Raw genomic sequence first — 57,671 nt, forward strand, 5'->3', positions numbered from 1 at the left:
AAGGTATAGCTGTCACCCGGCGTGTACTGGCTTTCGAAGCCGGGGATCAGGTGATGTTTGTAGTAGGTTGCCGGCGACATGGCGCTCGGCTGGAACACCGTCAGCGTGTTGCGTTCGGCGTGGGGATCGCCTTTGAAGTCTATACCGAGGGCCACCGTGAGGTTACGCTGCTTCGCCAGCTCCGCGAATGCCGGAATGCTGGCATCGGTTGTCGCGAAAGATGTCTCCGGGATCAGCACGATCTGGGCGCCTGAGCTTGCGAGGCGATTGACGGCCGCGACATAACGCGCTTCCAGCACCTGGCCGTCTGCCTCGGTCAATGCGGGTCGGATCGGTTTCTCCAGCGATACCAGGCCGATGCGCATGGTTGCTGTGGCCGGCGTCTGCAGTCGCCAACCGCCGTAGGCGACAGTGGCGATCATCAACAACGCGGCGATCGCGCCCGTCCGGATGCGCGCACGTTTCGTGGCCTGCGGCGCAACCTGCACGGCGATGGCGGCCGGCAACAACAGCACCAGAAAGCCGATGCCCCAGAGGCCTGCGACGGCAGCGATCTGGATGATCGCCAACGCATCCATCTGCGTGTAACCGATATTGGCGAAGGTGCCGTGCGGCGAAAGTAGATTGTTGATGTATTCGACGGCGACCCATGCCGTCGGCATCGCCAGCGCCGCCGCTAGCGCACGGCCACATAGCAACAATCGCCGGTACAGCAGCACGCATAGCGCCAGCATGAGGCCGGGCGTACCGATGGCATACGCGATGAAGGGTATGGGCAGACCGAGGTACGAATGCAGATAGGCCCACTGATTGAGGCCGCCGACTGCGTACGCCGCGAACGCTGCCAACGCGGCCCAGGGCGCGCGAACACGCGGCGCGAGCCATAGCACCGGCAGCGGCGCGAGCCACGTCATCCAGCACACCGGTTGCAAGCCGCTACCGAACCACCAGATCAGCGCAGACAACGCCGTTGCTGCCAACCATGTCAGTGGCGCAAAACCATCAGGCTTTGATGCCATCGATCAATCTCCCTAACGATTGCAGGTAGAAGGCGCGAAACTGCGCCTCGTCGTAGCTGAAGCGGCCCGCGCGATAGAGGGCGATCAAGCCGTGTTGCTGCGCCCACAGCGTCATCATGACGTCGTATGGATCGTCCTGTTTCAGCACGCCCTGGGCCATGCCTTCGATCACCGCGTCGAGCCCGACGTTAAAGGTGGGTGAGCGACGCGCACGAAAATCTTCGGGATAACGTCGCGCGTCGTCACGGCGCACCGAAAAAGCGTGATCGAACAGGTGCGGATGCGCCAGCGCGTAATCCAGATAAGGCTCCCCCAGGGCCATCAGCCGCTGGAGCACGTCGGGGCTCCGCGAGTGCGCTTCCCATTCGTGTGCGACGGTGTTGAAGCTGTCGTCGGAGAGTCTCTTCAGCAGCGCTTCGCGGTTGGGGAAATGGCGATAGATCGCCATCGGCGTGATGCCCACCGCATCGGCCACACGGCGCATGGTCACGGCGTCGGCGCCCTCGCGATCGAACAGCCGATGAGCAGCCCGGAGAATTTTTTCGGCGGTGGTCAAACGAGTCATGTATACATCGTAGACACGACGGTATCTGCAATGCAATACCGCCAGGCGACCCCTTCGGACGATGCCTTCGGCCGTCGGCGAAGCGTCAAAAGTCACCTAAACGTAATACGTGCGTGACTTATGAAGCGCCTGCACGCGTCGTTTGTCATCACGCCATCGAATTGTGTGATGTGACATACACAACCCCATGGTTGGCGCATGGATGTCACTCGACTGAAACGCCTGAAACCTAAGTTGCAGAGCTTCCCCCGCGCTGCGACGAAGGACGTGTCATGACATCGATGAACCGCCGGCGATTCTTGCAACTCCTGGGCAGCACGACGCTTGCTTCCATGCTTCCTGCAAGCATCGCGCGCGCCTTGGAAATTCCCGCCCATCGCCGAACGGGTTCCATCGAGGATGTCGAGCACATCGTTGTGCTCATGCAGGAAAATCGTTCCTTCGATCATTACTTCGGCACGCTGCGTGGTGTGCGTGGGTTCGGCGATCCCCGCCCCGTCAATCTGCCTACGGGCAATACGGTGTGGCATCAGCCCGATGGCTCTAACTATGTGCTTCCCTTTCATCCCACCGCGCCGGATATGGGGCTGCAATTTCTGGAAGACCTCGCGCACGACTGGATCAGCACGCAGGCAGCGTGGAATCAGGGCCACTACGACCAATGGGTGCCAAACAAAGGCACGACGACGATGGCGTATCTCACGCGAGACGACATTCCATTCCATTACGCACTCGCCGACGCTTTCACCATCTGCGACGCGTACCACTGCTCGGTGATGGGACCGACGGACCCCAATCGGTACTACATGTGGACAGGCTGGGTCGGTAACGACGGTTCCGGCGGTGGTCCGGTGATCGATAACGCCGAAGCGGGCTATTCCTGGTCCACCTATCCGGAAGTGCTCGAAAAGGCGGGCATCTCCTGGAAGATTTATCAGGATATCGGCACAGGTCTGGATGCCAACGGTTACTGGGGTTGGACCGACGACGCCTATATAGGCAACTACGGCGACACCTCGCTGTTGTACTTCTTCCAATACCAGAACGCGCAGCCGGGCAGCCCGTTGTTCGAGAAGGCAAAGACGGGCACCAACATCGCCGTGAGCGGCACGCCGTTCGACGTGCTGCGCGAGGATGTGCTCAGCAACAACCTCCCACAGGTTTCCTGGATCGTTGCGCCCGAAGCCTATACCGAGCACCCGAACTGGCCGGCCAACTATGGCGCTTGGTACGTCTCCCAGGTGCTGGACGCGCTGACCAGCAACCCGGAGGTATTCAGCAAGACCGCGTTGTTTATCACCTTCGACGAGAACGACGGCTTTTTCGATCACATGGTGCCGCCGTGCGTGCCTCCATCCAGCTCGCAAGGGCAATCGACCGTAACGACGGTCAACGAAATTTTCCCGGGCAGCGCTTACTACCCGAGCGGCCCCTATGGCATGGGGCCACGCGTACCGATGATCGTGGTGTCGCCGTGGAGCAAGGGCGGTTGGGTTTGCTCGGAAGTGTTCGACCATACGTCGATCATTCGATTCATCGAGCGACGTTTCGAGTCGAGCTATCCCAATCTGCAAGAATCCAATATCACGGCGTGGCGTCGGACGGTGTCGGGCGATCTCACGTCCGCTTTCGATTTCTCGAAGCCCGACGGCAGCCGCCCGTCATTGCCCAGCACGGGCGCTTATGTTCCGCCCGATGACCAGCGTCATCCCGACTATTCGCCCACGCCTCCGGCACATCAAACGCTGCCGGACCAGGAACCGGGCCTGAGACTTGCCCGCGCCGTTCCCTACGAATTGCGGGCCACCGGACGGGCCGCTCAAGACGGGAATTTCTGGATCGACTTCGAAAACGCCGGACGCGCCGGCGCCTGCTTTCACGTGCGTTCGGCGAACGCATCGAGCGGCCCCTGGTATTACACGGTGGAAGCGGGCAAATCCCTTTCCGCCGCGTGGCCGACACCCGCGGCATACGACCTCTATGTGCATGGACCGAATGGTTTCTTCCGACACTTCAAGGGTGATCTCGCATCGCGCAAGACGACCTTGAAGATCGCCACGCGCTACCACCGTGATGAAGGCCATCTCGCGCTTTTATTGGCGAACGAAGGCAATGCGTATTGCAACGTGTCGATAGAGAACGCGTACAACGGCGAATCCATCGCGTACTTGCTGGCGCCTGGAGAACGCGCGGAGAAGAAGTGGCATCTCGGCGACAGCTACGGCTGGTATGACCTGATGGCACGCTCCGACGCCGAGAGCGGGTTTGTGCATCGGTTTGCCGGGCATGTGGAAACGGGAGCACCGAGCGTCAGCGATCCCGCTATGGCACAAGCGCGTTGGCGGAATGTGCAGAGCTGAAGGAACCAACCTATTCAGCGCATCCTTGCCCCGGCAAACGGCCAGCGGACGGCTGTCTCGGTATGTCGTCTCGTTGGGAAGTAGAAGCAATACCGCTACATCATCGTTTTGGCATACGCTCGAATGTCGGCAAGCCATCGGGAATCTGATGGAATGCCTGCTTATCGACGGTGAAAATGGCCATCTGCGGAGTGCCAAAAACGCTGGGATCGTCGAGCGTGCCGACTTTCAAAATGATCGCGTCCAAGCCTGGACGAAGCGTGGTCAAATGCGTACCGCATTCGGCGCAAAACTCCCGGGTCACCGGATGCTCAAGGTCGCTTCGCGCAAATCGCTTGGGCGTTCCCTTGGTGTAACTGAAACCATCCACCGGCATGAGTAGAAACATGTTCGGCGAACCGCCGCTGATGTACTGGCATTCGCGACAGTGGCATTGCGCTTTCAACATCGGCTTGCCTTCGGCCACATAGCGCACTGCACCGCAATAGCATCCGCCTTCCAGTTTCGTAGCGTTCATGAGTTAACCTCAAGGACTGCGCACGTTTTCGTTTGTTGCAATGTCTTCCTCAGCCGCTATTCAACTCGTCGACGTTTGATCATTTATTCGGCGGAAACCACACATTTTGAATCTTGCCGTCGCGCACTTCGTATACCGCGATGGCCTCGGGCTGACCTTTATCTGCCGGAAGACCTATCACGCGTTCATGGTCGACTACCGTTGGACCACTGGCGGCGCGTTGGATGATGGCAACACGGAAGTCCTTTGGCTCCCTCGCAAGAAATGCATAAGCCTTCTTTAAAGCGGACATACCCGTAATCGTCGGGCGTTTGCCGCTGAGATCGCTGATGGTGACGTTATCCGCGTAGCAGGCTGCAAACGCGTCAATATCGTGTGCGTTGTAAGCATCGACCTGCGCCTGGACAATCTGGATAGGATCGGCCGATTTATTGCCACAAGCCGCGGCCGACAAAGGCACCAGCATCAACAGTACGCATGTCGAAACGACCTGCATGAGCCTAGACATGGACTTCTCCAGTTCGGTGAACGGGATAGTGCCGCAAGCAGTAATGATTCGGCCATGGGAGACGTGCCGCATGACGGCGAGGCCATAGAAGGCGCACACTAACAGGTCAACAACCATGACCGGGAGAGCGACATGAGCAAGGGTATGGATTCAAAGAAGAGCGACAAGAAGAAGCCCGCCAAGACCATGAAAGAGAAGAAGGCGGCAAAGCAGGAAAAGAAAAAGAACAGCAAATAGCCGATGCCGATAAACATCGATGTGGCCAAAGCGAGCGCACGCGCGCTATGGGATCGGATCGGCCGGCATATAGAGGACATGGGCCTGTCGAAGCGGCTCGTACAATCGGGCCGCTATGCATGCTCCGGTGCCTCTCCGGCTTTCTGCACAACGAGTAGACGCTAGCGTTAAAAGTGCTGCACTAAGGGCTTTTCGTTCATCGCGATATGAATCGCGGCTGTCGGAGCAGGATGGCGTCCTGCCACCAGCGCACGATCTCATGACAAAGTACTCAATAGGCGTCGGAGCTATTTGGCATGCTCTAGGCTCGCGTTACGCACGCTTTCGCGTCCGGATTACGTAAGGTTGCTGTAAGTCTTGAGATCGCAAAAACAGCGAAACTCGGCGTACAGATGTTTGAGTAGACTCGAAACAGGAGGGATAGATGAAGAAGTTCGCGCGCCACGTGTTTTCTGTTGCGATCGCCGCAGCACTCACCGTGAATTTGGCAGCCTGCAACCAACAGGCCAGTGCAGACCCCTCGGCGGACGGTGGCCTTACGGCCGCGGCGCAGGCGGGCCCGCAATACGCCCAGGTCGTTAGCGTCACCCCCGTCAGGCACGCCGACGGCGATCGGCAGGTTTGCCAGGATGTAGTCGTCAACCACACCGAGCCGCCGAAAGATCAGCACCATATCGCGGGAACCGCGATCGGCGCAGTGGCGGGCGGTTTGCTCGGACACATGATCGGCCACGGCAAGGGCAATACGTTGGCGACCGTCGCCGGCGCGGTGGGCGGCGGATACGCCGGCAATCGTATCGAGGCGGCTCATCAGCACGATCAGGTGGTCCAGAGCACCGAGCACCAATGCAAGACCGTAAGCGGCTCCGGCGATCGAGTCGTCGCCTATGACGTGACCTATGTTTACAACGGTGTCCAGCGCACTACGCGTATGGATCACGACCCGGGCAACCGCGTCCAGGTGCAGGAAGGGACCACCGTCGTTTCCGACGCACGCTGATTACATCGACGCGCGTAGTCCGATCAGATAAGAAACAAGAAGCCCGCGCAACGCGGGCTTCTTGCTTTGTGCACTTAGGTAATGCGCGACAACGACAGCGATTGACGACTGTCTATATGGCTCTTTGACAACATACCTGAGTTTATTCTTAGCGAATGACGATTGCGCGTGTGAAATACCAAGAACGTCAGCATCAGCTAAGCGTATCGTAATCCGTCAGTCATTCGCACGACCTAACTTCGACGAGCGTCCACTCGATCCAACATGAAGCGCATTTCGCTGCATAGCTGGAATTGTTTTATTTACATTGGGGCTCGATCACATGCAATCTTCGAAACTGCGCAGCGCACTGCTCAGCAGTATCCGCTGTTCCCTCACGCTTTGTATCGGTACATTTTGCGTGCCTGGTTTTGCTTTGGCCAACGATCCAAGCACGACCGCGGATCACACGGTGACCACCGACAACAACGCACCGTCTAACGAAACAAATGACGCATCGGGCACGGACAGCGCGAAAAAGAAGATCAAGGACTTGCAAGGTGTGCACGTTGTCGCGCCACGTACCACGGAAGAAACCGCTCGACTTACTCAGCAAAACGCGCCCAATCTGATCAACATCCGCACCGGCGACGAAATCCGCGCGCTGCCCGATGTGAACACCGCTGAAGCTGTTCGACGCATTCCGGGCATTTCGCTGGAGACCGACGAAGGCGAAGGCCGCTACGTCAACATTCGCGGTTTCGACGCCGATTTGAACAGCACGACCTATGCCGGCGTTCGTCTGTTGCCCACCAATAACGCGTCGCCTTTCGGTGGCTATCGTGGTGTGGCGCTCGATTCCATCCCCATAGGTTTCATCGGGGCGGTGGAAGTGACTAAGTCGAACTTGCCGAGCCAGGACGCCGAAGCGCTTGGCGGCACCATCGAGGTGCTGCCCAAAACGGCGCCCGATGAGCAGGGGCCGTTCCTCGAAGGCGACGTGGGTGGAGGCTACGAAGAATTGCGCGGTACGAAGGTGACGGACTATTCGTTCACTGGCGGCGGCCGCTTCGGTGCGCTTTCCATTGCATTGACGGCATCGAGCCATGTCGATTCACGCGGCATCGACGACGTCGAGCCGGCCTATTTCAACGACAGCGCGCATCCCTATCAAGCCGTCAACGATATCGAGCAGCGCGACTACGAGTTGCACCGTCGTCGCCACGGTTATGCCGTGGACGTGGACTATCAACCCGACGACCACAACGATTGGTACTTCCGGGCGTTTGAAGCGGGTTACACCGAAGACTATAGGCGCCAGTTCTTCGATGTGTTCCCCGATGGCAACACCACGGTGCTGCCCAATGGTTCGCTGCAGGACACGCTGACCTCGGCGACTGCGATCACGAAGTCGCTACGTGACGAGCAAGAGACGTCCAAAGAGCGCTTCTACATGCTTGGCGGCAAGAATGATCTAGGCAATACGACGATCGACTACCACGTCGCTTACGTTAACGGTACATATAAAAAGCCTTACGACTACAACTCCACCTTTACGTACAACTCGCCATCACAACCTGCTGCGGGACAGATTACGTATAGCCCGACCGGGCCCGGCCACGTGCCGGTCTATACGATCACGGGCGCGCCGGGATATTTGGACCCGTCGAATTACACGTTAAGCGGGATCAATAACAGCACGGCCTACAACTTCGATCGTGAAATGACCTATGCCGTCAATTCATCGACGCCGGTCAATTGGGGCAGTTTTAGCGACGAGTCGCTCAATTTCGGCGTGAGCATACGTCGGAGACACAAGGAAACCACGGCGCAACCGTATAACGTCGCCACCACGGCGTTGCCGCTGACTGCCGTCGCCAGTGGCGGCAATGAAACCTATTACGACGGCATCTATCAAAACGGCGTGGATATCATGCCTGGCGCACTGCAACGCATTTTCGGCTACGGCACCATCGGTCCGGGCGAAATACTAAGTAGCCAGCAGCAGTATCTGAACTCGCACGAAGATATCTACGCGGGTTACGGCGAATACACCGCGACCTACGGCAACCTGGGTATCTTGGGTGGCGTTCGTTACGAGGAAACGCGCGATCACAGCAATGCGTTTTCGACTGGCACAGATGCGGCGGGCAATCAGTTCTCAACGCCGACCAGCACCCAGCATAGCTACAGCAATTTCTTCCCCAGCCTGCAGTTCCGCTACCAGCTTGAGTCGGACACCATCCTGCGCGCCGCGTATTCCTCCACCATCGGTCGACCGGGTTTCAACCAGTCGAATCCGGCGCTGATCGTCGACCTCGGCTCGGGCATCGTTACCACGGGTAATCCCGCGCTAAAGCCGGCTACCGCCAACAGCTTCGACTTCAGCTTCGAGAAGTATCTGCCCGAGGGTGGAATCCTCTCCGCCGGTATCTTCGATAAGGAAATCTCCAACTACATCGCTCCCATTCAGTTGACGCAATCGTTCGCCAACAGTCTCTTTCCGGGCAACTCGCAACCGCTGCGTGTGTTTACCTACAAGAACATTGGCTCCTCGTATGCGCGCGGCTTGGAGCTGAATTGGAACCAACAATTCCTGTTTCTGCCGGGCTGGCTGAACGGCTTTGGCGCGGGAGCCAACTACACGTGGGTCGACTCGCGTTTCGAAATCCGGCCAGGCGAATATTCGCTGCTGCCGTCCACGTCGAAAAATACCTGGAATGCCTCGGTGTTCTACAAGCGCTCAGGCTTGGCACTGACTCTTGCTGCGTACTCGACGTCCGCCGACTTATTCAGCATTGGCAACGATCGTACCAGCGACGTCTACAACGCAACGCGCACGTCGATGGATTTCAGTGCGAGCTATGAGTTTCCGGAGAACTGGAGCATCTATTTCGACGCGAAGAACCTGCTCAATACGCCGCATGCGTTTTACCAGGGCACGCCGGACCGTCCCATCCAGCGCGAGTTCTATGGGATCACCTATCTTGCCGGTGTTCGCTTCCAGTTTTGACAAATGCGAGGAAACACCAAGGTCGTCCGCTTACCCGGACGACCTTGACCCGCCTTATCGCCATTCATGTGCCATGTTGCGAGATGCTGCGGAGCTTGGCTACATCTAAGGATGTTGGACTTATCCTTTGCTTTTATCCCATACCACTCAGGAAAAAGATCATGAAAGCCCTTGCATGGACTATGGCGCTGACTACGCTGCTTAGCGCGCCAGTAACAGCATCAGCGCCTGCCGCAACCTACAAAGTGACCCAGCAGTACGCGCTGGGCGGCGTTGGCGGCTGGGATTATCTGACCCTTCACGTGCCGGCTCACCAGCTTTTCATCGCGCGCGACAATCGCGTCATGGTGGTCGACACCACCAGCGGAAAGCTGGTGCAGGAGATCCCCGGCATGCAGCACGCGCACGGCGTTGCATTGGTTCCCGACCTGCATCGGGCGTATGTAAGCAATGGCCACGGCAACGATATCAGCGTGGTCGATCTCGATACGCTCAAGGTCACCGGCAAGATTGCCGTGAGCGGAAAAGATCCGGACGCCATCATCTACGACCGCGCCAGCGAACATGTGCTGGCGATGAACGGTGATAGCAACAGCATCAGCGTCATCGATCCGACGAGCGCCAAAGAAATCACCACCATCGCACTGGCTGGCAATCCCGAATTCGCTGCCGGCGATGGCGCCGGCAATGTTTATGTCAATCTTGAGGACAAGGGCGAGTTGGCACACATCGACAGCCACGCCAATACCGTTCGCGACACCTGGTCATTGGCGCCCTGCGAAGGGCCTACCGGACTGGCCCTGGATAGCGCGCATAAGCGACTTTTCTCGGTATGCGCCAATGGATGGCTGATCGTCACAGATGCCACTGATGGGCATCAAGTCGCCAAGGTCGCGGTGAACAAGGAGCCCGACGCCGTGGCGTACGATCCGCAGACGCAGACCATCTTCAGCCCGAGCCGTGAAGGTGTTCTGAATGTGATCCATCAGGACGATGCGGATCACTACACCGCCGTCGCCACCGTGCCGACGATGAAGAGCGCGCGCACGTTGGCCCTGGATCCCACCACCCACACGCTTTACCTAGTGGGCGCCAAAACTGCCGAACGTGGCAAACCAGTGAACGGTTTCACACTGCTGGTTGTGAGTGCGCCGTAATCGAGGCACATCGCAAACGCTTCAGTGCGCGTTAATCGCAAGAAGCCGAGCATCGGCATCGAATCCACGGAGGTGTGTCATGACCAAACGCTTAGTTGGCAATCGGATTGTGATCGGGTTGGCAGTTGCAGCGTTGGTGGCTGCGCCATTGAGTGCCTCAGCGCATGACGGCTGGGATCATGATGGCGGACATCACCACGGCTGGGATCGTGGCGACTGGCATCACGATCATGACGATTGGCACCACGATGGCTGGCGTCGCGGTGGCTATTGGAGCGGCGGACGCTGGATTGCCGGAGCCGTGGTCGCAGGCGCGGTAGCGGGGTTGGTCGAAGGCGCCGTCGCGCCGCCGCCCGTGTATTACGCACCGCCTCCGACGGTGGTTTATCGCCAACAACCGACGACGGTGGTCTATGAGAGTGCCCCCGTCGTAACCCGCACGGTCGTATACGGTGTTCCGCGCTATGAAGACGATGGCGATTGATATCGGGTACTGGCGCCAGCGCTAACTGCAGAAGAGCCCGGCTAACGCCGGGCTCTTCGTTTTCTGTAGCGCGATCTGACGTGCGTCACTACAAAGACACGTCGGACCCTGGAATATGGCCCTATCCAGCCACTTGGTTATAGTTCGACTGACGAGGATCCGGGGGGGTCTAATGAACACTAGCCAGCAGCCATCGAACGAGGCTGACAAACGCCGTACAGGGCCGCAGGGTACCCGGTTGCTTTCGGTTACCGAACTGCAGCGATTCGCTCGTGAAGATGAGGTCGCATCGGACGGGCGCGCCACGCGATTTCAGCCTGTCTTGAAAGGTACCAGCGAAAAGGTACGCGACTGCCGCTACCCGCTCCGCTCCGGTCGACAAACCATCGGACGCCGCAGTGACAGCGACTTCGTTGTCGACGATCCAAGCGTATCGGCGTCGCATGCGTGGATCATCAACCAACATGGTCACTACGTGATCATGAATACGCTGTCGACCAACGGTACCTTTGTCAACGACAAGCGTGTCCATGAGGCCGTATTGGCTCATGGCGACAATGTGCGACTCGGGCAAGCTGAATTTGTCTTTCTTACCCACGAATACGGTTCGCACAGCATCTGGCGTTATCGCTGGGTCGCGTTCGCATTGTTAGGGCTATTGGCGTTGGCTGGATTGGCGTGGTGGTTCCTGTGATCGGCTGACCATGGGCCAGAACAGTCCAACCAAGATCGGGCGTTATCGTATCGAAGGCATTCTCGGCGAGGGTGCCATGTCGATCGTATACGCCGGTTTCGATCCGGACATCCAGCGCCACGTTGCCATTAAATGTTTGCACGGCGAGATGGCCGCCGACCCTGCTTATCGGCGACGCTTTCAGATTGAAGCACGCGCGGCCGGGTATCTCACTCACCCGCACATCGTCACGATCTTCGACACCGGGGAAACCGAAGACGGTCGCGCCTATATCGCGATGGAACGCCTGTTGGGCGAAACGCTGGCAAACCGCGTCGCAGCCGAGGGTTTCCCGTCGATACCGATCATTATCGAACTGGTGAGCCAGCTCGCCGCGGCACTGGATTACGCGCATGCGCAAGGCGTTATCCACCATGATGTGAAACCCGAAAACATCATGCTGATCGACGGCTGGCAGTACGCGAAGATCGCCGACTTCGGCATTGCCGAGCGCGATTCGGTTCGCGCTAGAACGGCCGGATCATCGAACGAAGTGGGCGGTACGCCAAGCTACATGTCGTTGGAGCGTCTGCGCGGCGAACAAGGCGATGCTCGCAGCGATTTGTTTTCACTTGGTGTGGTGATGTTCTGGCTGGTCACCGGGCGGCTTCCGTGGTCCTACACGGATGATATGGAGCGGCTTCTCAGGCAGCGAGTAAGGCTGCCTGAGCCGCCGATCAAGCCGCGCGATCCGACCACGCCTCCGATGTTGGTCGACATCGTACGCACCCTGATCGCACCGTCGGCGGATGCCCGCTATCAGCGGGGTGCGGAGCTTATCGACGATCTGCGCTTGGCGCGCCAAAGTTATGAGCGGTCGCGCGATGCGCATCCCGAAACCCGCATCCATTCGATGGGTGTGCGTTGGGCCGGCCTGCTTGGCGCCACCGTCGTCGTCGTATTGCTGGTGGGCATGTTCGCCATTTACAGCATGCAAAACATCGCGGTGACGGGATTGGCGCGCGATTTCGGCAGCTCGCTGGGAGGGTTGATCGCCAGCGATGCCGCCGAAAATATTGTCATTGGCGATCGTGCGGCAACGCGCGCGCTCGTCGAAGACATCGCCCGCAACCAGCAAATCGACTACCTCGCCATTGCCGGCCGAGACGGCCAGATCATCGCGAGCACGCAGCCTGGCGAAATCGATCAAGCTTTGAAGCCGGTTACCGGAACGCAGCAACGGTCTCTGCCGCATGACATCACCAGCTACCAAACTCAGTTAGTGAGCGGCGGCCACCCGCAGGACGTGCTCATCTTTGACGTTCCGGTTCGCTATCAGACCAAAACCGTAGGGCGCTTACGCCTCGGTGTCAGCGCAGCACCTTTACGCGCGGCGCAAGAAACGGCCTTGTGGGTGATCGGTGCGGTGTTGCTCGCCACGCTCGTGGCAGTGTTTATCGCCGCTTATTGGCTATTCCGACGTCTTCGGGTCGCCCTGGATCTGCTGGCCACCGCACTCATGCGCGTGGCGCGCGGCGATTATCAGCATCGCATACGGCTTGCTCGCCGCGATGAGCTGGGTCGGCTGTTTGCTGCGTTCAATCTGATGAATGAAGCGATAAGCAGCAACGTGCACGAGCACGGTACGCAGCCAGCCGCCATGGCGTCGGAACCGATGGTGCAACCCACACAAATCGTTCGTACGACCGTGGCGGCCGACGATGCGCATTAGCATTGCTCGGTCGGCTTAGTACTGTTGCAGGCGCTGCTTAAGTTCGATTGCCCGCGCTCTGTAGACGGCCGCCGGCTCGTAGCTGGGATCCATCGCAAGAACGCGATTCCACAAGGCGATCGCCTGGTCCAGATGCTGATCCCGATAGAGCACGATGGCCCGCTGGTGATAGTTCGCCACCAGTTCTTTGCGCATCTCTACGGATACCGGTCCGGAAGGCGGTAATTTGGGATCCAACGTCAACGCCTGATCGAGTAGCGCCAGCGCGCGGTCTTTATCCCCTTGCTGGTACAAGGCTACGCCCTGACTCTCGAGTCTGCGGGCTTTCTGAACCGGCGACTCGGCCCGGGATGAATCAGACGAACGCGATAGATCGGACGAATGCACACCAGCGTCGGTGTTTACCGCTGCTGGTGTCGCAGATGTTTCAGCATCGGCGTCGCTTGAAATCCGCTTTTGCGAGGCAGGCAGCTGAAGCGTCGCGCCGGAGCGCAAGAGAGAGGGGTTGCTAGCGTTGTTATACCGGGCCAATACCAAAAACAGGTTGGCGTCGCCAAGGTAGTGAGCGGCCACGGTGCTGTACGACTCGCCCGGGCTGACCGTATGCGTACGCGCAGGAGCGCCAAGCATTTGCACCGGATCGACGGTCAATTGATGGAGCAGTGACTGCGCGCGGTGATCGCCGGGATGGGTTTCGAGGTAATGGCGCAGTGCTTTTTCGCCCTCATCGTAATGGCCGGTCTGGAGGTCCTTCTTTACGATCGTAGCGAGAGGCAAATCTGGCAACGATTCCGTTGGCGGCGGGGTGTCGACCACCGGCGGGGGCGCGGATGCAGCCGCGGGAGCAGGATGCGCGGTGGCGTGACCGCCGAACCCGGTGCCCATCTTTTGCTTGATCGAGTTGACCAGATCGCATCCGCCCAAACCGATGGCCAGCAGCAAGAGAAGCGCGGGTTTCCATGGTTGTAGCCGTACCGATCGAAGACTAGTTTGCACGTTTTATATCCTTACTCAGACCTGATCACGGGCTTCGCACATCTTGCCGCTCTTGGCAGCGGACTTGAGACCGAACAAAGCCAGCCACTTATAGATACCACGCTGCCGTGGCGCGCTTATCGAACCCTGTCGCACAAAAATAAGCGACGCATTGTCGCCCTGCTCACCACCGCGCTGAAGAACAAGCCGTAGCGCCTCTTCGAGCGCATGCTCATGCTCGTGCCGATGCACGTAGGTTCGTAGTTCCTTGGTCGAGAGATGAGCCCATACCCCGTCGCTACACATGACAAACGTGTGACTCGCATGGGCGGGCATGCAGCCATGCTCGACCTGCGGCGCTTGCGAACCCCCGAGTCCTTGTAAAAGCAGGTGTTGCTGGCCGTGGTGACCCGATGCCTGCATGACGCTGTGGTCAACCGTGCAACCCAGAAATCGCCGCCCTTTGAAACGATAAAGACGACTGTCGCCGACGTGAGCCCAGAAGGCCAGGTCTCGTTTAATCAAAAGGCATACCACGGTGGAGTGCGGCTCCGCACCGCTGGAAACATCCCGGCTCTGTAGCAGCCGCTGGTGTGCCTCCTGGCAGAGCGTTTCGAGAAAGAGCGCACCTGCCTGCTCCTTCCAGCGACCGGCCTTCCACAACTGCAAGGCGGTCTCGATCACCAAACGCGAGGCAAGCTCACCGGCGCCATGCCCGCCCATGCCGTCGGCAAGGACCAGCAGACAGGCTTTTTCGTCTTGATCGTGGAGGCATATCAGGTCGTCCTGCTGCGTCGGCCGTCCACCTTTCGCACGCCCGGCGACGACTGCAGGCGACACTTTGATCTCGATCTGATCATCCATCGTATGTCCGCACCCCCAGACGTACCCATACGTTATGAGCCCTTCGCAGAGCTTCACCTGTTAATGCAATGACCCCCTGAACACGCCGCGATGGCGTTTGACGGGCGTCTAGCGAGGTAGACGCTGGGAATAGCCTACATCCAAATGCGCCCGTGCCATATGCCAAGGCACTCGAGGAGGCGACTTCAAAGTGTTGCGTCAGGGGTTATCGAACGGACCGCGGCGCACCGATGCCAAAAGCGCGACGATCAAGAAACCGTGAAGAGGCTCTTAAGGCCTGCGCAAGTTTTGCTGTGGCAAAAGCCTGTGCTTTCAACTGATTTTGTGACCTGTAAATCAGATGTAACACCTAAGTTTGCGCAAAGCACTGGACGGCTTGGTCGGGCCGGTAGCACCATCGATAGCCCCGGTATGCAACCGGGATAGCAGTGGGAGTTGAAGTAAGTCAGCGCGACCGCAGCCTGCGTGGCTGCGTCGGGCCCACACGGCGGTCCGATGACTTTTCTCGTTTTGTCCTTGCACCCAGGGAGGTGGCGTTACGACGTACTGATGTTCAGCTAGCAGATCCATCACAGGGGGACTCGCTTTTTTCATCTCACTTTTTAGGGAGAAAAGACGTGAAAACCGAGCATGTGATGATTGGCGTATCGATCGCTGCCGCACTTGCGACACTGCCTTCGATCGTCCTGGCTTCTGCTTCAAACGCTGCGCTCGACGGCCTCAACACGGCCGAGGCGCCCCGTGTTACGCAAACTGTCGATAATCGTGTCGTTTCTGCGCTTGGCAATACGCATCTGTCGTTACTCGACCAGATGAAGCCGACTGGCAGCGTGGCCGATTCCACACCCATGAACCATATGCAGCTTGTGCTCCAGCGCAGCTCATTGCGTGCATCGGCGCTGGAATCCCTGATCGCCGCGCAACACAATCCTGCATCGTCGAAGTTCCATAAGTGGGTGACGCCCGCCGAATTCGGCGCGACCTTTGGCGTAGCGGATTCGGATATTGCTGCCGCGACGTCGTGGCTGGTCTCGCAAGGCTTCACCGTGCACGGTGTGTATCCGAACAAGATGCAGATCGACTTCAGCGGCACGGCGGGCCAGGTGCGACAGGCGTTCCGTACGCAAGAAAGTCGCTACACGGTCAATAAAGTGAGCCACATCGCCAACAGTGGCGATATCAGCGTTCCAGCAGCGTTGCGCAGCGTGGTGGTCGGCGTGGCAGGCTTGAACGACTTCCGTCCGCAGCCGCTACACAAGCAGCCGCAGGTGGCGCAGTTCAATGCGTCCACGCAGCGTTTCAAGATCCAGCAGTCGTCCGCAGCCGCGGCGAAAAAGCCCAATCCGTTCGCCGTTCCCTTTACCGGCGGCGTGCGCGGCTTCGTGCCGTACGACATGAACGTGATCTACAACACCTCGGCACTGTATAGCGCAGGCCTTACCGGCTCCGGCATCACCATCGCCGTGGTCGAAGACCTTGGCATGGATAACTCGGACTGGCCGAACTTCGTCTCGCAATTCAATCTGGGTAGCTACGGCGGAACCTTCTTGCAATTCCAGCCGCAGTTGTCGCCCTCCACCGGCAATTGCACCGATCCGGGCGGCGAAGATCCATTTAGCGAAAGCATCGAAACCGTGCTGGATTCGGAGTGGTCCACGGCGATGGCGCCGGGTGCCAACATCTGGGTTGCGACATGCAACGATGCGGGCAGCACCAACTTCTTCGGTGGTGTCTTCACGGCAGCGGACAACCTGATCAACAGTACCTCGCGTCCGAACATCATCAGCGCCAGCTACGGTTACGGTGAAGGCTTCACCGATAGCGCGAGCAAGTTCGCCATCGACCTGATGTGGGCGCAAGCCGATGCAGAAGGTATCTCGGTGTTCGTGTCCACGGGCGACTCCGGCTCCAACCCGAGTTTCAACGGCTCCATCATCAATGGTGTTCCGGCCATCGACGCCAATTCGTTCGCAACCTCGCCCAACGATACCGGCGTAGGCGGCACGGATACGGCCGATGTGCTCGACGGCACCACCAGCAAATACTTCAGCAGCACGCTGAACTCGGTGTACGGCTCGGCTTTGTCGTATGTACCGGAAATCACTTGGAACACATCCTGCGGCAACACGCGTGCGGCCAAGGATCTGGTCAATTTGACCGCGCTCAAGTTCTGCAAGACCGCGCTGATCTACGATCCCAACGGCGACTACGTGACATCCGAAAGCGGTAGCGGCGGTCCGTCGTCGGTCGACATCAAGCCGTCATGGCAACGGATTGTGCGTGGTGCGGCCAAGGATCAGTCGCGCGATCTGCCTGACGTCTCGCTGTTCGGCGGTTCGTATGGCGGCTATTCGTGGGTGATTCTGTGCACGGGTTTCTATCCCTGCACAACCAACTTCACCTCGCCGGTGGAACTGGTGGCCGGTACATCGCTGTCTTCGCCGATGTTCGCAGGTATCCAGGCGTTGATCGATCAAGGTCTGTCGAACGCGGGCTTGTCCCCGAACCAGGGCAATGCCGCACCAACACTGTATGAGCTTGCCAGAAGCGAATACGGCGGCCCGACCGGCTCAGCGCCCGCGTCGCTTGCCAAGTGCGATTCGGATAACGGCACCAAGGGCACCAGCAAGTGCGTGTTCTACAACATCACCGACGGTGGCAACTCCACGCAATGCATCCAGATCGTCGCATTCGCGCAGACCACGCCGGATTGCTACTTCTACGGAACGATCCAGAACTTCGAAGGGTTCTATGGCCCCACCCAGGTGGGACTGACCTCGTCCGACGCAACGAAGTACAACAGCACCACGGCGGCTTTCGCCGCTCGTCCGGGCTGGAGCTTCGCCAACGGTCTGGGTTCGGTGAATGCCAATAACCTGCTCTCAGCTTGGAAGAAGTTCGTCAACGCACCGTAATCATCTCGATCATCGACGGTGTAAACACGATTCCCCCTGACACTACGTTGTCAGGGGGAATTTTCTTACTCGCTGCAAAAGACCCATATGACGCTCCTGGACGAAATATCTATCCCCGCCATGTCATAAACTTCATCCATCCCCTCGATCACAAAACAGCGGCATGGGTCAGCAATCGTTTCACCGTGGCATCGCGCGGGTGATCACGGCAACCAGTTTTGGCTTTGCTTTGGTGCAACTGGACGTCACCATCGTCAATGTGGCCTTGCCGCACATCGCCATCGACCTGCATACCGGCGTGGCAGGCCTGCAATGGGTAGTGGATGCCTACGCGCTGGCATTCGCCGTACTGCTGCTCAGCATGGGGTATCTGGGGGACCGCCTCGGCGCCCGTAAGGTGTATTTGTCGGGCATGCTGCTGTTCGCAGTGGCATCGGTGTTGTGCGGGTGCGCGACTGACGCTGTGCTGCTCATCGTTGGCCGAACGTTGCAAGGTATGGGCGCGGCGGCGATGCTGCCCTGTTCGCTGGCCCTGCTCAGTCATGCCACCGCGCATGAGCATGCGCTGCGCGCACGCGCTATCGGCTGGTGGACTGCTGCGGGCAGCATCGCCATTGCGGCCGGACCGATTATCGGCGGACTACTGATGAGCGCGATGAACTGGCGCAGCATTTTTTTCGTCAATGTGCCCGTATGCGCTGTCGGTGCCTGGCTCACCTTGCGTGTGCCGGAGACGGTGCGCAAGGCACAACACAAGCATTTCGATCTACCGGGACAATTGCTGGCCATTCTGGTCGTGACGGGACTGACCATGGCCGTGATCGAAGCGCATCCGCTGGGATGGACACACCCCGTCGTACTGGCGTGTATTGCGATGGTGCTGGTGGGTGCGCCGCTGTTTGTGCTGGTGGAGTCGCGCAGCCCGGCACCGATGTTGCCACTGCATTTTTTCAAAGCGCGCGGTTTCAGCACCGCCGTTGTGTACGGCATGGTGATGAACTTCACCTACTACGGCATCGTGTTTCTGCTCAGTCTCTACTTACAGCGCGTGCACGGCTTTAGCGCGTTGCGCACGGGCTTGGCCTATCTTCCGCTGACGGCGACGTTTTTCGGCGTGAACGTATTCAGCGGATGGCTAGTGGGCCGCACCGGCGCGCGCTTGCCGATGGTGCTGGGCGCGCTGATCGATTGTGCCGGGTTTGGGCTTTTCTTACTGCTGGGCGCCGACAGCCCGTACTTGCTGATGCTGCCGGCTTTCGCCTTGCTGCCGGCCGGCATGGGCTTGGGTGTGCCTGCGATGACGACCACTGTGTTGTCCTCCGTCGAAAAGGAAGCATCGGGTACCGCGTCAGGTGTGCTGAATTCGGCGCGCCAAGCGGCAGGAGCGATGGGCGTGGCGCTGTTCGGCTCGCTGGCGGGAGATAGCAACGAACGGATCGTCATGGGTCTGCATCTTTCTTCCTGGATCTCCGTTGGGCTGCTGCTTATGGTGGCCGCATGGGCGTTCCGAAGCATTGCGCCTATCGTCGCCGGCAAGCGCAGCGAGCTCGATGCGGTGGACTATTGATCCGGTGATGCGGCCGAGCCGGAGGTCAAGGCACCCACGCTCTACTGGCGCTTCGGGAGCAAGCAGGATCCGGTCGACGATACGGCAACCCAGGAGTCAACGTGTCTCGGAAGTTTTCCGGGCGGCTGGCATCGCCCCTTCCGACGCCGCCATGCGCAGGAAATCGCGATTTAGACCGCGTCTACCCAACGCCTAGCGACCGCCATGCCACTGTAACCTGCGCGCCTCACCCTGCCGGGGTTGCCGAATGGCTGTATCCCGGTGGTTGTCGTGTCATTTTTATCGGATATCCGTCGCCATCCCATGGCGATCAATCTGCTGGCCGGCGGTGCCGCGTTCCTGGCCTATGCGTCGATGTATGCATTTCGTAAGCCATTCACCGCGGCGTCGTTCGAAGGCATGCACCTCGCCGGCGTCGATTACAAAGTGTGGCTGGTGATCGCGCAGGTGCTGGGTTACATGCTGAGCAAGGTGCGCGGCATTACCTGGATCGCAGAGATTCAGCGCCAGCGACGCGCACGCACGTTGGCGGGGCTGATCGGATTCTCTTGGCTCGCCCTGCTCGGCTTTGCACTCGTTCCCGCGCCCTGGAACATTCCGTTTCTGTTTCTCAACGGCTTGCCGTTGGGCATGGTGTGGGGCGTGATCTTCGGTTATCTGGAAGGCCGTCGCGGCACCGAGATGATGGGCGCGTGCATGTGCGGCAGCTTCATCGTCGGATCGGGCGTAGTGAAATCCGTCGGCATGTGGCTGATGGTGCGTTGGCACGTCAGCGAATTCTGGATGCCTTTCGCCACGGGTATGTTGTTCATCGCGCCGTTGTGCGTTGCTACATGGTTGCTGGAACATTTGCCCGCACCCGACGCCGCGGATATGGCCGCACGCAGCGCGCGCGTACCGATGGATGCGGCCACACGACGCGCGTTTCTCGCGCGGTTCCTGCCCGGCATTGCCATGATCGTCGTGGCGTACGTCGCGCTGACCGTGACGCGCGATTTTCGCGACAACTTCGCCGCGGAAATCTGGAGTGACCTCGGCCGCGGCGGCGATGCCTCGGTGTTCACCGAAACGGAAGTACCGATTGCGATCGCCGTGCTGATCATCACAGCGTTCACGATGGTGGTGCGCGATAACCTGAAAGCGTTGATGTTGAACCATGTACTGATCTTTGGCGGCTTCGGCACCGCCGTTCTTTCAACGTGGATGCACAACCACGGCCTGATCGATCCGGTAGGTTGGGTCGGCCTGAGCGGCTTCGGCTTGTACCTCGCTTATGTGCCCTACAACGCCACATTCTTCGAACGCATGCTGGCGACGTTTCGCGTGACCGGCAATGTGGGCTTCATCATGTATATCTCCGATAGCAGCGGATACATGGGCAGCGTGCTGGTGATCCTGGTGAAAGAGTTCGGCGGCATGCGGCTGTCATGGGCGTCGTTCTATGCCGACACCGTGATGACGTTGTCGGGGATCGGCATGCTTATCACGCTGGTGTCGGCGGCGTATTTCTATGAGAAGGCGCGGCGGGCGAAGGTGCCGTCCGGTATACCGGCGGCGGCCTGACATCGTGCGGTATCGCTGCATGTCCAAGCCGCTTTGAGCCTCGGAAATTAGTCCGCCCCCCTTTTTAAGCCAACCTGGACATGGTGTCGGGCCGAACGTGCTGGAAAGCGCGCTCGGCATGCTGTGCTCCGAGACCAAGCGCAAACCAAAATCCGGTAGACTTTTCCGGCCATGGCTCTTTTTTGGACATACCGGGGGGTATAGCGCCAAAAAGCTTTTGTCGATACTCGACAACTGAAAATGCGCCTGAAGATGTCTTGGCATTTTATGGAAGCGTTATCGCGCACTCATCAACAGGGGAGAGTTACGACATGCTTAGGATTCGAAGCCAGGGTACGCTATTAGTCACTAGCCTTTTTCTAGCCGTCAGTGCGGCATTGCCTGCGAGCGTACACGCTTCATCTGCTATCGATCGCGATGCACCTGGCGCAAACAGAGTCAATGCCCAGTCCACGCGTTCCAGCCCTAATTTCAATACGCCGTCCCCGCTTCCCAGCTCTCCCTTTCAGACTCCCTTCCCGCCTTACGACCCGCCTACACCTCCTCCGTTGCCTAACCCAGACAGCAACCTACAAACCAGCTACATCTTTATGCCCGGCTACACCAGCGTCAACTGGATCGTATGCGGCTCAACACAGCAGAGCGAAGGTTGTTATAGCTTCGGGTCTCTCGGGCCATTCGGTAAGGTAGGCGCACTTGTCGAAGGCAATCCAGTGGTGGACTTTACGACGGATACCGTTACGCGAAATATCTATGTCGTAGACCAAGCGGTCGGTGGCGGAACCGGCGTGATGCTCTATGTCTATACCAAAGTCGATTCTGTCGTCCCCGCAGGCGATCGCATTACAGTAACGCTGACGAACACCGTGCCTCTTACGCTTATCGGGGGGACGAATGCTGCGACTTATATGGTGGCGAATAAGGATTTTCTCTACATCGCGACCAATCAAAGCGCATCCGTTGCACAGATTCAAAAGTCCACTCTGACCGTCAATGAAAATGGGGGCGCCGGCCCAGCCGTATCGTCCATTACATCCGATGGCTATGGTTTTGTGACCATAAACTTTGGAACCGTTAGCAGTCAGAATGTTTTCGTTACTTACGGCCCTAACGGCTATGGAACCGAAAACGGCGGCGGGACCCAATATCTGCTTGGCACGTCGACCGCGCTCTCCACTGCCAATCTTGCAACAGCCTCATCAAGTGCAGCCACTCCATCCCTTGCAGCACGGATACAAGTTCGGATGAAGGCAACTGCGCCACAGGTTGTGTCGGGGAACACAGACATTCATTAAGGGAAACCATCGAACCACCGCACTCTTAGTTATATTCGAACTAAGAGTGCGGTGGTGGTGCCCCGTGCAGGTCGTGACGGGTGAGGCAATGGACGAATGGGTCAGACCACTTTTCGATACGCCACGTGCGCAGGAAAAATAGTCCGACCTCTCTTTGCAGATCTCCAACTTCGCGAAGAAAATGTGAATGTGTGATGCGGATCGATAATTCGTCGCCAAAATAAATCCGATAGCAGCGACAGGTCTGCTTCACGTCATCAAAGTGGCATACGCGATCCATATCGTTCGGCTCATCCCACTCTTGGACGGGCGCGAAAATGATCGAGCTTAGCCGCCGTAAATTTCTCTCGTTGTCAGTCAAGGCCGCTGCACTGGGCATCGCCGCACCTACGCTTGGTGGCGTGTTCAAATCCGCTAAAGCAGCGACAACCGCTGCAACGGGAACCATCACCGACGTCAAGCACGTGATCGTCTTCATGCAGGAGAACCGAAGCTTCGATCACTTCTTCGGAACGCTGCAAGGCGTGCGCGGCTTTTCCGACAGAGCGGGCATCACGCTACCCGGCGGATACTCCGTGTTCGACCAGCCGAACGGATTGGCACGCCAGTACCCCTGGGCCTTCAACACCACCTCGCCCGCTTCCGGTCAAACCGGCGAAGTGATCACGCAGTGCGATGGCAGCCTCGATCATTCATGGGCGACGCAGCACCAAGCGTGGGACAACGGAAAAATGGACCAGTGGGTGTCGGCCAAGGCAAGTGTCCGCACACTGGGCTATCTCACTCGCACCGACATTCCCTTCCACTACGCACTCGCCGACGCGTATACCGTTTGCGATCACTATTTCTGCTCCATCCTCAGCGCGACCGGTCCTAATCGCACCTATCTTTGGGGCGGCATGATCGATCCTGCCGGTGCCAACGGCGGACCTGCGTATGACGGCGGTGCCGAATCCGGTCTCACTTGGCAGACGTATGCCGAAGCACTCGGAGAGGCCGGTGTGAGCTGGCAGGTTTTCCAGGTCGCATCCGACAATTTCACCGATAACGGTTTGGCTTTTTTCAACCAGTTTGCCAATGCGTCCACGACAAGCTCTTTGTATAAGCATGGCATGTCGTCCGTGCCGATTATCGATTCGGGCGCCTACTACTCCACACCCGCCAGCATCGCCGCAGCCATTCAAAGCGACGTGGAAAATGGCACGCTACCGCAAGTCAGCTGGATCGTAGCTAGCCAGGATTTTTCCGATCATCCCGACGCCCCGCCTGAAAACGGCGCCTATTTCCTCAACCTGATTTTGCAGGCGCTGGCCTCGAACCAGGAGACCTTCGACTCCACCGTCCTGATTCTCAACTACGACGAGAACGACGGTTTCTTCGACCACGTTCCGCCGCCGATTCCGCCCGGCGGAACAGCAGACGAATTCATCAGCGTTGGCGGCGAAACACAGCCGATCGGCATGGGCTTCCGCGTTCCAATGATTATCTGCTCGCCGTGGACGCGTGGCGGCGTGGTGGACTCGCAGATCTACGATCACACGTCGGTGATTCAATTTATGGAAACGTGGACCACGGCGCTCGGTACACCTGCGATTTGCTCATCCATCAGCGCGTGGCGACGTCAGGTGAGCGGCGACCTTACCGGTGCGTTCAACTTCGCCAATCCGGTGCAAGGCTTGCCGACCAATTTGCCATCCGCATCGGCATTCATTAGCCGCGAAAACACCTGCAACCCGCTACCCAATCCTACCGACAGCAACGCCTCCAACAGCCTGCCGAAGCAGGAACCCGGCACCCGCACAGCGCGTGCGCTGCCGTATCAGCCCGATGCCAACATCTCCTCGTTTCAATATGGCTCGAACGGCCAGATCCTGGTGTGGATCGAGATGTTGAATGTAGGCACGATCGCAACGCGCGCCGTGCCATTGGCGATCTACGCCAATGCGTATCGCAGCGGCGGACCATGGCAATACACCGTGAATCCCTACAGCAACGGCAGCAACGGTTCCGTCAGCGATTTTTTCAACATCGGATCAGGGTACGGAAGCGGGAGCTACGATCTGACGGTCGTCGGCCCGAACCGATTCCTGCGTCGCTTCGCCGGTGACGTCAACAACGCCGGCAAGACATGCAGCGTCACGTCGTCGTATGCCGCGGATCCTTCATCCGGTGAACTCGCGATTTATTTTTCGATGACCAACACCGGAACCGAACCCGTCACCTTCACCATCACCGCTAACAACTACACCACGGCCGCACCCTGGACCTACAACGTGGCTGCAGGCGCGACGGTGAACACCTTTTTCGATGCGGTCGCCAGCACACAAGGCTGGTATGACTTCACGCTCACCATCAGCAGCGACACAAGCTGGATTCGTCGCTATACCGGGCATTTGGAAACTGGGAGCGCTTCCGTTACGGGGTGAGAGCAGAAACGCTTCCAAGCTCGCTTTCCCAACACTCCACTAAAGAGATCGCAAGCACTTCCAGCCTATGATTTCTTACGCAACCAAGTGTCGAAGAAGTTGAGCACTCGTACCTTGTACGCGGCCCCGACATACGCACAAAGATCAACGTGTCTGGCTCCGTGCACTACCCATAGTTCCTTCGGTTCGTTCGCTGCGTGAAACATCGCATAGGATTCGGCAATCGTTGTATCCCGATCACGATCACCCACAATCAGCAGCTTGGGCATAGTCAGATGGCTGATGTGGTCAATCGGGCGTAGTTGATCGGGATAAATGCCCAGGTGAGGATGCAAGGTTGCCAACAAGATTGGCGCTAGCCAAGGACCCATGGGCCCCAGGTGGATAGCCAGCCGATCTTCTGTTGCTTGCCTGATCGTTGGATAGACCTGTTCCAGTACGACAGCATCCGCATCCATATCGGGTTCAGCCAGGATCGTGGCGGCACCACCCATCGACGTGGCGATAATGCCCACCCGCTCACCGGGGAGCCTCTGGTGCAGGTAGCGCATTGATGCCTTCACGTCTTCAGCCTCTCGATAGCCAAACGTGATGGCTCGGCCAGGACTGGCGCCCGATGCCTGGAAGTCGATCAGCAGGACGGCATAGCCCGCCGCATGCAGGAATCGAGCGCGATCAATCATGCTCCGACGGTCAGCGCGGACACCATGAAGCAACAGAACGGCACCCTGATGCTCTACACCGGCGACGAACCAGCCGTGGATCGGCATGCCAGTGGCATCAGGAATCACCACCGACTCCACTGCAAGGTCAGAGGGTGGTGCTCCAATGACACGTTCAGCAGGACGGATAAGAAGCCAGCCAACGAACCAGATGGCGATTAAGGGAAGAATCGAGATCAAGACTAGCGATAGCAACCACTTCTTCCAGCGCTCTAAGCGAATCATGTGGCGTTCCCTGCGGGCGACGAGCCGTGTGTGTGCCCAGGAGAGAAATCGTGCCTAGATGCTCTGCGTTTTAGGTGACTAGCCCGAGTCGATCAAGTGGCGATGACGGGGCCAAGAGATAACGCCGTGACCAAGGTGATTATCGATTCGATAAGCGTACGAAGCTTCCAGGGTCTGGAAAGTCGACTCTGACCGCACGATCGCGAAAATCGGCAGGCACCTCCACAGGACCCCACGTATGACATTCCAGGGTCAACTCGTTATTCCCAAGGAATAGAAGAAATCCGCATACGATGTCGTCAGCCCTGCCTACAACCGGTACAGATACGGTGCGCTCCTGCTCTGGCAGAGATGGGTTACGGACGGTCAAGTAGTAGCCACACCCCGTGTATTCGTAATTCGCGGGCGTGACAAGTTTATGCAGGGCCACGAACTGTTCCGGCGTGAGGACATCATCAGCCATAAGGTGAATGGCATGCAGTTCGAAATCGCGCAACGAATCCACGTTGGCCGTCACTCTCGACATTGTTATTAGCCCCTAGCCATAGGTGTCGATGATGACAATGCAGGCGCTTAAAAGCTTTGGCCTGAACTCGGTTTCTATTTTGGTCAGCGTTGCATCTTGTTCCATCAGGGCGGAATGTGCCCACAGCAGTCGCTCATTACCAATGGGAAGGCCGAGCGTCGCCGACAAGAACTGCCAGAAAATTTGATACTTCTCATCGCCTTGAAGGCCCAACCAATGGAGAATCTTATTTATGCGCACACAGCCGACGCCAATGCCAACCTGCAAGGAAAGCAACGCTTTGGCGGCAGAAACCAGTTGCTTCTTCCGAGCGACCTCTTGTTCTGGTGTCATATGTCTAAGGTCTGAGTTAAGTGGTGTCGGTACGGCATCCGCTTAGACGATTGGTTATGCCCGAGAAAAAGGCTCTGAGCCCTTTTTCTAGCCTCTTTCATTTTTGCCTTCAATTTTCCCAGTCCCCCATGCACGAAGATCACTTCGAGTACTCCTAGAAGCCACCAGGGCAAGGAAGGCCTGCTCGTCGGCCTCGGAAAACGTTCGACGGGGCACCACAAAGATAGCTCGCGCCGACGTGAACAAGAATGCGAATTCCTTGCTGACCCGCACACGCTCTATCGCCGCCCACGCCATCGTGGCGCTATACAGTCCCAGAAAAGGGGTCAGACTACTTTTTCCGGCATGTAGTAGGGGCGAGCGCCTATGGTGCAGCTGAGCATCACGAGGGATTCTAGCCATACCGCCTTATTTGTGACCGGTGCATGCCTCGGCAACCTCGTATAGCCATCGATGGGCTCACTCAGCACGTCATCCAGCGAGGAAACAATCGACATGCATGCTTCCTGCAGGAACAGGATTACCGATGCTACTTACAGCATCTTCTGGAAGCAGCGATACAACATCAGTGCGGTATTCATGCATACGTATTGATGACCAATCATGTACACCTTTTGATTACCCCGTCCGCCGCACCATCCTTATCCAAATGCATGCAGTCGCTTGGGCGGCGTTATGTTGCTTACTTCAATAGCACCTATCGCCGCACCGGCACGCTTTGGGAAGGCCGGTATAAATCGAGCGTGGTGGACAGCCAATCGTATCTATTGACCTGCTACCGATACATCGAGCTTAACCCCGTGCGTGCGGCCATGGTGGCCTGCCCTTCGGACTATCCATGGTCGAGCTATCACGCCAATGCGGCCGGCATCAGCGATTCGCTTGTACAGCCCCACTCTGAGTACATAGCCCTGGGTGCAACACCCGATGCCAGACAGGCTGTTTATAGAGATTTGTTCAAGCACGCCATTGGCGACGACGTGCTTGATGAGATTCGCGCACACGTGCAACAGCAGCGCGCACTAGGCTCTCATCGATTTCAGGCCGCTATTGAAGCCGAACTCGGACGTGTCGCGCGGGTTCGTCCTCATGGCCGGCCGAAAAAGTAGTCTGACCCCTTTTTTCCTGACCCCTTTTTTCCTGGCCCGAAGTAACCAGCCTTGCAGAAAAATGGGTCAGAGCCCTTTTCCGAAGATTCAACCGCAAGGGTGACTTAGGAAAAGGGCTCTGACCCCTTTTTCGGGTTCGTCCTCATGGCCGGCCGAAAAAGTAGTCTGACCCCTTTTTCTTGTGATAGTAGTTTGCGGCAACTTTACTATCCTTGGTTACACCTATGCCGAATCCGTACATTTCTCCGAGAAGCTGATGTGCACGCACACTCCCCACGGATGCGGCTCGCTTTAAGAAATCAATTGCCTGGCTAGGCTTGCCTTCAGAAAGATAAAGCTTTGCTACGTAGAGTAAATCTTCCGCTCCGCCGCATTCTGCAATCTTCAACGACCAATGCAAGGTTTGATCAATATTGCCTTGATCAAAATAAGCCTTAGCTAAGTATCGCTGAAAATTGAGATGCTCTGAAAGCGGAGCCGTTCGGCACAATTCTATAGCTCTATCTATGTTGCCTGAAGCGTCAATGTTTAGCACACATGCCCAGCATTCCTCGATTGCTTTCGCGTCACCTTGGGCTGCCGCCTTCAAATACCATTCGACAGCTTTCTCATACTCCTTGCGCTCGGCGTTGATCCAACCGAGATATCGCTGACACTTCGAGTTCTCGGAGCAAGGAAATTTCTCGCAATACTCAATGGCGAGGGCAGTTTCCCCTCGCACGTCGAGTTCCGCGAGTCGTTTCACACAATCGAGTTCAGTCATGGCGTCTTCTACGTAAAGCTCAGAAAAAGAGGTCAGAGCCCTTTTCCGAAGATTCAACCGCAAGGGTGACTTAGGAAAAGGGCTCTGACCCCTTTTTCGAACTTAAAAGTGCCGATTGAGGCCAGCAAGATATTGTTTACGTACCTTGGCTGCCGACTACCCCTTTGGCGACGGCCTCAAAGTATTGCCTATCCCTATTGGGATACTGACTTTGCAACTTTGAAAATGCCGCATCAGCTTCAGCCTTGCTTCCTTCCCGCTCTAATGAATACGCAATAACACAATCATGAGTCAGTCTAAATGCAGTCTCTTCTTTAGGCGCAAGGTGATATACCGACCACCCATAAATCGGGAACGAAAGCTTCCACTCCCCTATCGCTGTCGAGCCGACTTGATTAGCAGACTCTAAATTATCGATGGCTTTAGTCCAATTAGAATTATGAGCCGCATCGAATCCTGCTTTCTGCAAGTCATAGAGCACTTTGGCTCGAAGTTCACTTTGCCATACCTGACTACATCTCATTGAGGCGAACAAAATTACTATGCCGGAAAACACGCATCCAAGAACAAAAGTAAAAACGTATTTCAGCATCTTGGCCATTATTGTCCACCTGTACTCATGCATTGGTTGAATTTGTTTTGACACTGCAACAGCTTTGGAGCGTCCTGCGGCGATGAGGGAGGCATGCCAGGCACCCCACCTCCAGAGCATTCTTTATAGTCTGCCAAACAGCACGAATAAGGCGACCCTTCTTTGCAGGAGTTGTCAATCACCTTTTTACAGGCATTCATTAGGGCCTTATTGCGAAGCTTTGTGAACCAGCCATCACCACTTTGCTGTGTTTGATTGCAATCTTGATAGCGACCTTGCTCGCCGTCCTGATCATCGCCTGGACAAAGCCCTGAGGGGTCAATGTACATTAGTGGACTATTTAATCCGTAAACATAAAGATCGATTCCACCATCTAGACCAGATGGATCAGTTTGATCGAAACCTCCGCGAGCCGAGTCGTAGTAACGCGGACCGTTGTAATTCAGGCCGGTTTCTACATCGGAGTATTGTCCCGGAAACCGCAGGTTATAGGTGTACCCATTGCTGGTCGGTTGCTGCTCGCCCCACGGGTTGCCCTGATACGCCCACGACCACTCCGTGTTGCCACTGCCATCGGCAATCGCTCGCGGTGTACCTAACTGATCAGCGGTCACATAGGCGGCGCTCGTGGTCGTACCCTGCGTATCCAAGTTCGCCACCGGGATGTCGCCGAGATACACGTATTCGCGATTGGTCGCGCCGTACTCGCTCAGCAACTCACTGCCCTGACCGTAGTTGTAGCGTTCAGTGGCTCCGCTTACTGTTTTCGCCACCCGTTGTCCGCTGGCGTTGTAGCTATAGGTAGCGATCGTGCTCTGATTGAGTTGCGCCAAGGCCATGCGGTTACGTGCGTTGTAGCCAAACCCATACGTGCTACTGACTTGGCTGATCCCCGTGGTGTTGCCGTCGGCATCCACCGTGCGCGCCGCATTGCCCGTCGCCACGAGTTGATGCGTGTTCGGGTTGTAGTTGTAGGTGCCCGTATCCAGACCGCTACCGGTCTTGCTGAGTCGATCACCGGTTGGGTTATACGTCACGCTTTCCAGCGTGCTGCCATTGGCTTCCGTAACTTGGGTTAGGCGATACAGCGGGTCGTAGCTGTAGGTTTCCGTCGCCGGATTCGCACCGGCGCTGTTGCCGATCGCGGTGATGTCGCCCATCGCATCACGGGCCACATGCAGCGTGAACGCCGGACTGGTCAGATCGGTCAGGCGATAATTAGCATCGTAGGTGCGAGTGACCGCCTGACTATTGCCCAGCGTGTAGCCATTGACCGGGCCGAACGGTAGATAGGTGACGTTGCTGACCAGCGTGCTCGTACCGCTGCTCGTGGTGGCGGTGACCCCACTGACACGCCCGTCCGTGTCGTAGGTGTAGCTCACCTGATCCCCGCTGGGATGCGTGATGCTCAGGATCTTGCCACCCGGACTGCGCGCATAGGCCGTCACATCCGTGTGGCCGTTGACCGTTTGGCTGGCCTGGGTCACATAGCCTTGGGCGTTGTAACAGAACACGGTGGTGACGGTGTTCTCGACGATGCGCGTCAGGTGGCCGATCGGGTAGGAGGTACTGCAACCGGTAACACTGTTGGGCTCGTCGTACGTGTAGGTAATGTTCTGCGTGCTGTCCGCGTAGCTGGCACTCAGGCGACGGTTCTGTGCATCGTAGGCATAGGTGACGATGTTGCCGTTGGCGTCGGTGCCGGTCAGCACGTTGCCGGCCGCGTCAAAGGTACGCGCCGTGACGCCGGTATCGGGGCTGGTGAGGCGGGTGGGATCGGACAGCCCGTCGTACTGATAGGTGGTGTTGAGACCGCTGGGGTCGGTCACTTGGGTGAGGCGATCCAGGGCATCGTAGGTATACATCGTCTTGGTGTTGGCCGTTTGCGCTAGTACGGCCGAGGCACCCGTTACCGCAGCAAGTGCGAACGCTAAGCGGGAGATTGACCGCAGGAGCGTTCGTCCCTGGTCATGACGTGGCCGGACGCGAGCGTCCTCTTCGCGGTACGCCTTGCCCATGGTTGCTGTCACTTCCATTACCCCCTCTCCTTCCCCTACGTGTTGGTTGGCTGACGTGATCGCGTTCACGTGTGGCGTCGCGATGGCAGCTAAAAAAATGGACGTTTGTTGGTGATCCATAGCATCGCCCCCGTCAGTTCGTGCCGTTGTAGTTGTCGATCGTCTGCACCAAACGGTTCAGCGCGTCGTAACCCAACTGGCGCTGGATGCCCAAGGCGTCGCTGCTTTGGATCAGGTTGCCGTTGGCGTCGTAGCTGGTGCTGGCGGTGGCGTTGAAGACGGTGTGGCTGAGGCCGTCGACCACAGTGGTGAGTTGGCCCAGGGGGTTGAAGGTGCGGGTGAGGCTTTGGTGGACGGTGCCGCTAGCGTCGTAGACCTGTTCGCTGGTTTTGTCGCCGGCGGCATCGAGGGTGTATTGGACGTAGTTGCCTAGCGCATCGGTGATCTTGGTGAGACGGTGGGCGGTGTCGTAGCCGTAGGTGGTGGTGACGTCGTCGGGATCGGTGACGGTTTGCACGGCGCCGTAGGCGGTGTAGGTAAAACGCGTGGCGGCACCGCCCACCGTGCGCGAGGCGAGCCAGCCGCGCGGGGTGTAGGTGAGATCGGTGTTGATGCCGTTGGCGTCGGTGATGCGCGTGATGCGGCCATCGGCATCGTAGGAGGCGATGGTGGTGACGTGGCCTAAGGCATCGGTGACTTGATACAGATCGCCGGGTTGATAGCAGGCGGCGCCGGGGGTGTCGCAGTTCGCGGCACTGCTACTGGTGTAGTAGGTGTAGGTGGTGGTTTGCGTCAGATCGGTGCGAGAGCCCGTCGCAGACAGCATCAAGCCGACCAGCGGGCAGCCGGTACCGACGGCGGTGCAGTAGGTGTAGGTGCTGCGGCGGACACCGGATGGAACGGTGCCGGTGTTGGAACAGGTGTAGGACTTCGCGGCCGATACCGCTCCATCAATTTCGCAACGTGCAAGTGGTTCGCCCAGCGTGTTGTAAACCCAGTCTGTCTGGGTGATCAACGCATTGCTTGGGCTCAAGACATTTCGCTGAGTGGGAACATGGAACGTATCGTTCCATGTAGTCATGATAGTTCGTTGAACGGGACCGCCGGAATCCTCGGTGCGTCCCGTCTCCATGCCATCGGCGTCATACTCGTACGTGGTTATATTGCCGTTGAAGTCGGTGGTTTGAGTCACCAAGCCCATGGGGCTGTTATAGGCCCAGGAGCTAATCGTCGAACACGACTCGCAGATAGCGCTGACGCTTGCAAGGTATGGGACGCCCGCTTGCGTGGTGAAAGTATGGGTGCGCGACGTACCTAAGGGGTCGACCACCGTTACCGAGCCGCCACTGGTGTAGGTCAGCGCGTACGACTCCACACCGCCGGCCATCTGGTTGTTAATGCCTTGGCCCGACGCGTTGTAGCTGTAGCTGAAATAGCGGGTACCTGTTTCATCAAGGATGCCAGTCAATAATCCAATGGCCGTGTCGCCACCGTTATTGGGAGACTCATCGTAGAGATACGTCCACGTCGTGCCGCCCGGATACGAGACCGTTTGCAGTTCGCTGCTGCCGTCGTAGGCGTAACCGTAAGTAGAACCATCTGGCGCAGTCACTTGGTTGATCAGGCCGCTGCTGCTGTAGGTGATCTGGATCGTGCGCTGCTCCGGATCGACCACCGATATCAAATAGCCTGGCCCCGGCGCCACCGTCGTGGGTGTACTGGCCGTGCTGTAGTTGAGCGTCGTAATGAATCCGTTCGCGTCTTGAATGCTGGTCAACTGACCGGCAGCGTTGAACTGCTCGGTACTGCGTGTATCGACACGTTGAAGCGTCCAACTCGTGGGATTGCCACTGCTGTCGGTCTGCTCGGTCAGCGCGTCGGGGACATCGGCTTGACCATGCCACACGCCGCTGGATAACCAGTAAGTAATAACGCGCCCGTCTTCACGGGTGACAGTGGCCGTACCCGTGCCGGAAGAAGATCCGGCCACATAGGTCACGTGACTCGAATAGGAGTGGCGCCAATGCTGGCCAATGGTATCCAGCCCGGCGCTGGAATCACTGTTGTAATAACGTGTGAAGCTCAGCCATCGGCCCGCACTAAAGTCCCGATCTTCGCGGTAAACGTTGCCCGTACCCGCATTGATGGGATCGCCTTCAATATTCAGGAGAGGCGGCTTGCCGATCAGATTAGCGTTGGAAGGCGACGTACTTGTGCCCACGCAAAACCAGCTGACTCCCGTACCGCTGGAATACTGGTAGACCAAACTCCAATCCATCTGCGCCCAACCACCTGCAGCGCCATTACCGCTCCAAGGATCGGTGAGGTCATAGATGTAACAGGGCTTGCTAACTACCCAACCGTTTCCATAACCCGGGACTGCCGCCATGCTGGCTTGGCACACGCCCAGGGCTTGCTCATAGGTATAGCCAGACGAAGCAGGGATGCACCATCCGCTGTCGGCCATCACTGATGCCGTGTGCAACATGCCAAGCAGGAAAAGAGCGAATAAAGCTATCCAGCGCTCGAATGTCGATCGCGACGTTGTCTCTCGCGACGCTGAAAAAGTGATAGGCCCTAGACCTTTGGCACAGCTGTGCAGCACTCGTGTGGTGCTTCCAACGAAATCCATTTTTGTCCCCTGTTACATGTGTCGTAGGCTGCTAACCGGTGCAACATGCCCAGCATGTTGTCAACGATTCGTGACGACTGTTATCGCAAGACGCAAGCCAGACTTCTGCGTGATGCTACGTAGGATCTTTCCTGCACAGGCTGACTACTGTGCGAACAAATCATGGCTATACGATGACCCAAGTGCGGCACAACCGTCCTCAGTGGGTGTGCCGCGAAGGGGATCATACGAGTACGAACGCGTTACCCAACCGGCTCGCGCCGAAGCGTATCGACGTATTGGCGAAGGAAATGAATCGCGGCATGTAGGCCGTTGGTTTGCGAGGGGGTGAGTGGCCAATGGCCAGTCTCGATTCGCTTGCCGTGGGCTTTGGCACGGTGGAAGGCTTCGCTGTTGCTTAGCAGTTCGCGTATGACGTGGGCTGCTAAAGCGGTGCCAGCGAGCTTCGTGATGTACGTTTGCCGTGACGCCTTCACCGGGTCCAGGGGAAAGAGTGGACCGTCGAAGGGTGAAGTGGATTTGCGATCGGTGGGAACCGATGGGCATGCGTGTGCCGTATGATCTGGCTTAGCCATATCAACTGTGCCTCAGTTGGTTGTGGTTAGCAGGTCGTGGGAGTTCCAGCTCTCACGATCTGCGCTCTCACTGCATTGCTGCAATGGTCACCGACGTAGATCTAGCAACGGACGGCGTTGGTGACAGGCCGAAGGTAGCAAGCCGCTATACATATATATGTAGGTGTTTGTCGGTTTGCTGCGTGCGCTTGGGTTAGATGCTGGTAGCCGGTTTAATGACCGGAACGGATCGCCTGCAACAACATCGTTCCCGCGTCTGCAAGGCAGCCATCGTTGCGAATCACTACGCTTTCGGGTGGTGTCGGGTACGCATCCAATCTTGCGAGACGCGCTGCGATATCCGATTCCGTCTCTCGCCCGCGTGCAGCTAGCCGTTTTGCAATCGTTTGTGCGCTTGCTGTGATCAGCACCGGCCGCAGTGATGGGAACCGTTCGCATGCGTGGTCGAATGCGCCGCGCGAACCGTTGACCAGCACATCAGCGCCGCGCGCCAGCCAATGCTGGACTTCGTTACCGATGCCGTAGTGCAGCCCGTGCGCCTGCCATGTCAGAGCGAACAAACCACGCTGCTCACGTGACTGGAATTCCGCTTCGCTCAGGGCGACATGATTTTCACCGCCGGCGTGCGCGGGACGCGTGATGTAACGATGCGCGCATAGCACGCCGTGTCCTGCGCCATGTTCGCGCACCCAAGCCAGCACACTATCTTTGCCTGCGCCGGATGGCCCCATGACGTAGTACAGATGACCATCGCTCATGTAGCAGTTCCTTTGCGTAGCGCGATGCGTTCGATCTGTTCGAATGGCTGATCCAGTTCCCTTTCGCAGCAGATGGTGAGCGCGTCGATATGTGCGTGCGTCGGCTTCGTCAGTTTTAACGAAAGCCATTCGCGTAACGCTTGTTCTTCTTCATCGCTAGCGCGCGCGCACAACGTCATGTGGAATCGATAGCGTTGCAGCACGTACGGGTAGCCGTACTCGCGGAACAAGCGGAGTTCGTCTTCACCGAGATGAGGCGCTCTACGCTGCCAGGCGTCTTCGGTAAGCGGTGCGCGCAACGCATTCAATGCGAGCACGCATCGTTCGGACAATGCCTGTGCGGCAGCTTCATCGCCGGAGGGGCGCAAGGCGAGAAAGCCGGCGAGTTTATCGAGCTGTAGCGGCAGCTTGAATGTAGCGACATGCTGCGCGATATCGTCGAGTTTTTGGCGCAGATCTTCGTAGCTGACACCTTCAGCCAGTGCGAACGGCGCGACCAGCGTTGCGTGCCAGCCGTAGCGACGCGCGGGTGCCAACAATGCCTGCAGACGTTCCGGTGCCATGCCCGGTATCGTCTGGGTGGACAGCCAATCGCGCCCGAAGGCGTGCAGCCCGCTGTCTTCAGCGGGACAGAAGTAGACGGCGTAGCGCATGGTCAATCGTTCATCAGCACGAGTTGCACCCAATCGCCGGAGAAGCGCGTGATGCCATATTGCACCGGCACGCCGCGCGTATCGACATTGATGGATTGCACGTAGAGCACGGGGCGGTTGGCGGGCTGTTTCATCAGGCGCGCGGTGTTGGCGTCGGGCAGGCGCGCGGAGACGCGGGTGTATTTGCGTTCGTAGTCGGTGATGCCGAATTCGTTGAGCGTGCGGGTCACCGATTGCAGGCGACGATACACGGCGGGCAAGCCGGAGAAGCGCGCGGCGGGAAAGTAGGCGGTGCTGTAGTCGACGACGTGGCCGTCCGCGCGGTCGAGGGTTTCGATGCGGTAGGTGTATTCGTGACGATCCAGGCCCAGCGATTGCGCGACCTGCGGCGGCGGGATTTCGCGCGCGTCTTCCAGAAATTCGGTGTCGGCCTCGACATTGAGGTTGCGCATGTTCTGGGTGAAGCGGGTGCGGCGGCTGATCGGGTAGTCCAGGGTGTGCTCTTGCACGAAGGTGCCGCGGCCCTGTTCGGTGCGCACCAGGTTGCGCTGTTCCAGTGCGGCAATGGCCCGGCGCACGGTGTGGCGGTTGACGTTGAAACGCACGGCCAGTTCCTGCGCGGAGGGCAGTTGCTCGCCCTGGCGCAACTGGCCTTTAAGGATGTCGGCGGCCAGGATGCCGCTGATTTGGCTCCATAGCGCCACACCCCGCCCTCGTTCGATCTCGCTCATACCACTTCCTTAGCCTGTCTATTGACCGTCATGGCAGCGGCACGCGGGCCTGCTGCAATGGGTTTCGCCGGGCGTCCCCTCACGCCTGGGTCTGTCTAGATAACTAGACATTTGTGACAAGCCTAGGAATACCCATGGACACCTCCCCTAACTTGGCGCGCGCGCAATGGATGTCGCTGCTGGCGCAGGCCGAACCGGCCGAGCTGGCCGCGGCCATGGACGCCTTCGCGCCGCCGGCCGACACGGCCTGGCTGCGCCCGGCGCAGACCGGTCTATACATGTTGCGCGGACGTGTCGGCGGCACCGGCCCGCAATTCAACTTCGGCGAAATCACGGTGACCCGTTGCAGCGTGCAGGCCGGCGGCCATATCGGCCACGCCTGGGTACGCGGCAGCAACCCGCGCCATGCCGAATTGGCGGCGCTGGCGGATGCGATGTTGCAGGACTCCGCGCAGCATGCCTCCTTGCGCATGCAGGTGATCGAGCCGTTGCGCCGCGCGCTGGACACGCGACGCGACGACGCCAGCCGCAAGGCGGCCTCCAGCAAGGTGGAATTCTTCACTGTGGTGCGTGGCGAATGATGCAAGCCGCCTTTGCCGACTATGTATTCGACAGCCAGCGCACCTTTCGTGAGCTGCTGCAGGCGATGGCCCGCCCGGCCCAGCCCCGTCCGTTGCCCGTGTTGCCGCCGTCGCCCGCGCCGATTGCACCGGCGGCGATGGCCATCCTGCTTACCTTGTGCGACGCCACGACGTCGGTGTGGCTGCAACAGCCTGAAGAAGAAGCGATCAGCCACCTGCGTTTTCATGCCGGCCTGCGCCTGGCGGAACGCCCCGAGGATGCCGATTTTGCGCTGATCAGCGACCCCGCTTCGATGCCGTCGCTGGAGCGGTTTGCGCACGGCGATCTGCGTTATCCCGATCGCTCGGCCAGCCTGATTATTCAAGCCACCTCATTCAGCTCCTCCCCCTGCATGCAGGGGGAGGATGGGAGGGGGTCGCACACGGTTGCCTCAACGCAAGATTGTGCAACCCCACCCCAACCCTCCCCTGCAAGCAGGGGAGGGAGCAACCCCGCCATGCGCTTTGCGGGCCCCGGTATTCGCGAGACCGAGACCTTGGCGATCGACGGTCTGCCTTCCGATTTCTGGCAGCAGCGCGCGGCAATGGCCGCGCAGCTGCCGCTGGGTGTCGACCTGTTCTTCGTCGCTGCGCAACACGTCGTTGCGTTGCCGCGCACGACCCGTTTGCTGGAGAGCTGAATGTATGTTGCCGTGAAAGGCGGCGAGCAGGCGATCGCTCGTTCGCTGGAATTGTTGGCCGAGGCGCGCCGTGGCGACACGGCGGTGCCGGAACTCGAGCTTGCGCAGATTCGCGAGCAGCTGCGCCTGGGCGTCGCGCGCGTGATGCAGGAAGGTTCGCTGTACGACGAAGAGTTGGCTGCGCTGGCGATTCGCCAGGCCGCGGGCGACATGCTGGAAGCGATCTTCTTGCTGCGCGCGTATCGCACCACGTTGCCGCGCTTTGGCTATACGCAGCCGCTGGATACCACGGCGATGCGCGTGCGGCGGCGCGTGTCGGGGACGTTCAAGGATATTCCGGGCGGCCAGGTGCTGGGCCCCACTTACGACTATACGCAGCGCTTGCTGGAGTTCGACACGACGACGCCCGCCGTCGTCAAATCTGCCGAAACGCCGCTGCCATCCAACATGCCGCGCGTGCTGGACCTGCTCGATGCGGAGGCGTTGATCGAACGTATCGATGCCGGCAGCGATCCGGAACCGATGGATCTCACCCGCGAACCGCTGATGTTTCCTGCCGATCGCGCGACGCGTTTGCAGAACCTCGCGCGCGGCGATGAAGGTTTTCTGCTCAGCATGGCCTATTCCACTCAGCGCGGTTACGCGGAAAGCCATCCGTTCGCCGGCGAGATCCGCATGGGCGAAGTGGATGTGGTGGTGTGTCCCGAAGAATTGGGTTTCGCCATCGAGATCGGCGCGGTCACGCTGACCGAGTGCCAGATGATCAACCAGTTCCACGGCGGCAACGGTGTGCCGCCGCAATTCACCCGCGGCTACGGTTTGAGCATGGGCGAAGGCGAACGCAAGGCGATGTCGATGGCCTTGGTCGACCGCGCGTTACGTTGCGACGAATTGGCCGAACCGAGCTATGCACCGGCACAGAACCAGGAATTCGTGCTGTCGCATTCTGACAGCGTGGAAGCCTCGGGCTTCGTGCAGCATTTGAAATTGCCGCATTACGTGGACTTTCAGGCGGAACTGTCGCTGCTGCGCACCTTGGCTGCGCAACACGCCACGGATACCGATGAACAGCCTTTGAGTGCGGCCGGAGGGCAGCGGCCATGACCACGATATCCATACGACACGCAAATGTGCTCCCTCTCCCCTTCGGGGAGAGGGTTGGGGTGAGGGGCCAGGCTGGCCACGCACTCCGCTTCAACAAAGCACTTTTTGTTCTAGTTGCACGCAAAAGCACAGCTCTTCGGCACACTGGCCCCTCACCCCAACCCTCTCCCCGAAGGGGAGAGGGAGTTGCATCCCCGCTATGACTTACAACTTTGCTTTTCTCGATGAAGACACCAAGCGCATGCTGCGCCGCTCGCTGCTGAAAGCCGTGGCGATACCTGGTTATCAGGTGCCGTTCGGTAGCCGCGAAATGCCGTTGCCTTACGGCTGGGGCACCGGCGGTATCCAGGTGACCGCCGCCTTGCTCGGGCCTGACGATGTGCTCAAGGTGATCGACCAGGGTGCGGACGACACCACCAATGCGGTGAATATCCGCCGCTTTTTCGCCCGCGTCGCCGGCGTGGCGACCACCGAGCACACGGCCGAAGCCACGCTGATCCAGACCCGTCACCGCATTCCTGAAACATCGTTGCGGGAAGATCAGATTTTAGTGTTTCAGGTACCCGAGCCCGAACCCCTGCGCACGCTGGAACCGCGCGAAGCCGAGACGCGGACCCTGCACGCACTGGCCGATTACGGACTTATGCATGTGAAGTTGTACGAAGACATCGCCCAGTACGGGCACATCGCTACCAGTTATGACTACCCGGTACTGGTCGACGGCCGGTTTCTCACCTCGCCGTCGCCGATTCCGAAATTCGACAATCCCAAGCTGGATCGTTCGCCCGCGTTGATGCTGTTCGGTGCCGGTCGCGAAAAGCGGCTCTATGCCATCCCGCCGTATACGCACGTGGAAAGCCTGGCCTTCGACGATCATCCGTTCGAGATTCAGTGCTGGGAGCACCGGTGCGAACTGTGCGGCTCGGGCGAAAGCTATCTGGACGAAGTGGTGGTGGACGATCAGGGCACGCGCATGTTCGTCTGCTCCGACACCGATTTCTGCGGCAGCCGTCGCACGGAGGCGCAGGCATGAGCATGATGCGTGCTTCCTTGATCGTCGTCCCGGCGAATGCCGGGACCCAGCGCCTTGAGCGCGTCAAAGACACTGGACCCCGGCATTCGCCGGGGCGACGGGTTTTCCGCACGCATTCATCGAGGTTCGCATGAGCGCGCTGCTGCAAGTACGCGGACTGAGCCAGCACTATGGACAGCGCGTCGGTTGCGAGGATGTGAGTTTCGATCTGCATCCGGGCGAGCTGTTGTGCGTCGTCGGCGAATCGGGCTCGGGTAAATCGACCCTGCTCAACACCGTTGCCGCGCAGTTGGCACCTAGCGCAGGCTCCGTGCGTTATCGCCAACGCAATGGCGCGTGGCTGGAGCTCGGCACGCTGAGCGAAGCGGATCGCCGCCGCCTCGCACGCGAGGAGTGGGGTTTCGTCACGCAGAATCCGCGCGATGGACTGCGCCTCAACGTGAGTGCCGGCGCCAACGTCGCCGAACGGCTGATGGCGCTGGGCATGCGCAATTACAGCCAACTGCGCGGTATCGCCCGCAGCTGGCTGGAGCGGGTGGAGATCGATGCCGCGCGCATCGACGATGCACCCACCGGCTTTTCCGGCGGCATGCAACAGCGCTTGCAGATTGCGCGCACGCTGGTGACGCAACCGCGCTTGGTGTTTATGGACGAACCCACCGCCGGCCTCGACGTATCCGTGCAGGCGCGCATTCTGGATCTGCTGCGGCGACTCGTGAACGAACTGGGCCTGGCCGCGGTGATGGTGACGCACGATCTCGCCGTGGCGCGCCTGCTCGCCGCGCGCACGATGGTGATGCAGGGTGGCCGCGTGGTCGAAACCGGTCTCACCGATCAGATCCTCGACGACCCGCAACATCCGTACACGCAATTGCTCGTTTCTTCGGTACTGACGACATGACCGCGACCCTGATGCTTGAATTGCGGGACCTCAGCAAGTCCTTTGAATTGCACCATCAGCATGGCGCGCGCCTGAATGTGCTGCGCGGTCTCGATCTGCGTTTGCATGCGGGCGAATGCGTGGTGCTTTCCGGTCCGTCCGGCGCGGGCAAGAGCACCTTGTTGCGCGTGATCTATGCGAATTACCGGCCGAGCTTCGGTGCGGTGCATGTGCGGCATGCGGAGCGTTGGCTCGATCTCGCCAAGGCCACGCCGCATGAAGTGCTGGACGTTCGCCGCCGCACCTTGGGTTACGTGAGCCAGTTTCTGCGCGTGATTCCGCGCGTGCCGACCTTGGATATCGTGGCCGAGCCGCTGTTGCAGATGGGCACGGATCCGCACGAAGCGCGACAGCGCGCGGCCGATCTTCTGCGTCGCTTGAACGTGCCGGAACGCCTGTGGCAGTTGCCACCGGGCACTTTCTCCGGTGGCGAGCAGCAACGCGTGAATATCGCGCGCGGCCTGATCGTGCCGCGTCCGGTGTTGTTGCTGGACGAACCGACCGCCTCGCTCGACGCCGACAATCGTGTCGTCGTGGCGGAGCTGCTGGCCGAAGCGCGCGCTGCCGGTTCCGCGGTGCTCGGCATTTTTCATGACGAGGATATGCGCGAACGCGTCGCCACGCGCCTGTTCCCGATGCAAGCCCTTGAAGCCGCCTGACCTTATCGTTGTTGACCCGCTGAGATGACCATGAACGATTTAGCTTTGACCAATGCGCGCATCGTGCTCGACGACGGCGTACTGCACGGCACTCTTATCGCCCGCAACGGCGTGATCCGACTGGTGGAGGAAGGCTCGACCCAGGCGCCGGGTGCGATCGATTGCGAGGGCGATTACATCGTTCCTGGCCTGGTCGAATTGCACACCGACAACCTGGAAAAACACCTGATGCCGCGCGCCGGCGTGATCTGGCCTTCGCTGCCCGCGGTGCTCACGCACGATGCGCAGATCGTGGCGGCCGGCATCACGACGGTGTTCGACGCGCTGTCGGTGGGCGATCTGGAAGAAGAAAGTGTGCGCATCGAAACCTTGCGCAGCACCTACGATGCGATTCTCGAAGGTCAGGCCAGCGGCGCATTGCGTGCCGATCACTGGATCCATCTGCGTTGCGAACTGGCGTATCCGCGCTTGCTCGAAGCGCTGGAGCCACTGATGGATCACGGCAGCGTGCGCCTGCTTTCGCTGATGGATCACACGCCGGGTCAGCGCCAGTACCGCGATCTGCAGCAATATCGCAAGTACTACAGCAAGAACCATATGAGCTGGACCGAAGACGAATTCGCCGACGTGGTGAAGCGCCGCACCGAGCAGCAGGCCAAATACAGCGACTTGCACGAGAAAGCCGTACTCACCATGTCACATGGCCGAAATATGATCCTGGCCAGCCATGACGACACGGATGCGCAACAGGTAGACCATGCAAAACGCCTCGGCGTGACTATTTCGGAATTTCCCACGACGCAGGAAGCCGCCGATGCCGCACACGGGCACGGGCTGACGACGGTGATGGGCGCTCCCAATGTAGTGCGTGGCGGATCGCACTCGGGCAATGTCGCTGCCTTGGATCTGGCGCGCACCGATCGTCTCGATATGTTGTCGTCCGATTACGTGCCGGCCAGCTTGCTGCATGGGGCGTTTATGTTGCACTCGCAAGCGGGTTGGTCGATGCCGCGCGCCATGGCCACGGTAAGCAAGAATCCCGCGAAAGCGCTGGGTTTCGACGATCGCGGCCAACTCAAGGCCGGCATGCGCGCCGACATCGTGCGCATGCGAACCGTGGATGGTCTGCCCATCGTGCGCAACGTGTGGGTGAACGGGCAACGTTCGTTCTGATCGGTCGTTCGCGGCACGGCGGTGCCGCGAGTCTTCCTTTCTGCCTGCCAACAGAACACCTCGTTAGACAAGTGATCGCCACGAAGCGGCGAGAGATCTTGCGCGATAACGGTTTAGTTTCAGCGCTTCGCATGGCCAGGGCGGCGCGTCGTCTCGACATCCCGCTAGACAGGTCGGTCTAGACAAGCAGTCGTAGATGTCGCCTTCACGAAGGCAACACGCAATCCCCGCACAACGTTCGTGCAACTAGCGCCAGGTGAAATGGAACGTGCCGTCATTCGCAGAGCGTACCTAGGGGGCACGCCTGCACATTTCCAATCACCTTAAGGCTGCTCTATGACCTCGCTCCGCGCTCCGCTATGCCTTGCGCCGGCCGCTGTTGTGCCGTCGCTCGCGCAAGCCCATCCCTCCGCCACTGCCTATGCCGCCAGCGACATCGCCCGCGGCGTTCGTCGCTGACGCAGCCTCGTTAAGACATTCGCTACCGCCCATCTGGAGAGTCCCTTGAAGATCAATAAGATCGCATTTGCGGTGTTGACTGCGCTCGTTGCGAGCCGCGCGGCCTATGCCGTGGATGACACCACCCCTTCCACCGCCAACGCACCTACGTCTGCCACGGCGACGACGCCCACCGCTACGTCGCCGACGGCTCCCTCGTCGGCCAATGGCGCGAACAACGCCAACACGCTGCAGACGGTCACCGTTACGGCACAGCACACGGTCCAAGACGTGCAGGACGTGCCGATCACGATTCAGGCCTTTACCGGCGAAACCTTGCAGCAGATGAATGTCACGTCATTCAATGACCTGATCAAATACTTGCCCAACGTGACCCTCGCCGCGAACGGCCCGGGCCAGGGCAATATCTACATGCGCGGACTGAGCACCGGTTTCCTCGGTAACCAGTCGAGCGCGACCATCGCGCCATTCCCGAACGTGGCCGTCTATTTGGACGACCAGTCCATGCAGTTCCCGGCGCGCAATCTCGACATCTATATGGTCGACATGGAACGCCTCGAAGTGCTCGAAGGTCCGCAGGGTACGCTGTTTGGCGGTGGCGCCGAAGCCGGTGCCGTGCGCTACATCACCAACAAGCCGAACCTGACCAAGGTCAGCGGCAGCGCCGAAGCCAGCACCAGCGTCACTGATGGCGGCGCGCCGAGCAATTCCGCTAATGCGGTGCTGAACCTGCCGATCATTCCCGGTACGTTCGCCGTGCGTGGCGTGATCTATAACGATCATCAGGGTGGTTACATCGACAACGTGCCGAGCACGTTTACGCGCCAGCCCACTGACGGCGGTGGTGCGATGGCTCCTTATGTGGCCGCCGGCGGTACCTCGGTGTTCAATAACTATCCCGTGGCACAGAAAAACTGGAATCCCGTCGATTACCAGGGTGCCCGCCTGTCCGCACTGTGGAAGATCAACGATAACTGGAACTTCCTGATCGCCGAGAGCTACCAGAACTTGGATGCCAACGGCCAGTCCTCGACTTACCCGGTCGGTGCGGACGGTCAAAAGCTTGGCACCGATCAGATCACCGCGTTCGTGCCGGCCTGGAATAATGACCATTTCACCAACACCAGCTGGACGTTGAACGGCCAGATCAATGACGACCTGTCGCTGGTTTACACCGGCGGCTACACCAATCGTCGCATCAGCGAGCAGCAGGATTACACCAATTACTCGCGCAGCGCCGGTGGCATGTATTACCAATGCACCGGCACGTCGGCAGGCTTGTCCAGCGCCGGCAAGCCGATCTGCTATTCGCCGGCCGGTTACTGGAACGACCACGTGACCAGCACGCACGAGAGCCACGAGTTGCGCCTGAGCACACCGGAAGACGATCGCCTGCGTTTCATCGGTGGCCTGTACTACGAAGATTTCAACATCGACGACCACATGGCCTTCAATTACTTGACCATTCCGTCGTGTACACCGGGAAATCTTGCCGTCGCCCTGGGCGGTGGTGCGCCCTGCGTCGCCAACGCGCAGTCCTCACCGGGCGTCAACGTGCCCGTCGGCACGGCGTTCGGCGAAAACGCACAACGTGGCTACCGGCAGGAAGCGGCCTTCGGCTCGATGTCGTATGACATCCTCCCGAATGTCCTGACTGCGACGGTCGGCACGCGTTATTACCATTACTCCGAGTGGCAGACCGGTACCGAGTTCTATACCACCACGGCCCAGGTGAACGTCCCCAACGGCACCTACGTGGGCGACGACACGGCGATGAACTACCACAAGTCGTATCACGGCTTTAAGAGCCGTGCGAACCTGCAGTGGCATATCGCGCCGGACATGATGGTGTATTACACCTTCTCGCAAGGCTTCCGTCCGGGTGGCTTCAACCGCACGACCTCGGGTGTGGCGAAACTCGATGGCGAGCCGCAGTACCAGAAGCCGATCAGCTACGCGCCTGACACGCTGACGAACAACGAAATCGGCTTCAAAGGTACGTTCCTCGACGACCGCGTGCTGCTAAACGCCTCGCTGTATGACATGCGGTGGGACAACGTGCAGATGCAGTTCTTCAACCCGTTGGTGCTAGGTAACACCACCTTCGCGGTCAATGGTCCGAACTACAAGGTGGATGGCCTGGAGCTGCAATTCCAGGGACGCATCACCGATGGCCTGACCCTTATCGGCTCGGGTTCGCTCAATCATGCCAAGCAGACCAACTCGCCGTGCCTGGTCAACAATATTCCGGGGTCGGCCGGCTACAACTCCTGCATCGTCCAAACCGGAGCCGCCGGCGCCGTGACGTCGTTCGCCAATCCGTTCGGCGTAGAGGGCAGCACGCCGGCATTCTCGCCTCGTTCGCAGTTCAATCTGCGCCTGCGTTACGACTGGATGTTCGCTGGCGGCTACAACGCCTTCTGGCAGATCGGCGCAAATCGTACGGGCTCGATGTACAACCAGCCGGCAACCTATCCGAGCGGCGCGGGCGTGACGAATGTCACCACGGTGGAACTGCGTTACCTGCAGGCCGGTTACACCACCTACGACGCGTCGGTCGGCGTGGCGAAGGACAACTGGAACGTGTCGCTTTACGGCACCAACCTGGGCAACAGCCACGCTAGCGTGTTTACGTCCTCGGCTCAGTTCATCGAATCGCAAGTACCGATCCGTCCGCGCGTGCTGGGCGTGAAGCTGGGCTTCAAGTTCTAAGCGGCCAACCTGGCGCGAAGTCGATGCACATAGAATGGGGCGGGCGACAAGCCCGCCCCCATTTTTTGATGGTTTTCTCTTATTCCCATGAACGCTACGGCCACCGACCCGACCCTCTCGCCGCTGGAGCTTGAAGTTCAGCGCATCCGCCAGCTGCATGCGGACGGGCAACATGCGCACGCCTTGCAGGCAGCCCAGACGTTGTTGGCCGAGGTACCCGACGATGTCGATGCGCTCTATCTTGTCGCCCGCAGCCAGCGTTACCTGGGACAGATCGACGCCGCGTTGCAAACGCTCGCGCGCTTGGAACAGCAACGTCCTCATTACAGTCGTGTGCACGAGGAGCGCGGTCACTGTTACGTGGTGATGCGCGATGCGCCGCGTGCGATCGACGCGCTGCTGCATGCAGTCAACATCAACCCGGCACTGCCTTCGAGCTGGAACCTTCTCGAAGGTCTTTACCGCATGACGGGCGATACCGCCAACGCGGCGACCGCTGCCTCGCATGTAGCCACGCTCAAGCGCTTGGCGCCCGAGATCGTGCGCGCGACCAGCCATTTCTCGGATGGCGAATTCGACCCGGCCGAACAAATCATCCGCGCCTATCTGCTCAAAGCCGGCAACGATGTCGAGGCAATGCGCCTGCTCGCCCGCATCGGCCTGGCGCGCGACGTGCTCGACGATGCCGAAATACTGCTCGAAGCCGTGTTGAAGATCGCCCCGGATTTTCGCGCGGCACGCTACGACTATGCCTGCGTACTGCTCGAGCGGCACTTGTACAAGCGCGCCTGCGAGGAGACCGAGAAGCTGCTGGCCGTCGATCCCCGGCATCTCGATTACCGCGCGCTTTACGCCAGCGCGAACGTCGGCCTTGGCGAACATGAGCGCGCAATCGCGCTATATCGAGAACTTCTGCGCGATGCGCCCGGCGCGGCCGATCTGCATCTGTCACTCGCGCATTCGCTGAAAACGCAGGGACGGACAGCGGAATCGATCGAGGCTTATCGCGCCGCAGCTGCGGCTCGGGCTGATTTCGGCGACGCTTACTGGAGCCTGGCGAATCTCAAAACCTATCGCTTCACCGACGAAGAAATCGCCCGCATGCGCGCCGCGGAAGCGGCGCCGTCCACGCAGACCGTCGATCGCTATCACTTGAGTTTCGCACTCGGCAAAGCGTTGGAAGATCGCAGCGAGTACGCCGAGTCGTGGCGCTATTACAGCCAGGGCAATGCGCTCAAACGATCCGAGAGCCGCTATCGCCCCGAGATCATCGAAACCAACACGCACCGACAGATCGACGTGTGTACGCGCGAGTTCTTCGCCAGCCGCGACGGCGTGGGCGACCCGCGTCCCGATCCGATTTTTATCGTCGGCCTGCCGCGCGCCGGTTCCACGCTGATCGAACAGATTCTGGCCTCCCACTCGCGCGTGGAAGGCACGCATGAGCTGGGCGAGATTCCACGCATGGTGCTCGACCTGCAGGGTCGGCAGCCGGACCTGGATGACCCGCGTTATCCGGGTGTGCTGGCCGAGCTCGCGCATGGGGATTTTCTAAGGCTCGGCGAAAAGTACGTGAGCGAGACCCGCATCTATCGCGGCAACAAACCGTACTTCATCGACAAGATGCCGAATAACTTCCGGCATATCGGCTTGATCCATCTGATGCTGCCCAACGCGAAGATCATCGATGCACGACGCGAGCCGATCGCGTGCTGCTTCAGCAATCTGAAACAGCTCTTCGCCACCGGCCAGGAATTCACCTATAGCGTCGAGGACATTGCGCGTTACTACCGGACGTATCTCGATGTAATGCAGCACTGGGATGAAGTGCTGCCGGGTCGCGTGCTGCGTGTCCATCATGAGGACGTAGTCGACGATCTCGAGAGCAATGTGCGGCGAATTCTCGATTTCTGCGGGCTGGACTTCGAACCATCCTGCCTCGAGTTCTACAAGACCGCGCGCAGCGTGCGCACCGCTAGCTCCGAACAGGTCCGCCAACCGATCTTCCGCGACGGCCTCGATCAGTGGACGAAATTCGAGCCCTGGCTGGGTCCGCTCAAGGATGCGCTCGGTGACGCGCTAGTACGTTATCGCTAGACCGGGTCGACTTTCCCCGGAACAGATTTTCGATATACCCCCTCCGCTGCCGCGTCGCCATTTCTGTGTTGTTTGAAATGGCGACGCGGCTTTTTTTCTTGCTCATCATCGACTTAGTCGCCAGACCAAGCTCTCGCCGGCTAGCGCGGCCGGTACCGGCGATGCCCCCAGCCCTTGTAAACGATATAGTTTAGATATATCTTTTTGTCGTTCATTTCGATATATCGGAGTTATGTCATGCACAGGCATTCCATGTTCCACCGCTTCCTGCAACGTCATCACGAAGGGCACTGGGCAGGTCGCGGCGATGATGGCCACGAGGCTTACGAATTCCACGGCGGGCGGGGTCGGCACGGCCCGTTTGGGCATCACCAGGGCGGCGACGCGTTCAGCGATTGGGACGGCCTGCAAGGCGGCGGGCGGCGCGGCGGCAGTCGCATGCTCGGCCACGGCGATCTCAAGCTGCTACTGCTGGCGCTTATCGAGCAGCAACCGCGCCACGGCTACGACCTGATCCGCACCATCGAAGAGATGTTCCACGGGCATTACTCGCCCAGCCCCGGCGCGGTTTACCCCACGCTGACCATGCTGGAAGAGATGGGGCACGCCACGGTGGAAAACGAGCAAGGCGGACGCAAGCTGTATGCGATCACCGACCAAGGTCGTGCGTTTCTTGAAGCCAATCGCGCCGCGGTCGATGCGATGACCGAACGCAATCGCCATAGCGCACGCATGATCGCCAAACTGTCACTGCCGCTGGCGGTGCGCAAGGCGATGCATGCGCTGAAGCATGCGGTGTTGATGCGCGGTGCGGACTGGAACAAAGCGGAAGCACAACGTATCGCGTCGATTCTCGAACGCGCTGCCGCCGAGATCGCCGCGGGCCGTGCGGATGAAGGCTGATACAAACGATGATGGGTTGGGGAGAGCGTAAGCAAACCCCAACCTTCATCGCCGACGCGGCGATCAGTGCGCGGCACCCGGCTTCACCCAGGTTTCGAACAATTCGTCGATGCGACGGTATTCGTCGTACCAAGAATCGGGATGCTCGAACTCGTGACGCTCTAGCGGATACAGCGAGAGCCAGAAGTTCTTTTTGTGCAGTTCGACGAAGCGCTGGTAAAGCCGGACCGAATCGCTGGCCATCACGTTGTCATCGATCAAACCGTGGTTGATCAGCAGCGGATCGCGCAGGTTGGCAGCGTATTCGATCGGTGAACTGGTCTTGTATGCCTCGGGATCGAGCTGCGGATCGTTGAGGATGTTGGCGGTGTACTGGTGGTTGTAGGTAACCCAGTCGGACGGCGGCCGTTGCGCGGCGCCCGCGGCGAATTCGCCCGGCGCACGCAGCAGCGCCATCTCGGTCATGAAGCCGCCGTAGCTGCCGCCGTAAATGCCGACACGCTTCGTGTCCACGCCGTGGTTTTTCACCAGCCAGGCTTTGCCGTCGAGCAGATCCTCGAGTTCCGGGTGGCCCATCTGCCGATAGATCGCCGTGCGCCAGTCGCGGCCATAGCCCTGGGAAGCGCGGTAGTCCAGATCGAGCACCACGTAGCCTTGTTGCACCAGCAGGTTGTTGAACAGCTGTTCGTGCTGATAGTACGTAGCGGACTCACTGACATCCTGCAGATAGCCGGCACCGTGCACGAAGATCACGGCGGGACGCGAAGCGCCGGCGCTTTCATCCGCGGGGCCGTAGTACTTGGCGTAGATCACGCCCGCGCCGTGCGACGACGGCACCTCGACGATCTTCGGCGCAATCCACGCATGCGCGGTGAAGCCGGGCTTCATGGTGTCGGTCAGTTCGCGCGGTGTACCGCCTTGCGCATTCTGCACGGCGAGCTGCGGCAACACGTAGGCCGACGAGTGCAGCACGGCCAGTTGCGTGTCATCCGGTGACAGCGCGTACTGATCGGCGCCGCCGTACTGGGTGACGCGCGTCAACGCGCCGCCGTTCACCGGCACGCGATAGATGTCGTAGCTGTATGGCGCTATCTGGTTGGCGCGCACGTAGAACCATTTACCGTCGGTGGAAAGCTGCGGTTCGTTCACTTCGAATTTGCCGGAGGTCAGCGCCTTCGCCGCGCCATCCACGGGCTTCACATAGAGCTGCGAATAACCGGTCTGTTCGCTGAGGTACCACAGCGTGCGGCCGTCCTTCAGCCAACCGAAATCGTTGAAGATCCAGTTGATCCATGCGTCGTCATGCAGACGATGCTGCGGCACCAAGCTGTGTTTGTTGACATCGAGCGTGGCGATCCAACGATCCTTGCTGTCGATGGAGAGAAACTCCAGCGCGACGTTGCGGCCATCCTCGCTCCACGCGATGCCGGCGCTGCCGCTGTCCATGCTGTACATCGTCACCGGGCGCACATCGGGCGCCTTCAGTGCCTTGGCTTCATCGTCCTTGCCGGCTTTCTGCAGCGCCGCGACGGTCTTCGCGCGGATCGCTTTGAGCGGATCGTCCTTGATGCCGGGCAGATTGTCGGTCGAAATGGGGTACTGCTTGTGCGCAACCAGATCGAGCAACAACACCGACTGCGGTGCGGGATCGTTGCGGCCGACGTAGGTGCGCGCATCTTCGGTTTCGGTGTAGCCCGAGTCGGTGACGTAGTGGATGACGCCCGGTGCTTTGCCGTCATCGTGGTGCGCGGGCTGCGTCACCACCAGCATCCAGTGACCGTCGGGCGAAAGCTCGGTGTCGACCGGCTGGATCTTGTCGCCGAGCCAGAACGGTTGCGGAGCGCGGCTCGGATCGGCGGCGGCCAAATCTTGCTGGTTGGCGTGCACGGCATCCTTGTCGGCTTTGTTCTCGCGCAACTCTTTGAACAGATCGAGCTGTTGCTGGCCCAGTTCGTCGGGCTTTTTCGCCTGCGGGTCGTCGGCGAATTTCAGGATGGCGGCGGGCGCGGTCACGCCACTGGCCAGGTCATAGCTGTACCAGTTGTTGCTCTCGCGAAACTGCAATGCACGGCCATCGGCGGAAAATTGCGGCGCCGATTCGGGCTGCGCGCTGCGCGTGATCTGCACGCGGCGGCCGCTGGCCAGATCCACCAGGAAGACGTCGCCGTGCAGGATGTACGCAGCATGCCGATGCGCGCGGTCGTAGACGGCAGGGCCCTCGGCCTGCGCCATGGCGGCGGCATCCAGCTTGGTGCTTTGACCGTTGCCTGGATCCACGCGGTACAAGTCATGGACCGGGCTGCCGTCGCGCTTGAGGCTGTAATAAAGGTTGCGCCCGTCGACGCTCCAATAGGGATTTTCCACCGCGTGGCCCATCCAGTCCGGAGCGGCCATGATGGTTTCCAGATCGAGCGATCCCGAACCTGGCGCAGTCGCCGCCGCGGCGGGCAACACGATGAGGGCTACGAGGCCGGCGAGCAGCAATCGGCGCATGGAACGCTCCATATGTGGAAACGGGCCAGCATAGCCAAGCGCGCAGGGCTGGCAAGCGCCAAGGGTCCCGTTTCGCTGGGCCGCTTGCGCGCGATACGCTCGGCAGTCGGCCACCTGTCCGCGGAGCGGCTGCTACGATGCCGCTCCGGTGCCTTCTGTTGATGCCTTATGAGCCTGCTTCCCGCCGTCGAAAACGAAACCGCCGCCAATCCCGTCTACAGCGTCATCTGGCTGCACGGCCTTGGCGCTGACGGTCACGATTTCGCGCCGATCGTGCCGCAGTTGGTGCCGCCGCAATCGCCCGCGCTGCGCTTTGTGTTCCCGCATGCACCGGTGCGTCCGGTGTCAGTGAACGGTGGCATGCCGATGCGCGCCTGGTACGACATCCACGGCTTCGATCTGGTATCGCGGCAAGACGAGGCGGGCATACGCCAGTCCATCGCGCAGGTCGAAGCGTTGATCGCGCGCGAGCAGGAACGTGGCGTTCCCAGTGAACGCATCCTGCTTGCGGGCTTTTCGCAGGGCGGAGCCGTCGCACTGGCGGCCGGCCTGCGTCACCCGCAGAAACTTGCCGGCATCATCGCGCTGTCGACGTACCTGCCCATCGCCGACTCACTCGCCGGCGAACGCAGTGCTGCCAATGCCGCGGTGCCGATCTTCTGGGGCCACGGCACGCTCGATCCGGTGGTGATCCTGCAGCGCGGGCTCGATTCGCGTGCCACGCTCGATGCGCTCGGCTACGACGTGGAATGGCATACGTATCCGATGCCTCATTCCGTGAGCCCGGAGGAGATTGCCGATCTGCGCCACTGGATCGGCAAACGACTGCGCTGAAACGCGCTGCGGCTACGGGCATACTGCGCGCATGCCGGATCACACCGCCAAATCCGCTCAATCGCATAGCCCGTTGCCGGACTTTTGCAGCCTGCCGGTGATTTCCGCCTTGCTGGTCGTCGGCGCACTGTGCGTGACGCTGGCGTGGCTGGCGCCGGAAAGCACGCGCGGTTTGCGCGGTTATAGCGTCGGCATGTTGTTTGTAGAGTGGCTGGCGATGGTGATCGGCGTGGCGCTATGCAAGCTGCGGCCGTGGTTGCTGCGTTTGCCGGGCCTGCTGCCGTATGCCGGCGTCTGGCTGGTGATGGTGCTGATCGTGACTGTGGGCAGCATGCTGGCGCAGTGGATGGATGCGATGCTGCAGATGCAGCTCATCCTTTCTCCGTCGCTTGCTTTCGTACGCGATAACGCGCTGATCGCTGCGCTGCTCGGTGCGGCCATGCTGCGTTATTTCTACGTACTGGCCGAATGGCAAGCGCGACTCGCTGCCGTGGCACACGCCAAAGTAGAAGCATTGCAAGCGCGCATCCGTCCGCATTTCCTGTTCAACAGCATGAATACGGTGGCTGCCTTGGTGCGCGTGGATCCGGTAGCGGCGGAGCGCACGGTGGAGAATCTTTCCGAATTGTTCCGCGCCGCGTTGGGGCAACACGACACACACAGCGGTACGCTGGGCGAGGAGTTGCAGTTGGTGGATCGCTATCTGGCGATCGAACAATTGCGCCTGGGCGAACGTTTGCGCGTGCGGCGTGAACTCGACGATTTACCGCTGGATGCGCCGCTACCGGTGCTGCTGTTGCAGCCGCTGGTCGAGAATGCCGTGCGTCACGGTGTACAACCACTGCGCGAGGGCGGCGAAGTGATTCTGCGCGGCGTGCGCGACGCGGACATGCTGCTCATTGAAATTAGCAATCCGCTGGCCGACGGTCCGGCCATCGGTGGCAGCGGTCACGGCTTGAACAACGTGCGTCAGCGTGTCGCGTATCACTACGGTCCGCGCGCCGGCGTAGAAGCCGGGCCGCAGGGCGATCGCTTTGTGGTGCGGCTGCGCTTGCCGATGGAGGTGCGCCATGCGCGTGCTGATCGTCGATGACGAACCCCTCGCGCGGGCGCGACTCGCCGCCTTGCTGCAGGAGTGCGAGGACGTCGAAGTCGCCGGTAGCGTCGGCGATGGCGAAGCTGCGCTGACGATGCTCGCCCAGACACACCCTGATGTGCTGTTGCTCGATATCAACATGCCCGGCATGGATGGCAAGGCACTCGCTGCGCGACTGGCGAATCGCCTGCGCCCGCAGATCGTCTTCTGCACCGCTTACGAAGCGCACGCGGTACACGCGTTCGATCTCGGCGCCGTCGATTACCTACTTAAGCCCGTGCGGCTGGAGCGCTTGCGCGATGCGCTCAAGCGAGTGCGGCAACGACTCGACGCGCAGCCGCACGAACCGGTCGGCTGGTTGCATGCACGCGTGCGCGGCGAGCCCATACGGATGGCGTTGGACGAAGTGATTTGCCTGATCGCGGAAGAGAAGTACGTGATCGCGCACCGAGGCGGCGATCAGCTATTGCTGGACGATTCGCTGCGCCAGCTGGAAGAAACCTATCCCGACCAGCTGATTCGCCTGCACCGCAATTGCCTGGTGCCGGCACATCGGCTGATCGGTCTGAAGACGCTTGCCGATGGCCGTGTGCTGGCCCGGCTGGCCGGCACCGATTTCAGTCCCGAAGTGAGCCGCCGCAATCTGCCCACTTTGCGCAAGCTGCTACGCATGAGTTGACCGGTGCGCGACAATAGAAGCTGTCGCCGTCCCCGGAACCGTCATGACCCCTACTACTTTGCGCATCGCAACCCGCAAAAGCGCGCTTGCGCTATGGCAAGCCGAGCACGTGGCAGGATTGCTGCGCGCCGCCCATCCGGGTCTGCGCGTGGAGCTATTGCCGCTGTCCACACGCGGCGACGAGATCGTCGATAAACCGTTGGCGACGATCGGCGGCAAGGGACTGTTCCTCAAAGAGCTGGAAGTGGCGATGCTGGAAGGGCAGGCCGATCTGGCAGTGCATTCACTGAAAGACGTGCCCGCGGAGTTGGAATCCGGCTTTACGTTGGCGGCGATCCTGCCGCGCGCGGATGCTGCCGATGCTTTCGTCAGCAACGACTACGCCAACTTGGCGGCTTTGCCGCATGGTGCGCGCGTGGGTACATCGTCGCTGCGCCGTCAGGCTCAGTTACGTGGGGCGCGCCCCGATCTGGAATTGCTCGACTTGCGCGGCAACGTCGGAACCCGGCTGCAAAAACTCGACGCCGGCCATTACGAGGCGATCGTGCTTGCGTGCGCAGGGTTGGAAAGACTCGGACTGCACGACCGCATCCGCTCCCGACTCGCTGCACCGACGTGGTTGCCTGCACCGGGGCAAGGCGCCATCGCCATCGAAGCGCGCGCCGATCAGCTTTCCGTGCTGGAAGCGCTGGCCGTGTTGGATGATCCCGACACGCGACTGGCCGTGACCGTCGAGCGCGCCATGAATCACGCGTTGGGCGGCAGTTGCACCGTGCCGGTGGGCGCATGGTGCACGGTTACCGAGCGCGGCCTGCATTTGCGCGGCATGGTAGGCGATGTATCCAGCGGACGCTTGCTGGTGGCCGAAGCCGCGGGCAGCGGCGATGACGCCGTGAAACTGGGTAACGAGGTGGCGCAAGCGTTGTTCGCCCAAGGCGCCGCCGCCTTCCTCAAATCCTGACGTACGCCCATAAAAAACCCCCTCCGTTTGCGCGGAGGGGTGTTGCGCTGGCGATAAAGCCATCGCGCTCGATCAGATGTTGTAGACGATGTTGGTGGTCGCCAGCGTGTCGGTCTTCTTGATGCCCGGCAGCACGACGCTGTTGTGTCGTATCTGGAAGCCGACTTTGATCGACAGCTTCTTGGTCATGCTGACGGCAAGGCCGGCATCGTTCTGGAGATACTTGTTCTTGTCGCCCGCTTCCATCAGGAAGGTATCCTCGAACGCGGTGTTGTCGGTGAGGCGGTATTTGTAGTTCACCAGTCCGCGCGCCACGACTTCGCTCTGACGCGGCTCGGTGAACGGCACCGTGACGCCGTTGCGCGTGATGGTGCCCGGCGCCGGCTGATATTCGGTGTAACCGGGACCGATTTCGAACGAGAGCTCGGTGCGATCGTCCTTGAGCGCGATATAGCCGTAGCCGATCGACAACGTGCCTTGCCAGCGGTTGGCGCCGAAGTCGTCGTGGTCGTAGCGTGCGGCGGTCACGATGTAGCTGCGCGGATCGAGCTTGTAGCCCACCGAGGCGCCGCCATCGTAACGATTAGCCGTGGTATCGAATTGTTTGATCGTCGCGCCGGCCGCGTTGACCTCGTTAACGTCGCCCTTGGAACGCAAGACGTCGAAGAAGAAATTGTTCTTCCACTGATCCGTTTCCTGGTTCAGGTTCAGCTTTGCGTTCAGGTTTTGCGAACGCGAGTTGCCGGTGGTCGAGGCAAAACCCAATTGCCCCGAACCGGTCCAGTTGCCGGAAGGGGTCTGTGCGCCGGAGGAAGTGTCCTGGGCTTGGGCAGCGAACGTGGCCAGGGTGGCAAGCGCCAGACCGGTCATCAGAATCTTTTTCATCGCTGGGGGAGTCCTTTGTTAAAAAGCCGTTGGACTCACCACTTTATCGGGGCGGCTTGAATACCCGGTGAATGTTGCACCGCATCGTCATAAACGGTCTCCGGGCCAGAACGCATCAGGGTCGGCCGATCGGGTGAGGGCGAAGTCGTAGAGCCATAGCTCCAGACTCTTACCGATCACACATGCCGTCGCCGCACCGAGCGCCAGCCAACGGCCGCCGGGAAGTATCGGCACCAGCAGCAGGCTCAGGCAGGGCACCGCACAGATCAGCACGGCGGCGAGAAAGCGGCGCGATTGCAGACCATGGGTACGCCTCCGCTGCTCGCCCAGGCCGGGCTCCCGCAGCGACTGCCAGCCCAATCCATCCACCAGCCCCAGCAGCATGGCCATCAGCAGCAGGCCGATCGCCCACGGCCAGAGCTCGACGGCCCCACCGGTAAGGTTGGCCTGGAAGATGATGCAAACCCACAGCCACAGCCCGCCTCCGTATGAGGCCGACAGCACTCGGCTGACGGGCAGCTGCATGGTCATACCCGCCTGGGTCGCCAGACGCCGGATGCGATAGCCATAGGCACTGGTCACGATGCAGAACAGGCTGCAGAGCATCAAGCCGACGCTGATCAGCCGGGTGGCCCAGAAGCCCTCGTCGCCCCGCGCCAGGCCGGCCAGACCCAGCATCGGCAGATAGGTGGCGAGCGCCAGCAGCGCCTCGCGGGTGGGGCGATGTGCGATACCGATGCGCCAGCCGTGCCACTCCGGCATCACCGGCAACCGCAGGCAGGCTGCCACCAGACCGGCACTCACGAACACGCACCCCAGCGCCAGCGGCACCAGGACATCGCTACGCCCTGCGCTGTAGATCCCTAGCGCCAAAGCCAGGCCGAGCAGCATCCACAGCCCATACCCGCACAGGGCAAGGACCTCCAAAAGCATGGGCGCCAACCCGACGGGCGGGGTTTCCAGGTCGCCGCTAACCGATTGCGATGAATGTGGGGATATATCCATGTGGACCGGGGAAAGTCCGCACGCACGCTTGCGGGCGTCACGTAGCATGCTCATGCTACACAAATCTTGTTGCCGAACGTTGCCATGGATCGCTACGAGCGCATTCTCACTCTGCACCGCCTACTGAAATCGGCTCATTACCCGGTGCCGTTGCCCCGGCTGATGGACGAGCTGGAGTGCTCGCGTGCCACGCTGTATCGCGATATCGCCTTTCTGCGCGATGCGCTGGGGGCGCCGATCGAGAGCGCGGGTGGCGAGCACGCGGCCTTCCGCTACGAAGCCGCCGAAGGTCAGCGCTTCGAATTGCCTGGCTTGTGGCTTACTTCCGACGAACTGGCCGCGTTGCTGGCGCTCAATGAACTGATCGGACGCAGCGGCCCTGGTGTGTTGGCCGGTGCACTCGCCCCGTTCAAGGCACGCATCGAACATCTGCTGTCGGATCGCGCCAGCGGCAAAGCGCTGCCGGTCGAACGCATCCGGGTGATTCCGTGGGGCGAACGCAAACTCGATCAGCAGGCGTTCCGCATCACCGCCGGTGCGGTGCTGGATCGTCGCCAGCTGCGCTTTCTGTATCGCGCACGCACCACCAACAGCGAAAGCCGCCGCACCGTTTCGCCGCAGCGACTGACGCATTACCGCGACAACTGGTACCTGGATGCCTGGGATCACGACCGCGAAGCGCTGCGCAGTTTCGCCGTGGATCGCATCGCCGAACCGCATACGCTGGAAGCGACCGCCAAGGATGTCGCGGAGAACGACCTCAACGATCTGCTCGCTTCCAGCTACGGCATCTTCGCCGGTAAGCCCAAGGCGTGGGCCACGATCCGTTTCTCCGCTCATGCGGCGCGCTGGGTCGCCGACGAGCATTGGCATTCGCAGCAGAAAGGCAAC

49 protein-coding genes (2 of these 49 cut by a window edge) are annotated in these 57,671 nt (G+C 59.7%); 29 read left to right on the forward strand and 20 right to left on the reverse strand.

Annotated features, from left to right (window positions below; genetic code table 11):
• Positions 1 to 1,019, reverse strand: partial view of a nitrilase-related carbon-nitrogen hydrolase gene (locus QQL64_RS17855; protein WP_284402065.1) — the 5' portion only. It extends 409 nt beyond the left edge of the window; the window shows 1,019 of its 1,428 coding nt (coding positions 1-1,019); its start codon is at positions 1,017 to 1,019; its stop codon lies off the left edge, out of view.
• Entirely contained in the window at positions 1,003 to 1,584 is a 582-nt protein-coding gene (locus QQL64_RS17860; RefSeq protein WP_284402068.1) for a TetR/AcrR family transcriptional regulator, read from the reverse strand. Before QQL64_RS17860 ends, QQL64_RS17855 begins: the two co-directional genes overlap by 17 nt.
• A 272-nt stretch (positions 1,585 to 1,856) precedes the next feature.
• Here QQL64_RS17860 and QQL64_RS17865 point away from each other — a divergent pair, with 272 nt between their 5' ends.
• Positions 1,857 to 3,944, forward strand: a complete 2,088-nt coding sequence (locus tag QQL64_RS17865) for a phosphocholine-specific phospholipase C (protein ID WP_284402070.1) — start codon at positions 1,857 to 1,859, stop codon at positions 3,942 to 3,944.
• A gap of 100 nt (positions 3,945 to 4,044) precedes the next feature.
• On the opposite strand, the gene QQL64_RS17870 is transcribed toward QQL64_RS17865, so the two are convergent.
• A complete protein-coding gene (locus QQL64_RS17870; RefSeq protein WP_284402071.1) occupies positions 4,045 to 4,461 on the reverse strand; it encodes a GFA family protein in 417 nt (138 codons plus the stop codon).
• A gap of 79 nt (positions 4,462 to 4,540) precedes the next feature.
• Complete coding sequence (locus QQL64_RS17875; protein ID WP_284402073.1) at positions 4,541 to 5,086, reverse strand: nuclear transport factor 2 family protein; 546 nt, start codon at positions 5,084 to 5,086, stop codon at positions 4,541 to 4,543.
• A 544-nt stretch (positions 5,087 to 5,630) separates the two neighbouring features.
• Between QQL64_RS17875 and QQL64_RS17880 the strand changes: the two genes are divergently transcribed.
• From QQL64_RS17880 to QQL64_RS17905, 6 genes are all read left to right on the forward strand, one after another.
• Positions 5,631 to 6,206 (forward strand): glycine zipper 2TM domain-containing protein, encoded by a 576-nt coding sequence (locus tag QQL64_RS17880; protein WP_284402074.1) that lies wholly within the window; start codon positions 5,631 to 5,633, stop codon positions 6,204 to 6,206.
• A gap of 322 nt (positions 6,207 to 6,528) precedes the next feature.
• Positions 6,529 to 9,198, forward strand: a complete 2,670-nt coding sequence (locus tag QQL64_RS17885; RefSeq protein WP_284402075.1) for a TonB-dependent receptor — start codon at positions 6,529 to 6,531, stop codon at positions 9,196 to 9,198.
• Between the two features lie 161 nt (positions 9,199 to 9,359).
• A complete protein-coding gene (locus QQL64_RS17890) occupies positions 9,360 to 10,355 on the forward strand; it encodes a YncE family protein (protein WP_284402077.1) in 996 nt (331 codons plus the stop codon).
• Between the two features lie 79 nt (positions 10,356 to 10,434).
• On the forward strand, positions 10,435 to 10,839 hold the full coding sequence (locus QQL64_RS17895; RefSeq protein WP_284402079.1) for a hypothetical protein: 405 nt from the start codon (positions 10,435 to 10,437) through the stop codon (positions 10,837 to 10,839).
• Positions 10,840 to 11,011: 172 nt separating this feature from the next.
• Positions 11,012 to 11,533, forward strand: coding sequence for an FHA domain-containing protein (locus QQL64_RS17900; protein WP_284402082.1), 522 nt, complete (start codon positions 11,012 to 11,014; stop codon positions 11,531 to 11,533).
• Between the two features lie 10 nt (positions 11,534 to 11,543).
• Entirely contained in the window at positions 11,544 to 13,244 is a 1,701-nt protein-coding gene (locus tag QQL64_RS17905; RefSeq protein WP_284402084.1) for a protein kinase domain-containing protein, read from the forward strand.
• Positions 13,245 to 13,259: 15 nt separating this feature from the next.
• On the opposite strand, the gene QQL64_RS17910 is transcribed toward QQL64_RS17905, so the two are convergent.
• Together QQL64_RS17910 and QQL64_RS17915 are read right to left on the reverse strand one after the other, a co-directional pair.
• Complete coding sequence (locus tag QQL64_RS17910; RefSeq protein WP_284402086.1) at positions 13,260 to 14,240, reverse strand: tetratricopeptide repeat protein; 981 nt, start codon at positions 14,238 to 14,240, stop codon at positions 13,260 to 13,262.
• A gap of 15 nt (positions 14,241 to 14,255) precedes the next feature.
• Complete coding sequence (locus tag QQL64_RS17915) at positions 14,256 to 15,083, reverse strand: PP2C family protein-serine/threonine phosphatase (RefSeq protein ID WP_284402088.1); 828 nt, start codon at positions 15,081 to 15,083, stop codon at positions 14,256 to 14,258.
• A 617-nt stretch (positions 15,084 to 15,700) separates the two neighbouring features.
• Between QQL64_RS17915 and QQL64_RS17920 the strand changes: the two genes are divergently transcribed.
• The 5 genes from QQL64_RS17920 (at position 15,701) to QQL64_RS17940 (ending at position 24,849) form a co-directional block, all read left to right on the forward strand.
• Positions 15,701 to 17,998 carry a S53 family peptidase gene (locus QQL64_RS17920; RefSeq protein WP_284402089.1) on the forward strand — a complete coding sequence of 766 codons (2,298 nt, stop codon included), beginning with the start codon at positions 15,701 to 15,703 and terminating at the stop codon, positions 17,996 to 17,998.
• Between the two features lie 163 nt (positions 17,999 to 18,161).
• On the forward strand, positions 18,162 to 19,565 hold the full coding sequence (locus QQL64_RS17925; RefSeq protein WP_284402091.1) for an MFS transporter: 1,404 nt from the start codon (positions 18,162 to 18,164) through the stop codon (positions 19,563 to 19,565).
• A 270-nt stretch (positions 19,566 to 19,835) separates the two neighbouring features.
• Positions 19,836 to 21,128, forward strand: coding sequence for a DUF5690 family protein (locus QQL64_RS17930; RefSeq protein ID WP_284402092.1), 1,293 nt, complete (start codon positions 19,836 to 19,838; stop codon positions 21,126 to 21,128).
• 590 nt (positions 21,129 to 21,718) lie between these two features.
• On the forward strand, positions 21,719 to 22,423 hold the full coding sequence (locus QQL64_RS17935) for a hypothetical protein (protein ID WP_284402094.1): 705 nt from the start codon (positions 21,719 to 21,721) through the stop codon (positions 22,421 to 22,423).
• Between the two features lie 317 nt (positions 22,424 to 22,740).
• Positions 22,741 to 24,849, forward strand: a complete 2,109-nt coding sequence (locus QQL64_RS17940; protein WP_284402095.1) for a phosphocholine-specific phospholipase C — start codon at positions 22,741 to 22,743, stop codon at positions 24,847 to 24,849.
• A 65-nt stretch (positions 24,850 to 24,914) separates the two neighbouring features.
• On the opposite strand, the gene QQL64_RS17945 is transcribed toward QQL64_RS17940, so the two are convergent.
• The 4 genes from QQL64_RS17945 to QQL64_RS17955 form a co-directional block, all read right to left on the reverse strand.
• Entirely contained in the window at positions 24,915 to 25,796 is an 882-nt protein-coding gene (locus QQL64_RS17945) for an alpha/beta hydrolase (protein WP_284402098.1), read from the reverse strand.
• 538 nt (positions 25,797 to 26,334) lie between these two features.
• A complete protein-coding gene (locus QQL64_RS17950; RefSeq protein ID WP_284402099.1) occupies positions 26,335 to 26,655 on the reverse strand; it encodes a DUF2489 domain-containing protein in 321 nt (106 codons plus the stop codon).
• Between the two features lie 87 nt (positions 26,656 to 26,742).
• Positions 26,743 to 27,057 (reverse strand): YcxB family protein, encoded by a 315-nt coding sequence (locus QQL64_RS18285; protein WP_404601064.1) that lies wholly within the window; start codon positions 27,055 to 27,057, stop codon positions 26,743 to 26,745.
• Positions 26,982 to 27,152, reverse strand: coding sequence for a hypothetical protein (locus QQL64_RS17955; RefSeq protein WP_284402252.1), 171 nt, complete (start codon positions 27,150 to 27,152; stop codon positions 26,982 to 26,984). The genes QQL64_RS18285 and QQL64_RS17955 overlap by 76 nt, the downstream gene beginning before the upstream one ends.
• Between QQL64_RS17955 and QQL64_RS17960 the strand changes: the two genes are divergently transcribed.
• On the forward strand, positions 27,081 to 27,764 hold the full coding sequence (locus QQL64_RS17960) for a transposase (protein WP_284402101.1): 684 nt from the start codon (positions 27,081 to 27,083) through the stop codon (positions 27,762 to 27,764). The genes QQL64_RS17955 and QQL64_RS17960 overlap by 72 nt on opposite strands.
• Positions 27,765 to 27,906: 142 nt before the next feature.
• On the opposite strand, the gene QQL64_RS17965 is transcribed toward QQL64_RS17960, so the two are convergent.
• The 7 genes from QQL64_RS17965 to phnF form a co-directional block, all read right to left on the reverse strand.
• A complete protein-coding gene (locus QQL64_RS17965; RefSeq protein WP_284402103.1) occupies positions 27,907 to 28,527 on the reverse strand; it encodes a tetratricopeptide repeat protein in 621 nt (206 codons plus the stop codon).
• 136 nt (positions 28,528 to 28,663) lie between these two features.
• The gene (locus tag QQL64_RS17970) at positions 28,664 to 29,128 is read right to left on the reverse strand and encodes a hypothetical protein (protein ID WP_284402104.1); all 465 of its coding nucleotides are present in this window, start codon (positions 29,126 to 29,128) and stop codon (positions 28,664 to 28,666) included.
• Positions 29,128 to 31,155 carry an RHS repeat-associated core domain-containing protein gene (locus QQL64_RS17975; protein ID WP_284402105.1) on the reverse strand — a complete coding sequence of 676 codons (2,028 nt, stop codon included), beginning with the start codon at positions 31,153 to 31,155 and terminating at the stop codon, positions 29,128 to 29,130. Before QQL64_RS17975 ends, QQL64_RS17970 begins: the two co-directional genes overlap by 1 nt.
• Before the next feature lie 115 nt (positions 31,156 to 31,270).
• Positions 31,271 to 33,604 carry a DUF6531 domain-containing protein gene (locus QQL64_RS17980; RefSeq protein WP_284402106.1) on the reverse strand — a complete coding sequence of 778 codons (2,334 nt, stop codon included), beginning with the start codon at positions 33,602 to 33,604 and terminating at the stop codon, positions 31,271 to 31,273.
• 952 nt (positions 33,605 to 34,556) lie between these two features.
• Complete coding sequence (gene phnN / locus QQL64_RS17985) at positions 34,557 to 35,102, reverse strand: phosphonate metabolism protein/1,5-bisphosphokinase (PRPP-forming) PhnN (RefSeq protein WP_284402108.1); 546 nt, start codon at positions 35,100 to 35,102, stop codon at positions 34,557 to 34,559.
• Positions 35,099 to 35,755, reverse strand: coding sequence for a DUF1045 domain-containing protein (locus QQL64_RS17990; protein WP_284402110.1), 657 nt, complete (start codon positions 35,753 to 35,755; stop codon positions 35,099 to 35,101). Before QQL64_RS17990 ends, phnN begins: the two co-directional genes overlap by 4 nt.
• 2 nt (positions 35,756 to 35,757) lie before the next feature.
• Positions 35,758 to 36,486 (reverse strand): phosphonate metabolism transcriptional regulator PhnF, encoded by a 729-nt coding sequence (gene phnF, locus QQL64_RS17995; RefSeq protein ID WP_284402111.1) that lies wholly within the window; start codon positions 36,484 to 36,486, stop codon positions 35,758 to 35,760.
• A 134-nt stretch (positions 36,487 to 36,620) separates the two neighbouring features.
• Between phnF and phnG the strand changes: the two genes are divergently transcribed.
• From phnG to QQL64_RS18050, 11 genes are all read left to right on the forward strand, one after another.
• Complete coding sequence (phnG, locus tag QQL64_RS18000) at positions 36,621 to 37,067, forward strand: phosphonate C-P lyase system protein PhnG (protein WP_284402113.1); 447 nt, start codon at positions 36,621 to 36,623, stop codon at positions 37,065 to 37,067.
• Complete coding sequence (phnH, locus tag QQL64_RS18005) at positions 37,064 to 37,747, forward strand: phosphonate C-P lyase system protein PhnH (protein WP_284402115.1); 684 nt, start codon at positions 37,064 to 37,066, stop codon at positions 37,745 to 37,747. The genes phnG and phnH overlap by 4 nt, the downstream gene beginning before the upstream one ends.
• Positions 37,748 to 38,851 (forward strand): carbon-phosphorus lyase complex subunit, encoded by a 1,104-nt coding sequence (locus QQL64_RS18010; protein ID WP_284402117.1) that lies wholly within the window; start codon positions 37,748 to 37,750, stop codon positions 38,849 to 38,851.
• A 199-nt stretch (positions 38,852 to 39,050) separates the two neighbouring features.
• Positions 39,051 to 39,884: an alpha-D-ribose 1-methylphosphonate 5-phosphate C-P-lyase PhnJ gene (locus tag QQL64_RS18015; RefSeq protein WP_284402118.1), complete on the forward strand. Its 834-nt coding sequence runs from the start codon at positions 39,051 to 39,053 to the stop codon at positions 39,882 to 39,884.
• Positions 39,885 to 40,014: 130 nt separating this feature from the next.
• Entirely contained in the window at positions 40,015 to 40,785 is a 771-nt protein-coding gene (gene phnK / locus QQL64_RS18020) for a phosphonate C-P lyase system protein PhnK (RefSeq protein ID WP_284402121.1), read from the forward strand.
• Positions 40,782 to 41,483, forward strand: a complete 702-nt coding sequence (gene phnL / locus QQL64_RS18025; protein WP_284402122.1) for a phosphonate C-P lyase system protein PhnL — start codon at positions 40,782 to 40,784, stop codon at positions 41,481 to 41,483. The genes phnK and phnL overlap by 4 nt, the downstream gene beginning before the upstream one ends.
• Before the next feature lie 30 nt (positions 41,484 to 41,513).
• Positions 41,514 to 42,656, forward strand: a complete 1,143-nt coding sequence (locus QQL64_RS18030) for an alpha-D-ribose 1-methylphosphonate 5-triphosphate diphosphatase (RefSeq protein WP_284402124.1) — start codon at positions 41,514 to 41,516, stop codon at positions 42,654 to 42,656.
• A gap of 336 nt (positions 42,657 to 42,992) precedes the next feature.
• Positions 42,993 to 43,115, forward strand: a complete 123-nt coding sequence (locus QQL64_RS18035; RefSeq protein ID WP_284402126.1) for a hypothetical protein — start codon at positions 42,993 to 42,995, stop codon at positions 43,113 to 43,115.
• A gap of 45 nt (positions 43,116 to 43,160) precedes the next feature.
• Positions 43,161 to 45,827, forward strand: a complete 2,667-nt coding sequence (locus QQL64_RS18040) for a TonB-dependent receptor (RefSeq protein WP_284402128.1) — start codon at positions 43,161 to 43,163, stop codon at positions 45,825 to 45,827.
• An 87-nt stretch (positions 45,828 to 45,914) separates the two neighbouring features.
• Positions 45,915 to 47,924: a tetratricopeptide repeat-containing sulfotransferase family protein gene (locus tag QQL64_RS18045; RefSeq protein ID WP_284402129.1), complete on the forward strand. Its 2,010-nt coding sequence runs from the start codon at positions 45,915 to 45,917 to the stop codon at positions 47,922 to 47,924.
• Between the two features lie 237 nt (positions 47,925 to 48,161).
• Positions 48,162 to 48,827: a PadR family transcriptional regulator gene (locus tag QQL64_RS18050; protein ID WP_284402131.1), complete on the forward strand. Its 666-nt coding sequence runs from the start codon at positions 48,162 to 48,164 to the stop codon at positions 48,825 to 48,827.
• Between the two features lie 63 nt (positions 48,828 to 48,890).
• Here the strand turns inward: QQL64_RS18050 and QQL64_RS18055 are convergent, their stop codons facing one another.
• Positions 48,891 to 51,320 carry a S9 family peptidase gene (locus QQL64_RS18055; protein WP_284402132.1) on the reverse strand — a complete coding sequence of 810 codons (2,430 nt, stop codon included), beginning with the start codon at positions 51,318 to 51,320 and terminating at the stop codon, positions 48,891 to 48,893.
• Between the two features lie 168 nt (positions 51,321 to 51,488).
• Between QQL64_RS18055 and QQL64_RS18060 the strand changes: the two genes are divergently transcribed.
• The 4 genes from QQL64_RS18060 to hemC are packed head-to-tail and all read left to right on the forward strand — an operon-like array spanning position 51,489 to position 54,890.
• The gene (locus QQL64_RS18060) at positions 51,489 to 52,154 is read left to right on the forward strand and encodes an alpha/beta hydrolase (RefSeq protein WP_284402133.1); all 666 of its coding nucleotides are present in this window, start codon (positions 51,489 to 51,491) and stop codon (positions 52,152 to 52,154) included.
• Positions 52,155 to 52,185: 31 nt separating this feature from the next.
• Entirely contained in the window at positions 52,186 to 53,247 is a 1,062-nt protein-coding gene (locus QQL64_RS18065) for a sensor histidine kinase (RefSeq protein ID WP_284402135.1), read from the forward strand.
• Positions 53,225 to 53,929, forward strand: a complete 705-nt coding sequence (locus QQL64_RS18070; RefSeq protein WP_284402136.1) for a LytR/AlgR family response regulator transcription factor — start codon at positions 53,225 to 53,227, stop codon at positions 53,927 to 53,929. Before QQL64_RS18065 ends, QQL64_RS18070 begins: the two co-directional genes overlap by 23 nt.
• Positions 53,930 to 53,972: 43 nt before the next feature.
• Positions 53,973 to 54,890, forward strand: a complete 918-nt coding sequence (gene hemC, locus QQL64_RS18075) for a hydroxymethylbilane synthase (RefSeq protein WP_284402137.1) — start codon at positions 53,973 to 53,975, stop codon at positions 54,888 to 54,890.
• 72 nt (positions 54,891 to 54,962) lie between these two features.
• Here hemC and QQL64_RS18080 read toward each other — a convergent pair whose 3' ends face one another.
• Entirely contained in the window at positions 54,963 to 55,775 is an 813-nt protein-coding gene (locus tag QQL64_RS18080; protein WP_284402138.1) for a DUF481 domain-containing protein, read from the reverse strand.
• 87 nt (positions 55,776 to 55,862) lie between these two features.
• Positions 55,863 to 56,708, reverse strand: a complete 846-nt coding sequence (locus QQL64_RS18085; RefSeq protein WP_284402140.1) for a hypothetical protein — start codon at positions 56,706 to 56,708, stop codon at positions 55,863 to 55,865.
• A gap of 156 nt (positions 56,709 to 56,864) precedes the next feature.
• Here QQL64_RS18085 and QQL64_RS18090 point away from each other — a divergent pair, with 156 nt between their 5' ends.
• Positions 56,865 to 57,671: the 5' portion of a helix-turn-helix transcriptional regulator gene (locus QQL64_RS18090; RefSeq protein ID WP_284402141.1), read on the forward strand. The gene runs 165 nt beyond the window's last position; 807 of the gene's 972 nt are visible here — the first part of the coding sequence; its start codon is at positions 56,865 to 56,867; its stop codon lies beyond the right edge, outside the window.

Source organism: Dyella lipolytica (assembly GCF_030160075.1).
GTDB classification, from domain to species: domain Bacteria; phylum Pseudomonadota; class Gammaproteobacteria; order Xanthomonadales; family Rhodanobacteraceae; genus Dyella_B; species Dyella_B lipolytica.

Coding starts and splice junctions, on each gene's coding strand:
- QQL64_RS18285 (WP_404601064.1), bottom strand. CDS start 27,057: ATGGCTAGAATCCCTCGTGATGCTCAGCTGCACCATAGGCGCTCGCCC.
- QQL64_RS18035 (WP_284402126.1), top strand. CDS start 42,993: ATGACCTCGCTCCGCGCTCCGCTATGCCTTGCGCCGGCCGCTGTTGTG.
- QQL64_RS17935 (WP_284402094.1), top strand. CDS start 21,719: ATGCCCGGCTACACCAGCGTCAACTGGATCGTATGCGGCTCAACACAG.
- QQL64_RS18050 (WP_284402131.1), top strand. CDS start 48,162: ATGCACAGGCATTCCATGTTCCACCGCTTCCTGCAACGTCATCACGAA.
- QQL64_RS17900 (WP_284402082.1), top strand. CDS start 11,012: ATGAACACTAGCCAGCAGCCATCGAACGAGGCTGACAAACGCCGTACA.
- QQL64_RS17860 (WP_284402068.1), bottom strand. CDS start 1,584: ATGACTCGTTTGACCACCGCCGAAAAAATTCTCCGGGCTGCTCATCGG.
- QQL64_RS17880 (WP_284402074.1), top strand. CDS start 5,631: ATGAAGAAGTTCGCGCGCCACGTGTTTTCTGTTGCGATCGCCGCAGCA.
- QQL64_RS18080 (WP_284402138.1), bottom strand. CDS start 55,775: ATGAAAAAGATTCTGATGACCGGTCTGGCGCTTGCCACCCTGGCCACG.
- phnH (WP_284402115.1), top strand. CDS start 37,064: ATGATGCAAGCCGCCTTTGCCGACTATGTATTCGACAGCCAGCGCACC.
- QQL64_RS17865 (WP_284402070.1), top strand. CDS start 1,857: ATGACATCGATGAACCGCCGGCGATTCTTGCAACTCCTGGGCAGCACG.
- phnK (WP_284402121.1), top strand. CDS start 40,015: ATGAGCGCGCTGCTGCAAGTACGCGGACTGAGCCAGCACTATGGACAG.
- phnN (WP_284402108.1), bottom strand. CDS start 35,102: ATGAGCGATGGTCATCTGTACTACGTCATGGGGCCATCCGGCGCAGGC.
- QQL64_RS17890 (WP_284402077.1), top strand. CDS start 9,360: ATGAAAGCCCTTGCATGGACTATGGCGCTGACTACGCTGCTTAGCGCG.
- QQL64_RS17875 (WP_284402073.1), bottom strand. CDS start 5,086: ATGGTTGTTGACCTGTTAGTGTGCGCCTTCTATGGCCTCGCCGTCATG.
- QQL64_RS17980 (WP_284402106.1), bottom strand. CDS start 33,604: ATGGCCGACAGCGGATGGTGCATCCCTGCTTCGTCTGGCTATACCTAT.
- phnG (WP_284402113.1), top strand. CDS start 36,621: ATGGACACCTCCCCTAACTTGGCGCGCGCGCAATGGATGTCGCTGCTG.
- QQL64_RS18055 (WP_284402132.1), bottom strand. CDS start 51,320: ATGCGCCGATTGCTGCTCGCCGGCCTCGTAGCCCTCATCGTGTTGCCC.
- QQL64_RS17960 (WP_284402101.1), top strand. CDS start 27,081: ATGCCTCGGCAACCTCGTATAGCCATCGATGGGCTCACTCAGCACGTC.
- QQL64_RS18060 (WP_284402133.1), top strand. CDS start 51,489: ATGAGCCTGCTTCCCGCCGTCGAAAACGAAACCGCCGCCAATCCCGTC.
- QQL64_RS18070 (WP_284402136.1), top strand. CDS start 53,225: ATGCGCGTGCTGATCGTCGATGACGAACCCCTCGCGCGGGCGCGACTC.
- QQL64_RS17990 (WP_284402110.1), bottom strand. CDS start 35,755: ATGCGCTACGCCGTCTACTTCTGTCCCGCTGAAGACAGCGGGCTGCAC.
- QQL64_RS17905 (WP_284402084.1), top strand. CDS start 11,544: ATGGGCCAGAACAGTCCAACCAAGATCGGGCGTTATCGTATCGAAGGC.
- phnF (WP_284402111.1), bottom strand. CDS start 36,486: ATGAGCGAGATCGAACGAGGGCGGGGTGTGGCGCTATGGAGCCAAATC.
- QQL64_RS17895 (WP_284402079.1), top strand. CDS start 10,435: ATGACCAAACGCTTAGTTGGCAATCGGATTGTGATCGGGTTGGCAGTT.
- QQL64_RS18010 (WP_284402117.1), top strand. CDS start 37,748: ATGTATGTTGCCGTGAAAGGCGGCGAGCAGGCGATCGCTCGTTCGCTG.
- QQL64_RS18065 (WP_284402135.1), top strand. CDS start 52,186: ATGCCGGATCACACCGCCAAATCCGCTCAATCGCATAGCCCGTTGCCG.
- QQL64_RS17925 (WP_284402091.1), top strand. CDS start 18,162: ATGGGTCAGCAATCGTTTCACCGTGGCATCGCGCGGGTGATCACGGCA.
- QQL64_RS17975 (WP_284402105.1), bottom strand. CDS start 31,155: ATGGAAGTGACAGCAACCATGGGCAAGGCGTACCGCGAAGAGGACGCT.
- QQL64_RS17870 (WP_284402071.1), bottom strand. CDS start 4,461: ATGAACGCTACGAAACTGGAAGGCGGATGCTATTGCGGTGCAGTGCGC.
- QQL64_RS18015 (WP_284402118.1), top strand. CDS start 39,051: ATGACTTACAACTTTGCTTTTCTCGATGAAGACACCAAGCGCATGCTG.
- QQL64_RS17950 (WP_284402099.1), bottom strand. CDS start 26,655: ATGACACCAGAACAAGAGGTCGCTCGGAAGAAGCAACTGGTTTCTGCC.
- QQL64_RS17885 (WP_284402075.1), top strand. CDS start 6,529: ATGCAATCTTCGAAACTGCGCAGCGCACTGCTCAGCAGTATCCGCTGT.
- QQL64_RS17945 (WP_284402098.1), bottom strand. CDS start 25,796: ATGATTCGCTTAGAGCGCTGGAAGAAGTGGTTGCTATCGCTAGTCTTG.
- QQL64_RS17915 (WP_284402088.1), bottom strand. CDS start 15,083: ATGGATGATCAGATCGAGATCAAAGTGTCGCCTGCAGTCGTCGCCGGG.
- hemC (WP_284402137.1), top strand. CDS start 53,973: ATGACCCCTACTACTTTGCGCATCGCAACCCGCAAAAGCGCGCTTGCG.
- QQL64_RS17955 (WP_284402252.1), bottom strand. CDS start 27,152: ATGTCGATTGTTTCCTCGCTGGATGACGTGCTGAGTGAGCCCATCGAT.
- QQL64_RS17970 (WP_284402104.1), bottom strand. CDS start 29,128: ATGGCCAAGATGCTGAAATACGTTTTTACTTTTGTTCTTGGATGCGTG.
- QQL64_RS17965 (WP_284402103.1), bottom strand. CDS start 28,527: ATGACTGAACTCGATTGTGTGAAACGACTCGCGGAACTCGACGTGCGA.
- QQL64_RS18045 (WP_284402129.1), top strand. CDS start 45,915: ATGAACGCTACGGCCACCGACCCGACCCTCTCGCCGCTGGAGCTTGAA.
- QQL64_RS18085 (WP_284402140.1), bottom strand. CDS start 56,708: ATGCTTTTGGAGGTCCTTGCCCTGTGCGGGTATGGGCTGTGGATGCTG.
- phnL (WP_284402122.1), top strand. CDS start 40,782: ATGACCGCGACCCTGATGCTTGAATTGCGGGACCTCAGCAAGTCCTTT.
- QQL64_RS18030 (WP_284402124.1), top strand. CDS start 41,514: ATGAACGATTTAGCTTTGACCAATGCGCGCATCGTGCTCGACGACGGC.
- QQL64_RS17940 (WP_284402095.1), top strand. CDS start 22,741: ATGATCGAGCTTAGCCGCCGTAAATTTCTCTCGTTGTCAGTCAAGGCC.